Source organism: Neobacillus sp. PS2-9, from assembly GCF_030915525.1.
GTDB lineage: Bacteria > Bacillota > Bacilli > Bacillales > Cytobacillaceae > Neobacillus.
This window is the reverse complement of sequence record NZ_CP133269.1, coordinates 2,781,717-2,839,387: the sequence shown is the minus strand read 5'-3', so window position 1 is coordinate 2,839,387 and position 57,671 is coordinate 2,781,717. Positions and strand designations below refer to the sequence as shown.

Below are 57,671 nucleotides of genomic sequence, written 5' to 3'. Positions count from 1 at the left end.
ATAAGTTATTTCTGATTCGCTGATAAAATCTAAAATTCGCTGATATATTCTAATATTCGCTGATAAAAGATTAAAATCCGCTGATAAACCGCAAACATCAACAGAAAGGTGTAATCTTACACTAGAAAACGAGCGGAACTATATTGTAGGGAATAGTAGATAGGTATGGTACGATAGAAATGTAGAAACAATTCTTGAAAATAAAACGGAGGCAACGAAATGTACAGCTTTAAGAACGACTACAGCGAAGGCGCACATCCTAGAATCTTGAATGCATTACTTGAATCCAACCTTGTCCAAGCGGATGGATACGGTGAAGACCAATTTACCCAACATGCCATAGAGTTATTGAAAGAAAAAATGGGACGGACGGATGTCGATATCCACCTTCTTTCAGGCGGGACACAAACAAATCTAACCGCTATTTCTGCTTTCTTAAGACCACACGAGGCAGCAATGGCAGTTAGTTCCGGACATATTTTAGGGCATGAAACGGGTGCCATTGAAGCAACTGGACATAAAATCATTTCAATTGAAGGGGTAGATGGAAAATTGAATCCCACCCATGTGAAGGCTGTACTCGAAGGTCATCCAGACGAGCACATGGTAAAACCAAAGCTGGTTTACATATCGAATTCCACTGAAATAGGGTCTATTTATACAAAAAAAGAACTTGAGCAGCTACGAGATTTCTGCCATGAGAACAATCTCATTTTATACATGGACGGTGCGAGACTTGGTTCTGCGCTTTGCTCTGATGAAAATGACTTGAAATTGAGCGATCTCCCTGAACTTGTTGATGCTTTTTATATTGGCGGAACTAAGAACGGTGCTCTTATTGGAGAGGCGCTTGTAATTTGCCGTGATTCACTCAAAGAGGATTTCCGCTATCACATTAAGCAAAAAGGGGCACTTCTTGCTAAAGGAAGATTAATGGGCATTCAGTTCCTTGAACTATTCCGGAATAATCTGTTTTTTGACTTAGCGATGCATGCAAATAAGCTGGCAGGAAGACTTAGAGATGAAATAAGCAAGGCAGATATTCCGTTTTTAATCCATTCTCCATCGAATCAAATTTTCCCGATTCTACCGAATTCAGTGATTACCGAATTAGAAAAGAAGTATGCTTTTCATGTGTGGGAAAAGGTTGATGAGGAGCATTCTGCCATTCGCCTAGTTACTTCTTGGGCAACACAAGAGGATCAGGTTGAAGAGTTTATTGAGGATTTTAAGATGGTAGTTAACTTGTAAAAATTTTATTGGCTCTTGAGAACTGTTGAAAAAGAAGACAGTTCTCAAGTAAAGGGTTCCGTTTCCTATCACAAACATTAAAAATGTAAAATAAAATGAGTGTCAATTTGCATATGAAATTGACACTCATTTTTTATTGGTGTAAAGCCATTTGTGCGGAATTTTATAAAAATTTGTTTGGGAAAATGCACCCCAAATTGTAGGAGTACAATGGCTGTTGTACCCCTACAATTTCAAACACAATTTGATATACAAATTGACTTAAAAAATGCATAGAATAGACGTTATAATTGAATATATATGTTAATTAATTTGTGAAAAGATATACTTACACTAACGATGCAGGATAGTTGAATTAATAACATTTGCAAAGGTCAAATTTTTTACTGAATCAGGAAGAGTTCTGTATAACAACTTAACCATATAATTGTAGCACGTTTTGAAGCCTTATATAATAACTAGCAATTTGATACCTAATTTAACATAAAACCATCAAAGTAATAGTAAAACTGCCGTTTGCATTCTCCATTAATTTCATCTACTATTAATAGATTTATTGATTGGAGTGATATGGAAATGAATTCTGAACATAATCTTAAGGTTTCGTTCCTAACATGGAATATTTATCAAGGTTTTACAAGTGAGCCATTGTTTGCTGCGTCCCCAGAGCAAATCCCTGAAGTTGTAACACAAGTCTTTAGGCAATTTCTAGCGACGAATTTTCCTGTTCGAGCCAAGGCAATTGCTGAAGTTATCGCTTCGGAAAAGCCTGATCTTATCGGTTTGCAAGAGGCGGTGCAGGTGAGTCTAATTATTCCAACTTTTAGAACCGTAACCTATGACTTTATAGATATATTATTAGAAGCGTTAGAGGAACAAGGTTTGAAATACGAAGTTGCGGCCCTTAACAATGATGTAAAGGCAGAACTTCCAGACAGCAATGGAAATTTAGTTCAATTTTTGGATAGAGATGCAATTCTGATTCGTAAAGACCATAAATTAGACGTAATAAGAAAACAGGAAGCTAATTTCCAAACAAATCTAACTATACCCTTAGCAGGACAACCTTTTACAATAATCCGAGGATGGTCTTCTATAGATGTAAAGATTGATGGACAAGTTTTCAGGATGATCAATACCCATTTGGAACCAGCTGTTGAAGCAATTCGGAATGCCCAAGCAAATGAAATTCTTCAGGGACCAGGCAATACAATTTTGCCTGTAATTATTACGGGAGACATGAACTCCATCCCTAATAGCACTACTTATAATTTGTTTATTAATGCAGGTTTTCAAGATGTTTGGAGTCATGTTGGAAATGGGCTAGGGTATACTGCTCACCAAGCTCCCGACCTATTAAATGCCGTTTATATGTTGAACCAAAGAATAGATTATATTTTCTTTAAAAACGTCTGGGAACCCATTGAAGCAGAATTAGTAGGAGAATCGCAGAATGACCGAACAAAAACAGGACTTTGGCCATCCGATCACGCAGGAGTTTCAGCGAAGTTAAATTTAGAGGATCATCACCATGAAGAAAGCAGTGACGAAAGTGGGAGTTTTATTATGAATAGTGATTGTGAATAATTACATTTAAAGTAATGGGTGCAATAGCGAAAAGGCAGCGGAATATCCGTTGCCTTTTGCCATTCTTCCCTAAAAGTATTTTCTATAAAATTCTCTTCTAAGACTTCCACTTAACTGAGCATAAATCCTAGTGGTCTCGCTTTTTTCGTGACCTAGTAAACTTTGAATAACATCAATGGGAGCTCCATTGTTCAATAGGTGTGTGGCATAGCTGTGGCGTAGTTGGTGTGGATGGATTTCTTTGTTGATCCCTGCCCGACTTGATATTCGTTTTATGATGTACCTCATCTGTCCAATACTCATTCTATGTGGGTGCCGTTCAGTAACAAAAATAGCTGGGTCCTTATCCTGCGAAGGTCTAAGTATCGCTTAAGCCATATTTCACACCGTATATTAAAGTAGACCTCCCTTTCTTTATCCCCTTTTCCAAGAACAATGGCAGAACGATTAGACCAATTGATACAATTTTTATCAAGAGAAACTATTTCTCCTATTCTACAACCAGTTGAAAACATAAATTCAAATAATGCCTTTTCCATTGGAGTAAAACAGGCTTCCCTCAGATGTTCAATTTCTCTCTCGGTCAGAAACTTTGGTATTCGTTTTCCTTGTTTTGGTTCTTTGATTTTTGCTGCTGGGTTTTTGGGTAAGTGTCCTTCCTCGTGTGACCAACGAAATAATGATTTTATAAATCGAATTCGATGAGCCAAACTTGATGGCTTTAGGTGTTCACTGGATTTTGCTAAGTATCCTTTCAGTTGATCAGTGGTCAATGACTGAATATCCACATCGTTAAAGTTTTGAATCAGCAACTTGGACTGGAGCCTATATGCTCTTAATGTCTGAGGAGAGAATCCTTCAATCCTTTTGTCCGATTCATATAATTCCCAGGCTTTTGATAATAACAAAATCATTTCCTCCTTTCCGGTTATAATAGAGGAATTATTGCCCTGATTATAGAACTGGAAACGTGATATTGAAGTAACGGAGCAGGATACTTAAAGAAGGTGCAATCAACAATAATGGAGAAATACTCATTTATGGATTTAAGAATACATAGTGATTTTTCTAAAGTGAATCTTGATGAAATGAAGGAAATTTATTCTTCTGTCGGTTGGACAAAGCATACAAAAGAGATTATCAAGCAAGTTTTCGAAGCAAGTAATGTCATAGCATTGGTTACTGTAAATGGTCGGATTATTGGATTTGGTAGGGCGATGACAGATGGTGTTTTTAATGCTGCAATTTATGACGTTATAGTACATCCAGAATTTCAAAAACAAGGGATAGCGAGACAAATTATGGAGTATTTACTTGATAAACTAAGTAATATATCGTGCGTTCATTTAATTTCTATCTCTGGAAATGAGGACTTTTATAATAAACTTGGATTAAAGAGAATTAAAACAGGAATGGCTAGGTACTTAAACCCTAATCTAGCCAGTGAGTATTTAGAATAACCATTTTTCTTGTTGTACTAAAGTAAGCAGGATTGTTTAAGAACTTATAAAAATATGTAATGTAGCGTTAAATTAAATATATAAGAGGTGTATGAGATGTTTATAAAACAGCCATTTGACGAATTTTTAGGTTTGAAATACAAAAAGCTTGATGATAATAATTTGCAAATTATATTGCCAGTTCAGGATCTATTCATTAATAGTGCAGGGGTTATACATGGTGGTATCATTTCTTCATTGGCTGATGTAGGCGTATCAAACTTGTTACCAGCAAATGAAGATGGTATACAACAAGCTGTAACCGTTGATTTAAATGTTTCTTTTTTGAAACCCGCTACTGGTACATACTTGATGGCAAATGCCAAAATTGAAAAACAGGGCAAAACTTTAATTCATACGGAGTGTTCGATTTATAACGATAAACAAGAAATTGTAGCTAAATCTAAAGCAATCCTATTTCGCACAAACCTAAAGTAAGCTCACAAGAATCCCAAGAGGGCTTTTATCGTTTGGAGGATAAATACACCCGCTAAACATTAAAAAGAGCAGGACAGGGGCTTTTTCTGCTAACAGGTGCAAGAGTTTAAGAAGGAACGTAAATGCTGCGGTCCTTTTTCTTATTGAAGTAACGAAGCAGTTTAGATGAAAAAGGAGTGTTAATATTGTTAAGTATTAACTACTGATAGTTGGCAAAATGAGAGGAATGGACTAAATGACTAAAGAAATGTTTGTGCAAATAAATGGTTGTAAACTATATGCTAAATTGGTGGGGGAAAATAACGGAAAACCAACAGTCGTAATGGATGCTGGATATGGAGATTTTTCCAAGGCTTGGGATTCAGTAATTGGGGATATTTCAATGCTCTCTAATGTTCTAATTTATGATAGAGCAGGACTTGGGAAAAGTGAAACAAGTTCTAACCCCAGAACCAGCGGTGAGATGGTAAAAGAATTGAAGGAACTTCTTATTGAAGCCAAGATTAAAGCTCCCTACATATTAGTAGGTCATTCATTTGGTGGAGTAAATATGCGGTTGTTTGCAACTGAATATCAAAATGAAGTTTGTGGACTTGTCTTGGTTGACTCTACGCCTGAAGATTACAGAGAAAGATTTCTCCCAACGATGTCACAAGATTTCCAACAAGCATACAACAAGCAATTCGTTTATGAAGGCAATTATGATGAATTTATGGAAAGCCTAAAGCAGTTAAAAGAAACTAGATTTAAATTAAATGTACCACTAATTGTACTTTCAGCTGGTAAGAAAGTTCATTATTCAAAGGAATCCCAAGAGTTATGGGATGAAATGCAGAGAGAGAGTCTTGAAATATCCTCTAATGGTGAATTGGTGATTGCTGAAAACAGTGCTCATTATATACAAAATGATGAACCAGAAGTGGTAGTCAGTGCGATTAAAAAGCTGATTGACATAGTTTAAGATTAGATTGTGAAGGATTGTACTTAAAGTAACGGGGGCATTACTGGAACAACAGTAATGCTTTTTCTTATTGAAGTAACGATGCAGTTTAGTTGAACAATAAATTGGATTTTTATGGTAAAATATTATCATAACTTTTCTTTATTCAGGGGATGTTTTGATTGAAAAACAGTAAGGGGCTGAGTTGTTGTGAAAAAAAATAAAAATATGACTCTAACGATTTTTCTGTCTCTTTTCTTGCTTATATTTCTTTCTGTGTTTATTTACATAATGTATAGTTCGGGTGCCAGTCCTTTAATAATTTTAGGGATTATAATTTTGGCTTTAATTCTTTTTTATCTTGGACTTATGTAGATTTCTGTATGCAGAATTTTTCGACTTACCAATCCGTTAAAAACAACATAAAGGGTGAAAAGGATGATGAAAGACAAAAAACGTTTCAAAAAGACAAATAATAGAGTAGTACACGGTAAGACACCAGAAGAACGTTTTAAGGAAATACACGGAATGACAATAGAGGAATGGAACGAACAACAATTCAAAGCCAAAACTGAATGACAATCGATGAATGGTATATAATTGAGGCGAAATCTACAACACCTTTTGACTTTATTAAAGAACGTTATGGTAATGGTACCGAGGATGATATAAAGCTTGTTAAGGATTTGCAAATATTGGGGTTAAAAGATGAAGTTGTTTATGTGTTACTTGATTATGTTGCAATTGTAAGTAGCATCGGAATGGTTCACCCGTTGGTAAGAGAAATGGGTGAAAATTGGTTTAATGAAAAAATATTTACAATTGAAAAAGCGATTTCTTACGTTAGAGAACAGCAGAAGAAAAATATGTGATTAAAATGGAAAGTTTGTGAAATATTGTTCTTATAGTAACGGGTGCATTACTTCAACAATGAGGTAATGCCATTTTCTTATTCAAGTAACGTAAGCAGTATAGTTGAATAAAGGTATAAAAAGAATGCAATAGTTTTAATTTTATTTAAAAACTGTATGCTATAAAAACTAAGCATTCTTATTATATAAACAATAACATGAATGTAGGCTTTTTTTCATACTATATTTTTGGGGTGATAAAATGCCACGAGTAAATTATCGAAGTCATGAAGTAGACGAAATGGCAAGGATGATGAGAGCAGAGGCCGAAGGTGAAGGAAAACAAGGTATGTTATATGTTGGAAATGTAATAGTGAATCGTGCAGTTGCAACCTGTCTAGACTTCAAAGATGTAAGAACGATTCATGATGTAATATTTCAAATTCAAGGAGGAAATTATTCTTTTGAAGCAGTTCAAAAAGGAAATGTTTTTTATCAAAGATCAAGAACATCTGAAAGAAGATTAGCAAAACAAAATTTGAATTATTGGAGAGATCACCCAGCGAAATTTGCACTATGGTATTTTAATCCACATGCTCCATGTCCTCCAACATGGTACGGTCAACCTCATTCTGGTCAATTTAAAGAACATTGTTTTTATGAACCAAAACCTGGAACATGTGATAGTGTTTATAACGGTTAAGCTTACTCTTTGAGTAAGCTTTTTTACATATTTAGAATATTTACACAAAATTAAATAAAAACTTTTAGTAATAGTTTTTATCCAAGAAAGCAAGATTGAGAATATTGTACTTAAGCTAAACCAGCTAATAGTTTGTCAACATTTTTCAATAAAAAGTTTATTAACCTCATGATATACTAAAAATGTTCATGCCAAATAACCTTCCTAAATTCTCTTATTGGAAGGTTTTGTTGTATTTAGTTATATATAGGTTCTATGCTATATCTTGGAAAGAAGTTCTGCTTTTTAGTAAGGCGTAAATCCAATGTAAGAGTTTGTTTACACATGCAATAATCGCTACTCTAAATGGTTTTCCTTCTTCTCGTTTCTTATCGTAAAACTCTCGTAGTCTTCTATTGCGTGGAATGATCTCATCAGTCGTGTTCTTTTTTCGGGAATCCCGAATACCACTTTGAACAGCCATATACAAGGCGTGGCGAAGCCTACACGAGCCACGTTTGGTTATACGGTTTACCGATGCAGTAAACTTTCCTGAAGAGTACACACTAGGATCTATTCCAGCGAATGCAACTAACTTTTTGGCATCATTAAACCGATCTATCTCTCCGATTTCAGAAATAATCGTTGCAGCGATTTTCTCTCCGACTCCAGGGATAGATTGAAGAATCTCATATTCTTCAATTTCACTAGCGAGGGCATCTATTTCCTTCGCAATATTGGATAGATGCTCTTGGTATTGAAGTACAATCTTAACCAGAATTTCAAGGTTAAAAATATGACTATCGTAGAGATTGTTTTGAAAAGGATCACGAATGGCTGCTTCTCTTAACTTCTGTGCCTTTTCCTTTGCCCATGACTCCGAACGACTCATACATAACGAACCTATTCTATCAGTTAATTCTTTTTCACTTACACTTAATACTGCCTTGAAATAGGGAATTCTAGTAAAGTAAGCAAAGATACCTTTGAATAGAGGCTTCCAAAAACCCCTCGATACTCAGGAAAGACCTGATCAATTAAGGAATGTAGCTGTATCTTTGTTTTCGCTGATATTTCTGCAATACTCTCTTGTTGCCTTGTTAGATTACAAAGGATTAAGAGTTGAATACCACGCTTCTTGTAAGGCTCTAGGTCCTCTTTATAAAACAGTTCACAAAGATGATAAGCATCAATCGCATCAGTTTTTACCTTTCGGAGGCTTGAGCTTTTGGCTCTATGTGAGATAAGTGGATTGACGATGATATAAACATAATTTTGTTCCGCTAGAAACTGAATTACGGGAAGATGATAGTGCCCAGTTGATTCTAAAACGACCGAAGGTTGATAACCATTAGCTGCCTTTTCCACCTCTTGAAGGAATTCTAATAAACTTTCTAACCCTTTAAGATCATGTTTAATACTAAAACTCTTACGATATGGTTTACCTTTATCTAAAAATGCTTGAACTTGGCTTTCTCCTTTTGATACATCCAGACCAATCACTGGATTCATATTTATTTCTCCTCCTCCTAGAAATACATATTAGTCGGTATCCCCTAAAGCTGCTTGTAATGTCATAGGTTCGCTTGTTAAACGGGATCATGGTCCCAACCAGCCTGAAACATGCTTATACAAGTAGGGGGTAAACAGTTTAGCTGACGGGATCTAGTCCCACGGGGGCGACGTTCTACCCCGACTACCGTAATCATATGACCAAATAGAAAAAGGTCAACCAGAAAAAATCTGGCTAACCTTATATTCCGAACGGGTGCCTTACTTTTAAATGGAGTAAAGCTCTTTTCTTATTCAAGTAACGTGGCAGTTTAGCATTCCTGTAGATCGTTAAATATCAGGTTTGAAAAAAATAGAGCCCCTCAGTAAGATACGAGTAAAAGGACCATTGGGACGGTTCTGGTGGTTTTTTTATCAAGGTTGATATTAGAGAGCCAAGAGAACCTTCCCCTTGGTGTTCTTGGAACCGATGTTTGGCTGGCTATCTACTGATTCAGCTTGTTATCCTGATACCCTAAACTTAAAAACAATGGTGCATCCTAGACCAGGTGGCAATCGACCTTTCATTGAACTTGAACCATTCGACAATCCTTTAGCGGTGGAATTCAGAGAGGGTATAACCATAGAACGGGTACAAGAGATTGCTGACAGATTTGTATTAATAACGATAACTAAGAAAAAATGCATTGAATCGAAATCAATGTTCTTTTTTACTAGATAGACTGAGCCAGTATACTTATCGAAAAAAGTACTTTGTGAAGAGATGTACTTAAGCTAACGGAGCAGGTGTGCGGCCGAGCCTAGGTCGTATCATATAGCGGGTGGGATTCCCGCCGAGTAAGAACTAGCCATTCGCTCGTAGCGAGTCTTGGAGGACTATAGGTAACTTTGGTCTTTAAGCGTAGACAGTTAGGTGGCGGGCCGAAAGCCAAATGGTTGAAGGGATTGAGCTCCATAATGTTAGTAAAACGAGAGGGCTGATGCTTTACCTGCAGCAGAAAGCAACATTTCATTCTTCGTATATGGCAAGAATAATGAAACCTCTCTGGGGTCAGAGACCTTGGCACGTTACACATTGATATGATACGGCAACTCGGGAGATCCTATCGGTCTTTTCTTGTTAGAAGAGTATGGTGTACAAGCGATACAAAGTAAGGAAACCAAATGCCGATATAGGGAGTCGGATAGCAGCGTAGTACCAATGAAGTTGGGTAATGCCGATGGAGGAAAGGCTAGCTACCAGTTATCACCCTTGCTAGGGACACATTTACTACACACAGAGGTAGGAATGAAAAAATGGGAACAAGACTAGTAAGGATAGCAGAATTAGCAATATCTGATCCTAAAAGATTAGCTATATTTTGTGAATGGTAACTAGGAGGAGCCGTGTGCGTTAATTGCGCAAGCACGGTTCTGGGAGGGGGGAGAACACAATCTACCATAAGGTAGAGAGGTTCTCTTCTACTCGACTAGTGGTGCGAAATGTTCCTAGTTTAAATGGAGGATGGTTACATCACTCTGGTAAAGGCTAGGCAGTTCCTTCGGAACTGAAGGGTTATATCGAAGAATCAAATGATAGGGTAATGCCTTGAAGGGTTCTCTCTAAGTCGAATAGCATTGGATTTAGTAAGAATGACAATGTTATAAGCTCGGTGAAAAGGCGTGAGAAATTACCGTACCAGTTCGGCTGACGAAAGCCTACTTGATGGAGTGGTGTAATTCATGATGCTTGAGTTGAATGAATATGGTGAGAATGTAAATAAACCAACAAGAAAAGGTTAAGCTGACAAACTTCTGAATGTACGGGTCTATACCTGCAATACATAGAAATGTGTATATCACCAAATTGTGAGGTTAGATGTGGATAAGTAAGAATCGCTAATATGAAAGTCCATGATACGTTAAAGGCGTATGAATGCTAACAGGCTTAAAGGAAGCACCTAAGTTCATTCTATAATAGATATAACTCAACGTTGTAAGCTGATAACGTGGAGGACTTACTTCTAATGAAACGGTGGCAAGGAAAGCATTAATGACACTAGTTACTGTATAACTTGTCTTTATATCAGTGAAAGTGGTGGCACAGTACCAATGAATTGTCTAATTAACATGGAGGGATAGCCACTAGACTAATAAAGATTTATTCAACCAAGTAAGGCAGTTCTTTATCGATTAATAAGGTTCTTGTGAGACTAAAAGAGGTTTAACTCCGAAAGGAGTCACCAACTTATTGAAACGGAAGAAACTGAGACACAGTGAATATTATAGTATGCAAGATTGTTTTGACAGACTATATGCTCAAAGTGTCAATGGTCATCACTTCTATGAATTGACAGTATTAATGAGTTCTAAAGATAATATACGACTTGCCTACCGAAACATCAAAAGAAATACAGGTAGCAAAACTGCGGGAACTGATAAACTAACAATTAACGATATTCTGCATTTAAAAGTGGAGGATGTAACAGCAAAGGTTCAAGCCATGTTCAAATGGTATGAACCGCAAACGGTAAGGCGTGTTTTCATTCCAAAAGGAAAAGGGAAAACAAGACCTTTGGGGATTCAAACAATTTGGGATAGAATCTTTCAACAATGTATACTTCAAATTTTAGAGCCCATTTGTGAGGCAAAATTCCATAAACATAGTTATGGTTTTAGACCGAACCGCTGCACTCATCATGCCAAAGCTAGGCTTGAATTTCTTATTAATCAGTCTGGACTCCATCATTGTGTTGATGTTGATATTAAAGGTTTCTTTGATAATGTTAATCACAGTAAACTTTTAAAACAAATGTGGTCATTAGGTATAAGGGATAAATCACTTCTTTCTTTAATTTCCAGGCTATTAAAAGCAGAGATTGAAGGAGAAGGTATTCCTTCAAAATTACTCCGCAAGGAGGCATCCTATCACCTTTACTTTCAAACATTGTATTGAATGAATTGGATTGGTGGATAAGTGACCAATGGGAAACGTTTGAAAGCAGATATACTTACTCTACAAATGGAAGTAAATATCAACATTTAAAGAAAACAGCTTTGAAAGAGTGCTTCATCGTCCGCTATGCGGACGATTTCAAGGTAATGTGCCGAACTAGGTCACACGCTACAAAAATGAACTACGCATTGAAAGACTTCTTGAGAAAAAGACTTCATTTGGAAACAAGTGAGGAGAAATCGAAGGTTATTAATCTAAAGAAAAACTCTTCCGAGTTTCTTGGATTTTCAATGAAAGTTGTAAGGAAAGGAAAAACAAGATTTGGTTACGTAGCAAGGTCCAATATGTCGAAAAAGGCTAAAGAAAATGCCTATCAAAAGATTAAGGAAGCTATAAAAGTAATCAAGAAAAAGCCTTGCATTCAGACAGTTTGGAATTTCAATACTGTCGTCATGGGAATCCAAAATTATTATTCGGTCGCTACTAACATCACTATCAATCTGAATGAGTTAAACGCTCATCTACGCAGAACGTTATATAATCAATTAAGGAACATTAGAACCGAGGCAAGTTTCCATGAAATGACTAAAACCTTACAGAAAAGATACAAGGGATATAAGGCAAAACTGTATATGATACAAAAAATGGTTTTTGTCCCCATCCACGCACAACGGTGGAGAAAGAGACTTGGATTCTCCCAAGTAATATGTAACTTTACTGCCGAAGGTAGAGCAAAAATTCATAATAGCTTAAAGGCTATTAATAAAGATATGCTTTCTTACATCATGAGAAATTACATTCCAAACAGATCCATTGAATATAATGACAATCGAATCAGTAAATTTATTGCTCAGTATGGCAAATGTGCGATATTAGGAGAAGAGTTAGGGATTCATGAATGGCATTGTCATCACATAAACCCTTATTATCTTTCGAAAGATGATAGTTATTCAAATTTAATTATTGTTCATAAAGCAATACATCAATTAATTCATCTAAAAGATAAAGTCAAAATAGAAACTCTTTTACAACTTTTAAAGCTTACTAGTAAGCAGAAAGAAAAAGTAAATAAGCTACGGTTAAGATGTCTAAATGAAATAATCTAACTTTGGAAAAACAGCACTCGTCTGCTTAATACATAGAACGAATAAATTGGATTAGTTGGAACGCCGTATGATTCGAAAGTTTCACGTACGGTGTGAACAGGGGGAAAAGGGAGCGATAACTTCAAACCCTTACCTATCTGTATTAAGAAGGGATATTAATGTCTTTAGACGAATATTGTTTTTTAGATACATATTGAAGGGGTGAAGGCGTGTGGAGGATATAATTAATGGATTAAACCACTGGATACAAACATTACCGAAGGTATATAACTCAATGTCAGAAACAGAAATATCAAATCGCCCATTACCAAATAAATGGTCCAAAAAAGAGATTTTAGGACATCTATGCGACTCTGCAATAAATAATATTAATAGGTTTATAAAGATTCAGTACGAAGAACAATCATTTGTTATCCAATCATATAATCAAAACCAATGGGTAATACTTCAGAATTATCAAGAAAGACCACTTGATGAGATATTAAACCTTTTTTTAGCATTAAATAAGCAAATCATTAATACTATATCGAATATTCCAAAAGAGAGATTATCGATTCTTTGTGATATAGGAAATAATCAACAAAAAACATTAGAGTGGATCGTAAAAGATTATCTAAAACATATGGAACATCATATTAACAACCAAATCCTTATTAAAAATAATGCCTAATATTTGATACTGCTTCTTTAACTAACGTGGGCAAGAGTTAAAGATTGGGATTGCTGCGGCGATCCCGTTTTCTTTTTGTGCTAACGAAGCAGGTTGAAGAATAGAAAGCATTAATCCATAGGACCATTTTGTTAGTTTTTGTTTAAAAAATTAGTAAAAGAGGCTGCAGGTATTAATGATTAGTTATGGGTAATATAAAAACATCGTATTACATCAAATGAGAGGATGTTAATAAGTGGAGAAAAAATTGTTAAACTTCCTACTAGCAGTCTGTATTGCTTCTTTTCCATTTTTATTCAAGGGACCAAAAATGAGAGAAAATCTTTTGATTTTTTTCTCAAAGGGCGTTATTGCTACTCTAATTGATGCTTATGTTGTTGGAAAACAAAAGCTTGAATATCCAGTTCGTCCTTTTCCGAAAATTTTTAAAACGAATATTATTTATGACATGTTATTTTTCCCAATTTTAAGTGTTATATGGGTGAAAATCTCGTATAATGATAATTTTGGTAAAATTTTATTAAAGAGTTTGATCTTTAGTGTACCAATGAGTGTTGGGCAATGGTTTATGGAAAAGAATACCGGTTTGTTTAAATGGAAAAAATGGTCATCTTTCCATACATTTGCCAGTATTAATATCACTTTGTTTACGATTAGAGGGTTCGTTGGCTTAATAAAAATATTAGATAAGTTAAAAGGTAAGCAAGTTATAACCGAATCTTAAAGATTGATACTATGAAGAAAACGTATAAGTTAGAAGCAATTCTCTGGAGTGTTGCTTTTCCAGTCTTTGGTCAACTGTTAAATGGTCACCTTATTAAAGGATTTTTGTTTATCATTTTAGAATTCACTATTAATGTGAACAGTTTGTTTAACCAAGCTATCATGTTTAGTTTTCTTGGGAAAATAAAAGTAGCTGCAGCAGTGGTGGATCACCAATGACTTATGTTTTATCCTTGTGTTTATATGTTTTGCTATGTATGATGCCTATAAATTTGCGGAAGGTGAAAATCCTCGCTTATCATTTGTTCCATTTGCTTTTGGAGCTTATTTTGTCAAAATAGGTCTTATGTACTCCCCAAACATCATTTTTGGTATATCATTTGGTCCTATTTGGCTTCCAATATTGTCTTTGATTCATGGATTAGGGGTTGGATTTATTATTCATCATATTTTAATAAAAATTTTTTCTAAAATTAAATTTAGAGGCAGACCTTACTAGTATTAAAATGACAAAGGGCAGGTCTTTTTGGAATCGCTTATGGTTCCTATGGCAACCCTTTTTAATAATGAAAATAAAAGATTGTGAAATAATGCACATAAACTAAAGGGTACATTTGTGGAACAAGAGGGTGCTGAGGCAGTCCTCTTTTTTTTTTTTTGCACTAGCGGGCAGTTTAGTTGAAAAAGCAAAGGATAATAAAAAAACTCGCTGTAGCGAGTTTTGCCCTTCATGTCCAACATGAAGCAAGATAGTTATTCAATTGTATTTTTCAATGCATTGTACATATTTGCTACGTGTTCATCGACTTTATCTCGTGACATGCGTAGTCGTTCCACTGAAGTACCATACCCAATTTCTTGTTTTCCCTCTTCTAATCCTTTAAAAATCCCATCTGCGAATTCATCTAACGGTTCTCCATGAGTATGCAACCCTGCTCCGCCTAAATCTGTATTCACTGCTGGAGGAGCAACTTCAATTACTTCTACAGATGAATCAGAAAGTTGGTGTCGTAGACTCATTGTAAATGAATGAAGTGCCGCTTTCGTTGCTGAATAGATCGGAGCAATGGCAAACGGAGTAAAAGCTAACCCAGATGTGACGTTAATGATAGTCGCTTCTTTTTTTGTAGCAAAAAATGGAGCAAATAGCATAGAAAGATGGAAAGGTGCTTCAATGTTTGTTGTGATTTCTTTATTGAAATAATTCCAATTGTTCTTCGCATCTGCTTTTAACACATTGAAACGTTGTTGAATCCCTGCGTTGTTCACTAACACATTCGCTTCTGGATAGTTCTCAGTTACCCAATCAAACAATGAAACACGCTCAGATTCAGTGCTCAAATCACATACATGGGTAATAAGGTCTGGGAATTTTTCTTTTGCATTTTGAAGTACATTTTCACGTCGTCCAGTAACGATGACTGTATTTCCAGTTTTTATAAAGCGTTCTGCGAAAGCTAATCCTATCCCAGCACTACCACCTGTAATAAGTATTGTATTTCCTGAAAGTTGCATTTTAGTTCCTCTTTTCCAATTATTTTCTTCACAATAATAAAATAAATTCATACCTTTTCTGGAATAGGGCGTTTGGTATAACGAGAAATTTTCAAGTCAATCCTTTTTAAAGATTCTCTCATTAATGAAATTTCATCTAGCACTGCCTGCTTGTGTTTCCTCATCATTTCAAGTCGGAGTTCAATGGTTCCTTCTCCACATATTACCCAATCAATATATTGCTTAATACCACTAATGGGCATGTGCGTATTTTTTAAACAAATAACTGTTCCAAGGAGTGAAATTTGATCTTCTGAAAATAACCGCCTACCTGCTTCATCACGCTCAATTAGTGGCAGTAGCCCCTTTTTTTCATAATAACGTAACGTTGATTCTGTAATATTGAATTTTGCTGCAGCTTCGCTAATTGAACAATATTTCATCTGGAGACCTCCAAATTTTATCTTTCCTTGTCGACAGGATTATGATACGACTTAAACCGTGGTTTAAGTCAACAAAAAAATTATAAAATATTTGATTCTGTACCAGTTAATGAATTAAGACATATGGTCACAAAAGGAATATCAAAGGAAAATAACATTTCTTTGAATAGAGATATAATGTTGACCAAAACAATTTAATAGTTAATAATTCCACAATAGAAACAAGAATGTGAAAAGGTGAACTTAAACTAACTTGTGCGAGAGTCAACAAGGAGTTGCGGCGGCAGATTCTTTCTTATTGAGCAAACGAAGCAGGTTAGCTGAAGAAGGATCTGTTGTATTGGTAATCAAATTTATAAAGAAAATTGATAAAGGGATAGGCTTTTTTATGCCGAATTTACAATACTCAAGTTCAGGTTTGAGAATAAAGTGAGATGAACAAATTAACGAAACAAACTTTAAATAAAAATTGCCTTTATGAAATAATTTCCATTAAAAAAAAATTCGAATATAATATTATTAGTAGAAAATTCGAAAAATTGTTAATAAGACTGATTCGGCGGGAGTGAATGAAAAATGTTGTGTTATGAATTTATTAATAATTATTTATCTGAATTAGAAAAAGAGAATAAGTTCTCTGGTGCTGTATTAGTAGCTAGAAATTTTAAAACTGAATTTAAAAAAGCTTATGGGTTATCCAATATTAGATTTGGAATTCCTAATTCTGAGGATACTATTTTTAATCTTGGATCAATGGGGAAAATGTTCACAGGGGTATTAATTGCTCAGCTTGAAGAAGAAGGAAAAATAAAATTTACTGATAAGGTTGAAAAGCATTTATCACATTTAAATTCAGAATTCGGTAAAATTACGATTCACCAATTATTGACCCATACATCGGGTCTCGATTCTTATTTTAATGAAGAGTTTGAAAAGTATAGTAATAGATTGAATACTCTAAATCAATTTTTTGATTTATTTAAAGATTCAAGCCTCTTATTTACACCTGGTGAGAAATTTCATTATAGTAATTCAGGTTATGTCATTTTAGGACTGATTATCGAAGCAATTACAAATGAAAACTATTATGACTATGTAAAAGAAAAAATCTTTATTAAAGCTGGAATGACGAATACAGATTTTTACGAAATGGATCAGGTTGTTCCTAATCTTGCTGATGGTTATACAGAAGTTAATTTCAATTTGGAACTTGAGCCAGATTTAATAAGAAATAACATTTTTATACAGGGTTTAAGAGGTTCTTCTGCAGGTGGTTGTTTTTCAACGATCAATGATTTATTAAAGTTTGCAGAAGCATTAGAAAATAATGTATTTATTTCAAGTAGTACATTAGATAAGATAACTGATGGAAAGATTAGTTTGAAGGAGGAGACAAATGTATCTATAAAGTATGGTTATGGATTTTTTGATAGAGTATTAGACGGGATTCGCCATTATAGTCATGGGGGAGATCTTCCTGGAGCACATACAGATTTTCGATACTATCCTGAAGAAAAAATCTTAATAGTTGTTCTTTCTAATAATGATATAATGTCTGGAAAGCCAAGAGTAGAGAAAGTCATTGAGGAAAATATTTTTAAAAAATACTCATTCTAAATTAAATTTTAACATTAATATCAATTGGCAAGTATGTGTAAAATGGTACCATACTTGACTTTTTTCGACTTTCGAATGGGATACATTATTCAATATTATTAATTACATGTGATATATTTTAATATTGGGATAATCATCTAGAGTTAGAACTTGACGGTGATACACTTGAAATTACAGTAAAAGACACCGATAGTTAAGATTAATTGGTTCATTCTAAAAAAACGATTGTGAAATATTGTACTCACACTAACGGGGAGCTTTAATAAAAATCTAAGCTATAAGACTGAGTAGCAACCAGTCGTGATAAAAATGATTATTGAAATCGACGGTTATTTCTTTCAAGTTCTTCTTACGGGGAAAAAGTGTTCCAAACAACAGTTAAAGCAAAAATATCAACAATCCATAGAATTAACGAATGATATAAAAGACCTTCATAATGTGTTTTGCAGGCTTCATAATTTTGAACAAATTCCTTATGATTGCGATATAAAGGTCGAATTTGTTATTGATACCGATACAGATAGAATTTATTCACCTTCTTATTAAGCTAACATGTGTAAGAGTTGAAGTTCTGCTACCAATTAAGATGGCTTTTTTCTTTCTTGAACTAACGGAACAGGTTAGCTTAAGAAGGAATCGATGATGTACACCTCGATCAAAATTGAAGGCACTACATATAAAGGGAGAGATGAGATTGAAATACAGTGAATATAATAACCCAAATAATTGGATTGGCGGTTTCTATGAACTTTCAATTGAGTTTCACCCTGTCGGAGATAACGAGAGATTAAACCAAGCACTTATGGCAATTCAAAGTTTTAAATTATTTAAGGGGATTTGGAGGGAACGACAGGACTTTCAAGCTGGTAGTATTTCATTACCTATAAACATTGATAATGACAGTGTAATTCAATTTTATGGAACTTTAATAATGAATGATGGAAATACCTTACCGTGCTTGATTTCGATAATAAGAATCAAGGGTGAATCTGATTGGTTAGATGTATCAATACCACAGGCTTCTTTCGAAAAGTTTTACCCTTATAAATACCCGCTTACAAAAGAACTCAACCCTTGGTTAGTTAGAGTTGATGAGATTTTTATAGGATTAGCTGAAACAATCTTTAACCATTCCTCCTTTGAATTAGCTATGATTGGGGAAGAAATTTCAGGTAGCACCAACCAAGGACAAATTGCTCTTGAAGATGTAGGAAAAATAATTTGTATTCTTCCTACTCATTTACAAAAACGTCTTGGGATCAAAGAAAAAGGGATAGAACTAACAAACCAATTAAGATTATTCTGTTAGGACATTTCAAAGGCTCAGATAAAAGATTTTGTCTTTCATTCCCAAGAAGAGTAGCCCCAAGCCTCCTATTTATTAAATTTATTAATCGCTACCTAGACCAAAATCATGCAAATACTGTAAAATAAAAATATTAAGATAATTTGTCGGAAATTGTACAGAACAAGTTCGGTTGTAAATATACCTAACAAAGGTTCATGCCAATGGAATGGAGCACAAGCGATGTTAAAGGAACAAACGAGGTATTCTCGACTTGCAAACATAACTAAATTAATAAATACCAAGCTTGAATTACGAGATGTATTGGAGCAAGTAACAACAGCCATCTCGGAGGAAATCGTTCAATGTGATGCGGTTGGTATTTATTTACCACAAGAGGATGGTACCTATAGAGGATATGTTGGGAAACCAGAGTTCATCAACGACTGGTCATTAGATATGCATGTGATTGATACAGAAATCGATTTACTGGCAAAAGAAGTCATTGAAACTCAAAAATCCATCTACATACCCGATACCTTAAAGGATCATCGCCCGGATTCTAATGCGGTAACAGCATTCAAAATTAACTCGTTATTAGTGCTTCCTATTTCTTTTGAACAGGAGTTATTCGGCCTCGTTTTCCTTTTTGATGTGGGGATACCCATGAATTTAACAGAGTCAGAGATTCAAACCGTGGAGTCCTATGTAAATATGGCAGCCGTGGCCATTCGAAATGCGCTTAACTTAGCCGAAAAAGAAAAGCTAATTTCTGAAAAGCAGCTATTGCTCGATGTCACGCGTGAACTCTCCATGTGTTTGTCCATGGAAGAAAGCTTGGAGACCTGTTTCCGCTACTTAAAAAGGGTTTTAAATAACGACCATATCGGGGTCCACCTAATAGGTCCGACAGGTGATGGAACTGTAAGGCAATGGAAGGCAAGTAACAGGACTGAGGTAAGCTGGGAAAAGGCCTTCGAGAAAATGGGGCCCTGTAGTGATCAAGTACTTGAGACGGTTATGAAAACAAAAAATGCTATCTTGATCCCTGATGCACCGGCTGATGAAAGGCTAAACCAAGAAATTTGCCGGCAGTTTTCCATAAGAGGACTGTTTATGATTCCACTTGTATCAATGAGTGAGGTGCTAGGGATTATAGGTGTGGCTCATACCGGAAATAATCCTCTAGTTTACACGGAATCACAACTCCAGCTGGCCCAATCGATTGTAGATGCTACTGCTTCTACCTTCTCAAGCCTTCTATATATGAATAAGCTCGAGAACATGATCGAAGCACAGAATAAAGAACTAGCCATTGCTAATGAGAGAAATCATAATGTATTAGAAAGTATTACTGATGGATTCATTGTATTAAGCAAGGAATGGAAATATATTTATATCAATAAATATCAGCATCTTCCATTAAATAAAACAGCTGAGGATATTTTAGGAAAGGTCATTTGGGAGGAATTCCCTAGATATAAGAATACTGACTTCTACAGGGAGTTTCATAGAGTAATGTCAGATCGCTTACCAGTTCATTTTGAAACAAGTGCAGTCTATACGGATAAATGGTTTGACGTGGTAGTCTACCCATATGGTGATGGCATCTGTAGTTTGATTAAGGACATTTCGGAGAAAAAGAGATACGAGAGGGAGTTCAAACGATTATCAGGTCTTGATTTAATTGGGCAAATGGCAGCAGGAATCAGTCATGAAATTCGAAACCCAATGACAACCGTCCGAGGCTTCTTGCAGATTTTACAAAAAGAAGAAAAATTTGACCGTTATCAGCAGTATTTACATATCATGATTGACGAACTGGACCGAGCGAACAATATCATTTCAGAATTCCTGTCGATGAGTAATACCAGGTCATCTGATTTACAGAAGTTAAATCTAAATACTATCCTCCATGATATGACTCCATTAATCCAGGTGGATGCGTTCAATCAAAATAAATACGTAGAGATTGATACGAAGGACATACCGGAATTATTGTTAAATCGGGATGAAACTCGGCAGCTAATTATTAATCTCTATCGAAATGGGTTGGAGGCAATGAATGAAGGAAAGGTACTCACGATTAAAACCTATATGGAAGATGATTGTGTTGTTCTTGCCATTCAGGATCAAGGCGAAGGGATTAAGCCAGAAGTAATGGAGAAATTAGGTACACCGTTTTTCACGACTAAGGATAAGGGAACGGGCTTGGGATTAGGGGTTTGCTATGCGATTGCGGCCCGTCATAATGCAAAGATTGATATTCAAACTGGACCAGAGGGGACTACTATCTTTGTTAGATACAAAGAGTAAAAGGTGGCGAGGAATTCCTCGCCACCTTTAAATAGCAAAATTGAAGGGAACTTCTTTTTCGTAAAGGTTATACAGTGGTACTGTTTGTAAACAGGGAGTGATAGATGTGGTAATTCAATCAAATATGTCCCCAAAAGCCATTATTCAAGTTTGGGAAAATACAGTAGTTACATTTTAAAAATACAACGTTACAATCTCCAATAAAACATTGGAGGAACTGATAAACGAGTCTGTTCTTCCAGAGTTACTATTGGAATTAAACTCTACTGTAGGAAGTTCAAGTGCGACTTGTATAGTAGGCGGTTGACAAATGCCATCAAATAAGGAGTAGGCTACTTCTTAAGACCTAAAATAAATGTCAAAAGAGCACCGAAAAACGGTAACGGGTTCCGTTTCCTATCGCAAACATTAAAAATGTAAGTTAAAATGCGTGTCAATTTGCATATGAAAATGATACGCTTTTTTCATTGGTTTAAACCCATTTGTGGGGAAATTATATGGAAATTTGTATAGGAAATTGCACCGCAAATTGTAGGGGTAAAATGGCTGTTGTACCCCTACAATTTTACCCTCAATTTTATAGGCAAATTATCTTACAAAAAATGCTAAGAAATCACTTCATAATTGGATATATATGTTAAGATGAAATAAAGTTTTTGAAAAAATGTACTCACGCTAAACCAGCTAATAGTTTGTCAATATTTTTCATTAAAAACTTTAAATATCTCATGCTATACTAAAAATGTGCATGCCAAATAACCCTCAGTTAGTCTAATTTTGGAAGGTTTTGTGATATTTAGTTAGATTTAGGTTCTAAGCTATATCTTGGAAAGTAGTTTTGTTCTTTAAAAGGGCAAATATCCAATGTAAGAGCTTATTTACACATGCTATTACAGCTACTTTAAAAGGCTTTCCTTCTTCACGTTTCTTGTCGTAAAACTCTCGCATTCTTTTGTTTCGTGGGATGATTTCATCAGTTGTTTTCTTTTTACGACAATCACGAATGGCACAACGAACCGCCATATACAAGGCATGTCTAAGTCTACTAGATCCTCTTTTATTCGATTTTTAGTAGCAGAAAATTTACCAGATTCAAAAACACTTGGATCGACTCCAGCGAATGCTACAAGCTTTTTTGGGTCATTAAATCGATCTATTTCCCCAATTTCAGAAATGATTGTTGCAGCGATCTTTTCTCCGATACCAGGGATAGATTTGATGATATTATATTCTTCAATTTCTTTAGCGAGGGCATCTATCTCCGACTCTAACTTTGATAGATGCTCTTTATACTGAAGAATCATGTTTAAATGCATACCAAGGCTTAAAATATGACTCTGATAAACTATCTTTTCAAAAGGGTTACGGGCTGCCGCAGCTTTAAGTTTAATCGCTCTTTCTTTTGCCCACCTGATTGATCGACTTTTACATAATTCATTTATTTTGTCTGTAATTGTTTCTTCACTAGCCTTCATAATGTCTTCTGAAGAGGGAAACTCTGAAAGAGTTAAGAGCGACACCACAGAATATAAATCTCCAAAGACCCCCTATATATTCAGGGAAAACTTGTTCAAGCACTGCCTGAAATTGAAGTTTTGTTTGTATCATCACGCCAGTTATATTTTCATGTTGTCTTGTGAGATTACGAAGGTTCAATAACAGAACACCACGCTTTTTATAAGGTTCTAATTCCTCTTTATAGAACAACTCACAGAGGAGGTAGGCAGCAATGGCATCAGTTTTTACTTTTCTTAAACTTGATCCTCTTGCCTTATATGAGATCAAAGGATTAATGATAATAAAGCCATCCATTTTATAGGATGCAATTAATATTGCAAAAATCAATAATAAAAAAGCACCAAAACTGATACCCATTAACGGCCATAGATATATTCCTTCTATGCCCTTTGAAAAAGGAAATCCAATTATGTCTGTATGGCTGACTGATATTATATATTATGGTGAAATCTATTGGACTATTTTTTAGTAGAATTCCGCTTTAAGAAACAACAAGAAATTGATTTTCAAAATATAAAGGAAATCCCTTTTTGGTATGAAATAATTATGAGCTTTTAACATTTTCTTTCTTATTTTATTAAAGAGGGGGCTAGAGATAAAAAGATGGGACTACTCCAATTATAGCTACATCGGTCCCTATTTTCTTGTTGAACAAACGGCCAGGATAGTAGAAAAAAGATAATAGTTATAGTGAAAGTAAGAAAATTCGGGAAATTAAATACAAAAATCCAAATGTTAAAATATAGTAAATTAATACATAGGAGGGGTTTAATGATGGGAGTCGAGGATTTAATATTTCATTTTGGTCCTATTTTTATCGGGATCATATTTGTTATAGTGATATCTACTATTTTGGTAACACTTATTAAGAGTATTACACAATGGAATAAGGATAACCACTCTCCAAAATTAAAGGTACAAGGTAAAATGGTTGCAAAAAGGACAACTGTACAAGGAGGAGAGGAACACAGGGCCTATAGCGATTACTTTGTTACTTTCGAAGTAGAAAGTGGGGATAGGATGGAAATGAAGGTGAATGATACAGAATACGGTATGCTTGTTGAAGGGAATTATGGAGAGCTTGCATTTCATGGTTCAAGATACTTAAGTTTTATTAGGACTGATAAAAACATAGGATCCATAATAGAAACTAGTTGTCCTTTAAACAATTGTAAGTTGGTTAGTGGTAAAGAAAAATCTTCTTAAGCTAATGGGTGCTTACTTAAAGAACGATATAATACTTATGATATTTTTTTAAAGTCTATTCAAGGGGAACAATATGATTCAGATACTGAATAAAACAGATAGCTTGGTCATTGTAATTCACGAAATTTACGGCATTAATCAACATATGGAGAGTATATGTGAAAAATTATCATTACAGGGCTTTGATGTTATTTGTCCTAATTTACTAGAACGTGAACAACCATTTGATTATGCAGAAGAGAAAGTTGCCTATCAAAATTTTATGGAGAATGTGGGTTTCTCTAATGCTGTACAAAAAATAAAAGATATTTTATTAACTTTTAAAAATGAATACCAAAAGATATATATTATTGGATTTAGTGTTGGGGCAACTGTTGCTTGGTTGTGTAGTGAAGAAGATTATCTCAATGGGATAGTTGGATATTATGGTTCGAGAATTCGAAATTACATAGAAGTAGTCCCGTTAATCCCTACAATTTTATTCTTTCCACAAGAAGAACAGTCCTTCTTAGTTGATGAGTTAATTTCAATTCTAGATAAAAGAAATATAGAAATACATAAATTGAATGGGAAACACGGATTTAGTGATCCCTATTCTCTTAATTTTAATACAAAATCAGCACAAGAAGCTTTAAATAAAATGCTTACCTTTATGAAGAGATATTAATTGATAAACAGGGGCGTTGATCGAAGAAGGATTAACGCTTATTTTATGAATTAACGCATATTATTGCGGAAATTCCCCAACAACAGTTGGTTTAGTGGAGGAGAATTCGACCGCATCCATTATTAAATAATTGGGCCATTTAATTGAATAACACTTTAAAGAAAATTGGATATATATGTTAGAGTTTAGAAGAGATTGTGAAGTTTTGTACTTAAAGTAACGGGGCAGGATTGTTTAAGAACTTAAAAAAATATGTAATGTAGCGTTAAATTAAATATATAAGAGGTGTATGAGATGTTTATAAAACAGCCATTTGACGAATTTTTAGGTTTGAAATACGAAAAGCTTGATGATAATAATTTGCAAATTATATTGCCAGTTCAGGACCTATTCATTAATAGTGCAGGGGTTATACATGGTGGTATCATTTCTTCATTGGCTGATGTAGCCGTATCAAACTTGTTACCAGCAAATGAAGATGGTATACAACAAGCTGTAACCGTTGATTTAAATGTTTCTTTTTTGAAACCCGCTACTGGTACATACTTGATGGCAAATGCCAAAATTGAAAAACAGGGCAAAACTTTAATTCATACGGAGTGTTCGATTTATAACAATAAACAAGAAATTGTAGCTAAATCTAAAGCAATCCTATTTCGCACAAACCTAAAGTAAGCTCACAAGAATCCCAAGAGGGCTTTTATCGTTTCGAGGATAAATACACCCGCTAAACATTAAAAAGAGCAGGACAGGGGCTTTTTCGGCTAACAGGTGCAAGAGTTTAAGAAGGATCGTAAATGCTGCGGTCCTTTTTTCTTATTGAAGTAATGGTGCAGTTTAGTTGTGCGAAATGTTCCTAGTTTAAATGGAGGATGGTTACATCACTCTGGTAAAGGCAAGGCAGTTCCTTCAGAACTGAAGGGTTATATCGAAGAATCAAATGATAGGGTAACGCCTTGAAGGGTTCTCTCTTAGTCGAATAGCACTAGATTTAGTAAGAATGAAAGTGTTATAAGCTCGGCGAAAAGGCGTGAGAATTTACCGTAACCGGTTAAGCTGACGAAAGCCTACCCGATGGGGTGGTGTAAATCATGATGCTTGAGTTGAATGAATATGGTGAGAATGCAAATAAACCTAAAAGAAAAGGTTAAGCTGACGAACTTCTGAATGTACGGGTCTATACCTGCGATACATAGAAATGTGTATATCACCAAATTGTGAGGTTAGATGTGGATGAGTAAAACTAGCTAATATGAAAATCCATGATACGTTACAGGCGTATGAATGCTAACAGGCTTACAGGAAGCACCTAAGTTCATTCTATAATAGATATAATTCAACGTTGTAAGCTGATAACGTGGAGGGCTTACTCCCGAAGAAGCGTTGGCAAGGAAAGCAATAATGACATTAGTTATTGTATAACTTGTCTTTATGTCAGTGAAAGTGGTGGTACAGTACCAATGAAAGGTCTAATCAGCCTAGAGGGATAGCCACTAGACTAATGAAGAATCATTTAATCATGCAAGGCAAATCTTTATCGGTTAATAAGGTTCTTGTGAGACTAATAGAGGTTCACCTCCTACGGGAGGCACCGACTTATTAAAACGGAAGAATTGAGACACGGAAGGGGCAAGAATTTCTGAAGTGTTGATGATTATATCGAATTGGATTAGTTGGAACGCCGTATGAGGTGAAAGTCTCATGTACGGTGTGAACGGGGGGAAAAGGTGGCGATAACTTCAAAACCTTACCTATCTGTATAAAGAAGCCAGTCCTATTCTGGGATCAGACTAAAAACAGAAAAAGGACTTAGCAACTACAAAACACTAAGTCCTTATCGCTAATGAGCCGAATATTTTTTAATATTTTTGTCTCTATTTCCAAATATCCATTTGGAAGAAATTTCTTTTGATATCCACCTAATACACCGGTGTAAAATAACCTAAATAATTTGGGTTGTTTCCTTTGACAATATTTTCATAATGAAAACGGATATTTTTAGTAATAGTTCCTTCACTACCTTTTCCAATAATCCTGTTATCAATATTTATTATCGGTTTAATACCTATAGCTGTGCCAGTAAAAAATACTTCATCAGCACTGTATAGTTCAGTTCTTGACAGACTTTGTTCCAGAACAGGCAATTGAAATTCATTTTTAGCCATTTGTATGACAGTATCACGCGTAATTCCTGCTAGTATATTATCGGATATTGGCGGGGTAATCAGTTTGTTATTTTTTACAATAAAAATGTTTTCGCCTGGTCCCTCACTTACATTCCCCTTATCATTCAAAAAAATAGCTTCATCAAAACCATTTAAATTTGCTTCTGAAGTAGCTAATCCAGAATTTAAATAGTTTCCCGTTGATTTTGCCTGTGGTGGAATCATATTATTACCAGTACGATTCCATGAAGAAACACCAACCTTTAAAGCTGGCTTAGGCATATATTCTAATTCTGTGCTATAAATGCTTACCCTATTATAGGGATCTAATAAGTCAGGACGAAGCATATTTGCCCCTTTAAAGCATATAGGTCGTATATAGACATCTTCGCGGACATTATTTTTTCTTAATAATTGAATTGTCCAATGAATTAATTCTATTGTTGAATACGGAATGTGGATATGAAGAGAATTACCAGAGGCATGGAACCGTCTATAATGGTCGTAGATTCGGAAAATAAACAATTGGTTTAAACTTTCATTCCAAAAAGCTCTAATTCCCTCGAAGCATCCTAAACCATAATTTAATCCTTTATTTCTTATGCTAACCGAAACCTTTGATTCTTCTATAATTTCCCCTTGATCAAAAACATACCTCATTTATTCTCCCACCAATAACATGATATTTACTTCAAATTTATAATCTAAAATCCAAATTTATTACTAAAATAAGTACAGGAATTCTATTAACTGCACCTAAACCTTATTTTGCTACAGAGAACGGAGTTTATAATATTTCGGATTCTCAACCGTGCAAGAATTGAAAATCCAGCTGCTATTTTGGTGGCTGTTTTTATTAAACTAAAGTAAGCAGGTTAGTGAAAGAAGGAGTCTATCAATCATTAGAGAATAATTAAGATAACATAGTTTTTTGGGGGATACATAGTGAGAAATAATGCTACCTTTTTAAAAAGTGTAAATACTTTAGTACAAATGCACGAAAATGGACTTTTAGGCGGCGAAATAATGCCTGAAGATGTTTTGTTTGGTGTTGTTACAGAAGAAGAAATGATGAATGTTTTAACATTGGCAATGGCGTTAAATTATCAGCGAAATTCATACACGTTATGGGAATCTGTTGTAAAAGCGTATCAAGATTCAAATACCAAATGGATTTTTGAACCGACTCTTGCAGCTAATAGCAATATAGAGCAACTTCGAGAAGCATTACTTCTTCATCGTGTAGGATTGCAACCAAACCGCCATCCTGAAATTTGGAAACGTGTAGCCAAAGGGATTGTGGAATCTTCGGAAAAAGGAGATGTGCAAGGATTGGTTGAGTTTGTTCAATCTGACATCGCTCCTCTAAAGGCAATGATGCAAGGAACAAGAAAATCAGATTTTCCTTATCTCTCTGGACCTAAAATTTTTAATTATTGGTTATATGTTTTGGAAAGTTATACAAACGTTTCGTGGAAATCTCGTGAATTAATCACCATTGCACCAGATACACACATTTTAAAAGCTACGGTTAAATTAGGTTTATGTACAGAAGAAGTTTTAAATGGTGGAGCAGATGATAGACAAGCGGTTGCTACTGCTTGGGAAACTGCACTAGCTGGAAGTGGATTAGCACCAATTGATGTACATACTCCATTATGGTTATGGAGCCGAGCTGGATTTCCACCACTTCTTGCATCATAACCTTTTTGCTCAACTAATGGTTGCGATTCTTAATATTGAGGAATCGCATTTTCTTATTGAAGTAACGGTAGCAGGTGTGCGGCCGAGCCTAGGTCGTATCATATAGCGGGTGGGATTCCCGCCGAGTAAGAACTAGCCATTCGCTCGTAGCGAGTCTTGGAGGACTATAGGTAACTTTGGTCTTTAAGCGTAGACAGTTAGGTGGCGGGCCGAAAGCCAAATGGTTGAAGGGATTGAGCTCCATAAACGTTAGTAAACCGAGAGGGCTGATGACTTACCTGCGTGCAGAAAGCAACATTTTATCCTTCGTCAAAGGCGAGAAGGATAAAACCTCTCTGGAGTCAGAGACCTTGGCACGTTACACATTGATATGATACGGCAACTCGGGAGACCCTACCGGTCTCTTCTACTTTATAGAAGAGTATGGCCTACAAGCGATAACAAGCAAGGAAACCAAATGCCGTGTAGGGAGTCGGATAGCAGCGTAGTACCTATGAAGTTGGGTAATGCCGATGGAGGAAAGGCTAGCTACCAGTTATCACCCTTACTAGGGACACATTTACTACACACAGAGGTAGGTATAATAAATGGAAACAAAACTACTAAGGATAGCAGAATTAGCAAAATCTGATCCTAAAATGAAATTCACATCACTTGCACACTTATTAAATGAGCAATCGCTAACACAGTGTCATCATGAACTATCTAATAAAAAGGCGACTGGTATTAACGGAACGACTAAAGAACAATACAGCGAACACATGGAAGAAAACATAAAGGATTTAGTAAGTAGGCTTAAAAGCAAAAGTTATCGCCCTGTTCCAGTAAGAAGAATGTATATCCCAAAACTCAATTCAAACAAGAAAAGACCTTTGGGGATACCTGAACATGAAGATAAAATTGTACAAAAGGGTATTACCAAAATACTAAATACCATTTATGAAAATGATTTCCTAGATTGTTCATTTGGGTTCCGCCCTAATCGAAACTGCCATGATGCGCTGAAAATACTGAACCATTATATTGAAAAGAGGTCAGTTAGTTATGTAGTGGATGTGGATATCAAAAGTTTCTTTGACAACGTGGACCACAAATGGATGATAGAATTCTTAAAACTCCGAATCGCTGACCCTAACCTTCTGAGAATAATCAACAGGTTTCTTAAAGGTGGATACATGGAGGAAGGTAAGAAATTCAAGACAGACAATGGTACACCGCAAGGTGGAGTGATATCTCCGATATTAGCCAATGTCTATCTACATTACGTTCTTGATTTATGGTTTGAAAAAGTGGTTAGGAAACAATGTAAAGGCCAGGCATATATAGTAAGATACGCAGATGATTTTGTTTGTTGTTTTCAGAATAAAAGTGAAGCCGAGCAATTCTTCCATTCATTAAAGCTTCGATTAAAGAAGTTTAATTTGGAAATAGCCGAGGATAAAACTAAAATTATTCCCTTTGGGAGGTTTGCAGAAAATAATGCAAAGCGAGAGGGGAATAGTAAACCAGCTACCTTTGATTTCCTTGGGTTTACCCACTATAGCGGAAAAAGCAAACAAGGGAAATTTCGAGTAAAACGGAAATCTAGCAGGAAGAAAGTCCAAGGCAAACTAAGAGAGACTAAAGAATGGCTGAAGACTAATAGAAATAAAGATATTCATGCGATAATGGATAGATTTAGACGCTCACTTATAGGCTATTACAACTATTATTGCATCACAGATAATACCCAAACTGTTAACAACTTCAAAGAGAAAATCGAGTATTTACTATTTAAATGGCTAAACAGAAGAAGCCAAAGGAAGTCCTTTACTTGGGATAAATTTAGGCTCTTCCTTAATAAATATCCACTACCTTCACCAAGAATCAAAGTGAATATTTATGATTTAAGAAAAGAGATAAGCTATATTCTGTAAATGATAACTAGGAAGAGCCGTGTGCGTTAATAGCGCAAGCACGGTTCTGTGAGGGGGGAGGAGTACAATTTACCGTAAGGTAGGAAGGCTCCCTTCTACTCGACTAATTCAATAATCTGAAGGAAAAAGGTATATAGAAAGGGAACTATTTGATTTACCAGATTAAATAAAGGAGAGAAGGCTATGAGTAAATCATTTATTGAACAAGTACATTATATTAGAATTCCTGTAAAAGATTTAGAACTGTCTGCACAATGGTATAGAGATGTATTAGGGCTCCAGTTACTAAACATTACTGAGGAACTTGCAATTATAAAAGTAAAAAAAGGACCTTTCCTACTTATCTTAGTTCCTACCGAAGATGAAACATTTGCACATTTTACAATTGATAATGATCAAGAATTTAGCATTGGCTTTACAAGTCCAGAATTATCTAAATTTCATCAACACTTAATTGATAATCAAGTTAAGGTCGAGGATATAAAAGAAGATAATGGTCATGCCTTTTTCCACTTTTATGACCCAAATGGTAATAAACTTCAAGTACACTGGTAAGATTATAATAAATAAATTACCTTATTCAACAAACGGGTGCAAGAGTTAAAGAAAGTGATCGCTTTGGCGGTCATTTTTTTGTTGAACTCCCATGAAAATAAAAACTGAAAAAAGGCATAAAAAATAGACCCAGAAAAACCAGTTTTTAAAAAAAGGCTGAGCCTCTTGAAGGAACGTATATAAGATTGGCTGGTAAATCGAGTTGTGAAACCTTTCTATTAAAATGAAATCAGTTAAAGCTGGCGCAACAACCAGAAAAAGGATTAATCTCCCATGAGTGCTACCCCTAAAGGGTGCGACAGTCGGTGGTACACCGTGGTCGTTGGAGTCAGACTAACGGATGGGCTCAAAGGCACCATAGTTCAAAGACCTTCTTCGCCAGCATTAAAACAGTATAGACGGTCTTAGCCATTTTCATTCTCTGTGGTGCAGTGTCGATTTCGCGCTGCATGAATGGCTAACGGGCAGATTAGTTAAACAACAATATCATTAAATAGAGGATTTTTAGCTTTCGTAAAGAAAGAGTAAATAATAAGTAGTGAGCGGATGAAGAAAATTTGGAAGCAAGTAACTATATCATTCAGATAAAACCTTGGGAGGATAATGACCTTGATTTACTTTTTCTTATAAACGCTCCAGAAATGATGCAGCATCTTGGAGGTCCAGAGAGTAAAGAGCAGATTTTAAATCGACATAAACGATATCTTCAGCTTGGTAATAGAGGACGTATGTTCAGCATTAAATTGTTACCAGAATTAGAACCAGAACGTTCTGTGGGTTATTGGCAAACTACTTGGAATAATGAAAGTGTATATGAAACTGGATGGAGCGTTCTACCCTTATATCAAGGGAAAGGAATAGCTACAAAAGCGGTAAAGTTAGCAATTGAAGAAGCATCTAGTGAGAACAAATATAAATACATCCACGCATTCCCATCAATTGATAATCCTGCTTCTAATGCAATTTGTAGGAAGCTTGACTTTCAGTTTATCTCTGAATGCGAATTTGAATATCCTCCAGGAAGCTTTATGGGGTGCAATAATTGGCGTTATAACTTAATTGGACAATAGCTAATTTTTCAGTTCTTAATTTTTAAAAAAGTTTGTGAAGAAATGTACTTAAGCTAACGGGGGCATTAGCGAAAGAGCGAGGCTGTCTTTTTGAGAGCTTTTCTTATTGAAGTAACGGGCAGTTTTGTTGAAGAAGGAATTGTTCCATCCAATGTAGAGCTTGAATGTTGGGATTGTACAAAATTAAGAGGGTATTCAACAATACAATAAGAAAAAAGACTAGCTTTTTGATTTTTTAGCTAGTCTTTAAATTAACCTGATTTTCATGGTGTTGTTGAACCTAATTAGGACTTGATTCATGCCCTGAAGAACTTTCTTAAAGATCCTCTGATTCATCGTCAACTTGGTTAGGGTCTTGCCCAATGCCGCTTCGCCTAACCGTCAAAAATTAGGCTCTTTTCGTAAACTTTGTTGCTATTTGAACCTTTTTCTATCCAATGCACTATTTCACAGCTATCTTTTGGTTGGCCGCTTATGAAAAGATGCCCTGAGGTTAGATTAAATTTTAAAAAAAGAGTTGAATGTTATCGATTTGTATATTATTATCATTATTGATAATAAATTTTTATTTTTTGTATTTTTATTATCATTTTTGATAATGATAATAAAAAACCGAATGTTGGAGATGAATCGTATGCAAAATTCTAAAATAAAATTAATTCTGCATCCTGTTCGGATGCGGATTACTCAGTCACTAATGAATGGTAAACAACTAAATGTACAACAAATAGCAGAACGACTTAAAGATGTTCCGCAAGCTACATTATATCGGCATTTAAATAAACTTCACGATGCAAATGTAATTGAAGTTGTTCAAGAAAATCAAATACGAGGGACGGTGGAAAAAGTATATGGATTGAAAGAACATACAATATCTTCAAACGAAGAGCTAAAAAGTCTAACAAAAGATCAGCATTTAGAATTATTTTTAACCTATACAACACAATTGCTTGGTTTATATGAGAGCTACTTGAATAAAGGTGATGTTGATCTTGTAAGGGATGGTGTAAGTTATCGAGTAGCGAATCTTTACCTCTCGGATGATGAGAATTTAGAGCTAGTTAGAACCATCGCAACATCCATACAAAAAGCTATGGAAAACAAACCGTCACCTGAAAGGAAAGCAAGATATTTTGCTAACATTGTTATACCTGAGTCACCAAAAAGGAGTGTTTAATAATGGAGAGAGAAATGAAGATAAATATTGAAAATCCAATATATGGATCTTTAACAATGCCTAACGAGGGAGGGGTTTATCCTGCAATTTTAATAATATCAGGTTCAGGCCCTCTTGATAGAGATGGAAATGTTAAAAAAGGAAAAATTACCACAAACCTTTACAAAGAACTCGCCCATTTCATGACTGATTTAGGTTTTGTTACATTGCGATATGATAAAAGAGGAACGGGAAAACGAGAAGGAGATTGGCTGGCAGCAGGCTTTTCAGATTTAGTAGAGGATGCAAAGAAATCGATAGAATTTCTCCAATCACATCCCAACGTGGATAAAGAAAAGATTATTGTATGTGGCCACAGTGAAGGAACGATTATTGCAACAAAGTTAGCTGAATCCATAAACCTGGCAGGCATCATGTTGTTATCTGGGGGTGTTGATAATTTAATAGAAGCTGTTGAAAAACAACGCCAGTTTAGTTATAAAGAATTATTTGCTACACCAGGAATCATGGGCTGGTTATACAGAAAATTAAAAGTGGATGTAAAAGGGGAAAAACAAGTCAATAGTTTTATGGAAAAGGTGATGAAGTCTGATAAGGACGTTATTAAAGTACAGCTTTTCTTTAAACAACCTGCTAAATGGTACCGTGAGCATAATTCCTTTAACACAAGAGAGGCATTAAAAAGAGTAACATGTCCTGTTATTGCTATTCAGGGTGATAAGGATGCGTTAGTTGATAATGAGGTTTTAAAAGAGCTCCCCAATCTAGTTCAAGGTAAAAGCGAGTTTCATATTATACCGAATATGGAGCACGGACTCCGTGTTCAGTCGGAACCGAAAACGGTTTTAAAAATGAGAAAATTCTTCAAAGAAATATTAAAGCGTCCACTTCATGAAGAAGGACTTATGGAAATCTCTACTTGGTTAGTGGCAAATTATAAAAATGAAGAATCAATGAATGAGGAGAAAGCTGTCTTGTGAAATTTAGAACGCCTTTTTTAAAGGCGTTCCTTATATTAGACTATTTTCGCATAGAATGTTTCTTTTCACGTTCGTTTGAATACGGGTAATCCGAACATTAGGCGTTTAAATCTTTGCTTGGAAACTTGGATTTGGATTACCAGCCGTATGGACTGCCATTGCAGCCGATAATGCATTTAGGTCAGGATTATTTGCATGGTATCCCAAACAGAAAAAAATAATATGAGATTTGGCTTAATGTATATTAAAAAATCAACTAAACGCAAGATTGTGAAATAATACACTTAAACAAACGGGGTCCTTTACTTTAAGTTCAAGCAGCCAAAATTAGCTCTTTTTTTCTTTGCCATTCTGACATAAAGAATGGCAATAAATGATTATATGAAAAAAGTTGGTGAACAGTATGGAAAATGATTTTGTCCTTTTAAATATATGTTCTACTCCTGAATGGAAACATATTTTCAGTTCGATTCTTAGCCATTGCGACCAGTTTGAAGTTGTATTCCCCGATGGAGAATTTGATACAGAAAATCCCTTAATGGGTGGAAAGTTCGAATTTGAAAAGTTAGAAGGGACTTTTGTTAAACCCTGGGATGGAATGGAAAACAGTATAAGTATTTTGGGAGAGCTGACCAGTCTTTCAAGGAGGATATTTTACAAACTAGAGGAACCCTCTTTTGAAGGGCTTAAACCCGAAGTGTGGTGTTTCAAGTTATTTAAAAATAGAACCTTATTTCTATCTGTTGAGGATTTCTCTGTTTGCCTTTTGGAAAAAAATCAGGAAGTGATTTCGTTATTAGTAGATAAAGGTATAAGCATTGAAATTTTTAATTGATAATAGCAAGTTTAAACGGAGTTGCGAGTTGAACTACTGGGGGCTTTGGTTAAGGATAGATCGCTGCGGCGGTCATTTTTTCTTGTTGAACAAACGGGGCAGGATAGTTAAATAGTGTTTGGTATGTTCCCTTTTTAATACGAATTTATATGTTATGGTTCTTCCTGAGTATATGTTCCACTTTTTCAAGTTTATGTGCCAACTGAGTCAAAAAGCCTTATAGAGGAAACTGGTCAAGAGGATAGAGGCAATCCCCTAATGATTTCAGGATTCTTTTTACTTGCCAAGTCTGTTTTTGAGTTATTACATTTATACTTACTCAAGTATACTATATTTTAATTTCATTAAAGGAGATAACATGACATGATAGTTCTCACAGCAAAATATCAATGTAAGGCTGGTATGGGAGATACGGTGGAACAAGCATTGAGAGAAATGATCTCGATAGTCAAAGAGGAGAAAGGATGTATTCACTACCTAGTGAACCGCTCGAAAGACAACCCAGACGCTTTTTTACTGTTTGAGCAGTATCAAGACGAACAAGCACTTGCAAGCCACTCAGAAACGCCTTACTTTAAGAGGATTGTTTTAGATACAATCGTCCCCTTACTCGAAAAACGGGAACGCATTTTTTATACGCCTGTTACGAATCTTTCTTAACTAAAATACAACTCGTTCAAGCCTTCAGCAGTATTCATCTGTTATAGAATTACTTAAACTAAAGTAGGCTTTAGTGGAAGAAGTGGGATTGCTGCGGTGATCCCATTTCTTATTGCGCTAACGGGGCAGTTTAGTGCAGGAAGGAATTGCGAAGTAAAACATCGAATAAAGGAAACTAAGAATCAGAGTATTGCAAAAAAACAGAACACAGGAGATGTGGGATATGAAGATCAATAGAATAGATCATGTGGGTGTGATCGTAAATGATCTGTCAGCAGCTAAAGCGTTTTTTCTCGATTTTGGACTTGAGGTGAAAGGGGAATGGGAAATGGAAGGAGAGTTGATGGGATATGCAGTTGGGCTTAATGACGTTAAAGTAGCGTGTGTAGGATTAGGAATGCCAGACGGTCAGACATGGATAGAGCTAATCAAATTTTATAATCCGTCAGATGAAAAAGATATTCAGCAATCCTTTGCAAATTCACTGGGTATCCGACATATTGCATTTGCTGTTGAAGATATTGAAGCTGTTGTTGCCAAATTGAAAACGAAGGGCACTGATATTTTTAGTGAGATACAGCAATATGAAGAAAGTTATAAGTTATGCTATGTTCGTGGTCCAGAGGGCATTATTTTGGAGTTAGCTGAGGAAATTAAATAAATATTGATGGGATACTATGAATAAAGGAAATTTACCAAATGTCAGTGCTATTGCGGCTGTATCTGGCGGAGGATAAACACCAATAACAAAACTTCTAAATCAGAAATTACCTAATTCAATGGTTCTTTTTTTGATAACTATGATTTCAATGGTCCAGATGACATTGTGGACTGGGTAGATAATGGGGGAGACCCTAACTAAAGGGATTTAACTCCTTTGATTAAGGATTTAGAGGGATTATTAAGTGCACCACTCGATTACATCGACTTAGACTTCCTGTTTTCCTATAAACATTCTGAATTAATTAAATTCATTGATTTCTCCGTATTTATTGATATTCCATTAGACATTTCTTTAGCGTAGAGTAATAAGAGTTTTTAGGGATAGTTCCACTGATAATATTTTGTTTGATATGGAAAATTATATCTCTAGAGGAAGACGAGCTTATCTAAATATGCTTGAAACGATTAAGCCGAATGCTGATTACGTTGTTGATGATACATTACAAGTAACAGAAGTTGCAAAAATTGTTTTTTATAATCTAAAAAAGTTGCCTCTTAAACATATTCAAGGTAAAAAATTTTGAAATATTACACTTAAAGTAACGGGGGCGTTAGTAAAACATTAGGATTGTGTAGTAGGCAGCCCCTTTTTTTTTAAGAAAGGGAGATTAGTTTAAATATTATTGAGGAAGTTGAGTAAAAAGAAGGTGTTACAATGGACAAGAATACACGAAAAGTAAAATTAGAGGCTCTCTTACAAAAGCAAAAAGAAAAAGAAAGAAACGATGAAAGAAAGAGGCAACTCAGTTTAATGTTAGAGCCTTTTTTGACCAAAGGAAGTATCGAGCTATTAGATGATGCGGAAAAAGAAAAGATGAAAACTCTATTTATATCGAGTATCCCAATAATTAAATGGGTAATTCTAGACTTAGAGAAAATGAAAAACAAATTCGAGATAAATAATGTTAGTTGCGATAAAGTAGCTTCTTTTTTTCACGATAAAAAACTATACACTGAAAACCTCGTTTATTTTTTCTTAAAGAAGATCTACCACCTTTTAGCACATTACCTTGGGTGAAGATGCCACTATCAAAAATTTTTGAAAATATTATTCATCTAGCAGCAAAAGATTCTTGTCCTCAGTATGTATTCTCCCCTTCACCTATATTTGTAAAGAGTTCATTGAACCAGACCTAATATCAATAGCTTGGTAATGTGGCGTACACGTTGGATGTGAAATTTCACTAACGGGGTGCGATTCTTCAATAAAGAAGGATCTTATTTTCTTATTGAAGTAACGGGGTTAGTTCAAGAAGGAACAGGAATGTTCCGAGAAGAATATTAAATTAAAGGTAATAATCTAATAGAGGTGTTTCAGTTGAGTATTGAAAGGAATTCAATTGTTACCATTGATGTAACAAATATAAAAACAACTAAAGAATTACATACGCTTTTAAAAGAGAGGCTAGATTTTCCTGATTTTTATGGGGAGAATTGGGATGCTTTTTGGGATGTGATTACAGGACTTATTGAATTACCAACTATAGTTCAGTTTATTGGGTGGTCGTATTTAGAAAAAAACTTACCGACTGATGCTGAAGTTTTGCTAGAATGTTTAAACGAATACAATAAAGAATATCCTGACGAAAAAACAGAGTTCTTCTTCAACAACGGGGGCTAACTGTTAAAAAGGGGTGTGTAAATGAAACAATTTGATGTAGTGAAAATTACAAAAGATTTGCCCAATGAAAGTATTACCAAAGGGCAAATCGGGACAATCTTAGAAGTTTACGATTATAAGTATTTCGAAGTAGAAATATGTGATAGTAATGGGAACACAAAATATTTAGGTGCATTATCACGAGATTTACTGGTAGTTGTTGTTTAACTAAGGGTGCGTTAGTTCAATACGACTTGAAAATTAATACGGTAAGTAGACTAATTCCATTATCGGACAGGGCTTTTTTTATAAACAAAAAGCACCGCAAATACGGTGCAAATTGATAAGCATTTTACTATACATTTTTAGCTGTAAATTAACGTTTTGCGATAGGCAACGGAACCCGTTAGAAAAACGGTGCCCTTTTTTTACTAAATTTAAGTTGTTTTATCTTAGATTTTTCTTACTAGAATCGGGGTAATTATAAGTGTTTTAATATAAAAACTCCCAATAAGAGAACCCCTTAAGGAAATTCTTGTCACCTTTTGCATTATCTAATGGAACCATGAGGCAAAACGGCATGCACACCTTTCGCACCGTTCACCACTTGAGTTATTCTCAGGTCAACCGCGACACTAGCTAAGGCCATAGCCTCTACTTTTTCAATACGATGAAACTCTTGGATAAGTTCCACCATGTCATTTAGTGCAGTAGCAGCGGCCACGTTTAAATCTTCATCAAAACCAAAGGTAATCCAACCTGTAGGAGTCTTGGCTCGAGGCATGGTTAACTCAAAATCATCTCTGACAATCAATGTCACATCGACTAAATCCATCGGACACTCAATCGCTGTCCCGGAAACTTCACCATCCCCCTGAAGGGCATGTCCATCCCCAATCGAAAATAATGCGCCATCTACGCCAATTGGCAAATACAGGGTGCTGCCTTTGACTAATTCCTTGCAATCAATGTTTCCGCCGCAATAACGAGGAGGGGAGGTAACATGTACGCCTGGTTTTGAAGGAGCGACACCCATAAGTCCAATGAAGGGCTGCAATCCAACATGAAATTGGTTACCGCCGATTTGGGCAGTCCCGTTCATTGTTGTTGCATTTAACTCCCAGTCCACTTGAATTCTTGCGGTTTCAGATAAGCCTACACTATCATTCTGCCAATTCTTGAATCCGCCAGCCCAATTGCGCCCATACCAGCCAGGCACGACATCATTCAATTTCACCTCTAACACCATTCCAGGCTTTGCCCCACGAATAGCGATTGGACCAATCATTGGATGTCTTCGATCTTCTTCATTAACCGCTGACTCAAAAACTACTCTTTCTTCATTTTTAGAACTAGAATATCCCCATTCAATATCAGGAGTTGTTACTTGTACGGTATCACCGGAATCAATTGTTAAAATTGGTTGGTAGTCCTTGCTGAAGGACCCATGTAGATTCTCGGATTTTAAGTCTAGTTTATGTATCATGGTGTTCACTCCTTTAATAGCTTAGATGACTAAAGAATGTTTCTATACTATTTTATAATAACTAAAAACTTTTTGAAAAAACATAATTTTACCTACTTTTCTATCAAGTAGTAATGTTCATATTGGGAAAATATTAAATTTTAAGTATTTTTAACACTCCATCAATAATAGTGTGGTAGTTTTATGAGGACTACACAAAAAGGAGTGATAATAATGACACGTCAACGCTTTTCTATCATTGCATTAATAATTCTACTTTTCTCTTCAACGCTCTTTACTGAACCACCGTTTGCTTCAGCGGAGAATGCACTTGACCCAGCTCCACAGCTGCAGCCTGTTGGGACAGCTAATGGTAAGAAAATCTTATTTGATAATACACATGGGCAAACTGCTGGTGCAGCAGATTGGGTTTTGGATGGGGGATTCTCTGATTTTGCTAATGCCTTAGCAAACAAAGGCTATTATGCAAAAGAACTGCGAAAAACAACTCCAATTACCTATGAGGACTTGATAGGCTATAATGTATTTATTATTGGAGAAGCCAATATCCCTTACAAAAGTTCTGAACAGGCTGCCATGATCCAATATGTGCAGAATGGAGGAAGTATCTTTTTTATTGGAGACCATTATAACGCGGACCGCAACAAAAACCGCTGGGATGCATCAGAGGTCTTTAATGGGTATCGACGTGGTGCCAATTCCAATCCTGCAAAAGGAATGACCACAGAGGAGGCTTCGTCTGCAGCCATGCAGGGGGTAACAGGATCAGACTGGCTTTCAACCAACTTTGGAATCCGATTTCGATATAACGCGATTGGCGATGTAACAGCTAATGATATTGTAGCACCAAGTCAAGCGTTCGGAATTACTACTGGTGTATCGACTGTTGCCATGCATGCGGGTTCTACATTAGCCATAACGGATCCAAACAAGGCAAAAGGTATTGTCTTTCTTCCTTCAACAACTACGGCTTGGGGCAATGCTGTTGATCAAGGCGTGTATAATGGTGGGGGTAGAGCGGAGGGCCCTTATGCTGCGGTATCCAAGCTTGGATTAGGAAAAGCAGCTTTTATCGGTGATTCCTCACCAGTAGAGGATGCGACGCCTAAGTACCTGCGTGAGGAAACAGGTACAACGAAGACAACCTACGATGGGTTTAAGGAACAGAATGATGGTACTTTGCTTGTGAATATCATCGATTGGTTAGCCAAACAAGAAAGCTACACAGCGTTGTCTCAAGTAAGTGGATTGCAACTTGATCAGCCAACTTCCTTACTATCAATGGAAAATCCACAAACATCTACTGAGCCGGTTTCGGAACCGTGGGCAGCACCAGCAGCGGGCTATAAATGGTATGATACATCAACCTTTAAATCCGGGTCATACGGCTATGGCTCTGGCGGAACTGTTGGGACAACAGTATTAAATGAAAAGTTTGAGTCTGGAACTAAAACGGCATACTCTTCAGGAAATGTCACACTTGCAAGTGGTTCTTGGTACTTTAATAATGCTCTTATCGGTAATTTATCAACGGATAAGAAAACAGGGCTGCAGTCAACACGTGTTCAAGCATCTGGATCCCTAACCATGAATTTTGACGTAAGTGGAGCAAAAAGTATAAAAATTTCCCATGCCAATTTTGGTAGCGATACAGGGGCAAGCTGGCAGCTGCAAATGTCCACAAATGGTGGCTCGGCATGGACAAAAATTGGGAGCACAAATACAAGTACGTCTACACTAACTGTTAAAACCTTCACCCTTAGTCAAACGGCTCCCGCCCGATTCCGAATTGTCGTTTCAGGGACAACAGGAAAAAGACTTAATTTCGATGATATTGAGATTAGTAATTAATAAGGCGTCTGGAATTATCTAGATCGTATTAAGTTAGTAGAAAATGAGTCAAATTGTGAAATACAAAAGGAAACCCATTCATTAAAAAATTGAATGGGTTTCCTCATTTGTAATTTCGTAAACAGATATTAGATCGTATATTTATAGTAATCCTGTGAGTGATAGCTTCTAAAGCCACATGATTCATATAGCTTTAATGCATGAGAATTTTTAGCTTCGACCTCGAGAAAAACGGATAGCCCTTTTTGAACTTCTGTTTTAACAACCTTTGTTAATGCCTTTCTACCAATTCCTTTTCCCTGTAGTTCGGGAAACACAGCAAAGCCATAAATCCATGCTTCTCCATCGGCTTCAGCAACGCGGATTTTTCCGGCTGTTTTTCCATCCGCTTCAATGATAAAGTTTTGATCACTACTGTTTTCCCTAATCTGCTGATTGAACCGTCGTGCTTCTTCCTCATTAAATCCAAAGGCCGAGACTTCAAGCTGTATTTCTGCTTCGAAATCCTCTGTTGAGGTAGAAGGCCTTAAAGTAACAGAAGGATCCTCGGAAAGCTCCACCTTGTGCCACTTCATTTGATATTCTGCTACGTAAAACGTACAAGGGATAGCTGTTAAAAAATTCTTCGCCGATAGGGAGGAGCTTGGAGCATTTAATAAAATCTTCTTGATATTTCGCCTCTTAGCTTCCTCAATTCCTTTTTCAAGTAATCTAGTAAAAATACCTCTTCTGCGGTAATTGGGGTGTACCATTCCGCACAGTTCTACTTTATTGCCAAAATCATAACTACCAAGGAAACCGACAAGCTTGTCATCTTCATAATGAAAAAAGTCTTCTTTTTCCTGTCCTGATCTATTTTCAAGCATGTCATAATTAAGCTTCAGGTGAAATCCTCCATCTTTCTCGCAAATCTCCTGAAGTTCTTTTATGCTAGCTAGTTCTTCCTGTGTTAACATCGCAGTCACCTCTATTTTTATAATCCTTTATGTTAATTCTTTTAGTCCTTGCTATTTTCCTTCTTTTAGAGATCTTGTAGCTTTGAAAATGATGGTTTGCTATAGTTATATAAAAAAAGGAGTGACCGCTATGGAATTTAACGATGTAATACACGGGCACAGATCTATCCGAGAATATGAAGATAGGGAAGTAAGTCAAGAACTCTTGGATCAAATTTTAGATGCGGGCATTCGTGCCTCTTCAAGTGGTAATATGCAATCATATTCCATTGTTGTCACAAAAGACAAAGAGCTTAAGAAAAAATTATACACCGCACATATGGACCAATCGATGGTAGTAGATGCACCGATTCTATTAACGTTTTGTGCTGATTTTAATCGAATGAGAAAATGGCTTGCGTTGAATGATGCACCTGTACAATTTGATAATTTCATGAGCTTTATGATTGGTGCCATTGATGCGACGTTGGCAGCACAAAACTGTGCTTTAGCAGCAGAAAGTGCAGGTCTGGGCATTTGCTACATGGGCTCAACGCTAGCCAATAGCGATCAAATTGGGGAACTGCTAAACTTACCACCCAATGTCGTACCAGTTGTGGGTTATTCATTAGGGTATCCTGCAGAAAACCCTGCTCCACGTGACCGACTGCCAAGACATGGACTTGTTCACTATGACCAATACCGTGATTTCTCGAATGAAGAAATTCAAGAAATCTATAAAGAGAGGGATGAAAAGGGCTGGAAACGCTACATGGACGTCCCTAGGCTGAAGGAAATGACAGAACGTTTAGGATTAAAGAATCTCGCTCAAATTTATACCATTGCCAAGTACACCAAAGAATCACATCATGAATATTCACAAACCGTTCTGAAATACCTAGAGAGCCAGAATTTCATGAAAAATGAGTAATACTTATTAATCTATAGAGTGGGATTGATGTAACCAATCCCACCTAGGATTTCACCATTAACTTAATTGTTCTTTGTTTTATGACTTGACTAGAAATGAGGATTTAGTTTATTCTAAACATTCATGCTTCCCGAATTGTAGTGAGAGGTGGCGAGTGAATCGAATGAGTGCCAAAGATCAAGTGACTGTCCGTGACCATAAAGACTATCAAGCAGAAATAGAACGCCTAGAGTTTACAAAAGAATACATACGAACGGTTTTAGACATTTCAAAGGGGAATAAAGAATTTTTCGTTGAAAATATGAAACAATCTTTTGCCGAACTGAATTCGCGTGATAGCAGTACGAGCTACACTGATCTTCTTGCGAATGCCAGTTTTTTGGAATTAGCTGCAAGTGAACTGAAAAGGTTAGAAAGCGTAATTGGCAAGCCTTATTTTTCAAGGATTGACTTTACAAGTCACTCTACGAACAAGGAAGAAGTTTTATACATAGGCAAAGTATCCTTGTTTGATCGCGTGACACAGCAGCCCATTATTGTGGATTGGAGGTCTCCGATTGCTAATGTCTACTATGATGGACGGCTGGGAGAGGTGTCCTATGATGCATATGGGGAGGAACAATCAGGTTACCTATCCTTAAAGAGGCAATATGACATCGTCGAGGGATTTTTAAAAGATATAAGAGACATCGATTTAACCACCCACGATGAGCTTTTGCAAAAATCTTTGTCTGGAAAAGCAGACAATCGATTAACAGAAATCGTGGCAACGATTCAAAATGAGCAAAATGAAGTGATTCGAGCATCTCTGAAGCACCCGATTATTGTACAAGGTGCCGCAGGAAGCGGAAAAACAACCATCGCACTCCATAGAATATCCTACTTTCTCTATTCCTTTGGATTTCAATTTCCTCCAGAAAAATTAATGATTCTCGCACCAAACCGACTGTTTATTGATTATATATCAGCCGTCCTACCTGAATTAGGGGTCAACAAAATCAATCAAACCACCTATATCGATTTTATGAGAAGCTGCCTAGGCCAGAAAATAAAGCTATTTTCCCCAAACTCCAAGCTGATGAAGCTTCTTGAAAATAACGGAACAAATAAATCGATTCAATGGGTTTCTAGCTATAAAGGTTCACTAGAATTTAAGGAAGTAATCGAGCTATATGTAAAAGAAATGCAATATAAGCTTGCCCCACAAGAAGATTTTGTCGTAGAAAATTCCGTTCTGATGAAGGGGCTTAAACTAAAAAAACTTTTTCTAAAAGAATATACCTACTTACCAATCTATAAAAGGATTGGAAAAATAAAGAACTTATTAGAAGAAGATTTGAAAAAGAAGAAATCGCTGATGTTATCGAATCTTAATAAGAAATATGAAGAGGCATTAGAGAAAGCCCTATATAACACGAAGCTGAGTCCTGATAAAAGAAAGCAAAAAGTTGTTTCCTTAATGGAAATGAAGGAAAAAAGACAAAAGAGGGTGGAGCAGGAGGCAAAGGTCGCAGTAAAAAAATATATGGATGCGTTTGTCATGAAAGATATTTTCACCTTGTATAAGGAACTAATGTCTTCTCCTGAAAAGATTAAAGAGCATTCCACTACTCTTACAGATCAAGAATGTAGGGTTCTAAGTAAATATTGTCAGCGAATTTTTAGTCGAGGAGCCTACGAGTTGGAAGATTTAGCTCCACTATTTCTCATGAAGGTAAAACTGGAAGGCATCGATGATAAATACAAGATGCGCAGTATTTTCATTGATGAAGCGCAGGATTACAGCTATTTCCAATTTGCCGCATTAAAAGAGGGTTTTGAAACGGATTTGTTCACAATTGTGGGAGATTTGGCACAAGGCATTCATTCCTATCGAGGCTTAAATAGCTGGGACCCGGTATTGAAAGAAATCTTCCCGAATGCAAATTATCAAGCCTTACAAAAAAGCTACCGGACAACTGTAGAAATCATGAATCTGGCAAACGAAATTTTGATGCTGATTGACCAAGACTTGCCAAAGGTTTTACCCGTCATTCGTCATGGGGATAAACCACGCTATAAAAGGATTGACCCTACGAATCTCGAACAGGTGAGGATGCAGCTGGAAAAAGATATATTCTTACTTAAGAATGAAGAGCTGCATTCCATCGCGATTATTGGTCGTACCGAAAGAGATTGTCAAAGGATTTATCAGCTTTTTGAAGATAGTCATCTTCCGATTCAGTTATTAGAAGAAAAAGAAGAAATGAAGAAGGGACATATCGTGATTTTACCTTCTTATTTATCAAAAGGGTTAGAGTTTGATGCCGTTTTACTCGTATGCTTAGAAGAACCGTATTCCCAAGTAGACTTGGACATCAAATTGTTGTACGTATCAATGACTAGACCGATGCATCGGTTGTATCTATATGGGAAAGAGCCGGCAGACTTTTTACTTACTAGAACGGACACTACTCATTTCGAAATGTAAAAAAGCAGGCAAGTAACATAGTTATGTAAGGATATTAATAGAACTTCTGAATTTGGAAAAGTGCCGTTCAAAATTGAACGGCACTTTGTCATTTTGCCTATACAAGAGTGTTGCTAGAGTTTAAGTTCAAAAATATGCTGTTGGCCTAATGAAAGAGGGATGTTATGGTTAACTATTAAAAAAATGTGTATAATAATAGTAAATTTCATAGATATTAGGAGCTGCTAAGATGAAATATTACCCTACACCAATTGATACATCGAAAATAGAATTAAGTTCTGAAATTCAGGCACTTACTGAGGTACTTGCTGAAAATACACATGATTTATGGGCACAGCAAAGAATCAAGGATGGCTGGAGATATGGTACTAATAGAGATGATATTCAAAAGACACATCCAGGGTTAAGGCCATATAACCAATTAACAGATACTGAAAAAGAATATGATCGAATTACGGCAATGAATACGTTAAAAGCTATAATGGCATTAGGATACAAAATAGAAAAGAAAGAGAATTAATGCATGAAACGCAATAAAAAATTATTATTAGCATTTGGTTGCTTAACCATATTAGGATTAATCCCATACTATTATCCACTGTTTAATAATTACATAAATATGCTAGTTACCCTTGTTTTCTTACTTTCTGGAATAGTTGGACTTGGAAATATATTGCTAGGGGTTTTGAAACCAACATATAAAAATAAATCTCAAATAATTCTATTTTTGATGTCAATCATTTGTGGTTTTACAGGGTATTCATTAGCTTTAGAACCGAATAACTATCTAAACATTCTCTATTACACTGCTAAGCTATTTACCATTAGTGTTGAACCCATCGGTTCACCTAAGAATCAAGTAGGCTATCAATATTCACTTTGGATTGAGTTAGCAAGGTGGTCCGCCGTGTTATTTATTACCTCAGCTGTACTTTCTAAATTGTATAATGTTACCTCAGATTCATTCGGGCGTATAAAAATTGTTATCCATAGAAAGCTATTAAATAAACGGCATATAGTTATTAGTGGTATGAATGAAGCTTCCGTGTTATTAGCAAAGGATTTGAGACGTAAAGAGGAATTAGTGGTGATTATTACGAGTCAAGTAGCTCATCCCCAAATCCCTTCACTCCGCGAAAGTGGCGTCACTTTTGTATTTGGAGAAACGCTAGAAACATCTGTATTAAAAAAGGCGAATGTGTTGGAATCGTCCCACTTAATACTTATGGATCATAATGAAGCAAAGAACATTGATGTTTTTATGAAGGTAAAGTCAATAATTAAACAGGAAAATAAAATCAAGAAACATAAGGTAAACTGTTTTTTACATATTAAAGATGATACATTTCATTCCATATTTGAAGAAATTGAGAACGAGATTATTGAGCTGGACGTACTTAGGCAGAGCTTGGATTTTCATTTGTTTAATCTGAACAAGCTTAAAGCAAAAATTTTATTTGAAGACCATCCGCTATATGAAAGCGGTAAAGTAAATATTAGAAGCAAGAATGAAAATGATGTTGCCCATCTATTAATAGTCGGGTTTGGGAATACAGGACAACAAGTTCTTTTACAGGCTGCAAGGTTAGGGCATTTCATCAATCGACAAAAACTCCATGTTACCATTGTAGATAAGAATGCAGATGCAAGGAAAAGTTCATTTCTTCGTCGGTATAAATTCATAGAAAAAGTATGCAAAATCAACTTTATTACAATGGATATTGATAGTGAAGAATTTAAAAAAGAAATGTTTGAAGTGAATGGGAAAGAGATTACGTATATCGTTATCTGTTTAGAATCTGACCACTTAGATTTCATCAGTAGTATGTTCCTACATGAAGAATATAAAGACATTCCAATTTTACTGGAGGTAAGAGATGATATTAAACTGGCAAATTGGATTCATATCAACTCTAAGAAATTTCAAAACCTCTATTGTTTCGGTGATTTACGGGAGATTGTTAGTAAGGAAGTTATTATTGATGAAAAACTTGATAATCTAGCAAAGGCAATCAATGACTTCTATCGTCAAGAAAATAGTAACGGGTATGAATGGGATCAGTTAACCACATTTTTGAAAGATTCTAACCGTTCACAGGCCGATCATATTTATACGAAACTTCAAACACTCGGACTTGAAATGAAAGAAAAGGGTCAAGTATTAGAGGATGATCTCGTTTTAGATGAAACTAAATATCTCCAAATTTGTCGCCCTTTTTTGGAGGATTTGGCAATTGCTGAACATAATCGTTGGTGTGCGTTTCATTATCTCAAGGGGTGGAACACGAAAATGACCGATTTATCGGTTGAAAGCCATCGTGATGAACACAATAAATTACATGCTGGGCTTGTTGAGTGGGAAAGACTGGTTGAGTTGTCTAGTGCAGACAAAGATTACCAGGATAATAACAGGGACACAATAATAAATATTTATAAAATTTTAGATTTTAATGGATATGCCATTTGTGAAAAGAGTTAGTTTATCAATATTTACGTAAAGATTGCTGCTGCCTAATTAAACAAAATAAAAAATAAACAGCTAAGCCCTATATGTTTAGAACTTAAGCTGTTTATTTTTTTTGAAGAGAAAAGTGCTAAGATACTAAGTTTAAAATATTAGTAACATCTTTTTCTATTTTTTGAAATTCTGGATGAGAAGGCCCTAAAAGTGATTGCCTGCGTCTAAATGCATGTTCCAGCTGTTCTTTTCTCTCTATAGATGGATCCATAATAAACTGAATTTTTGCCAATTCATATTCACATGCTGATATAAAATCTTCATGGGTGGGAAGGGTAGCTTTACATTGATGAATCGCTTGAAGTAATAAATCTACTGCCCCTTCAAAACGGTTTGTCATTGCATAGACAATTGCTAAATTCTTTAATATATGAATTTGATAAGCAATTTCAGTTTTCTCTTGTCTTAATAAACTTTGGTTAGCTTCGGTTAATAAAAGCTCTGCCTGTTCAACTTCATCCATTTTATAAAGTGTTTCTGCAACATAGTTTAGAATAAAAGCTGTATAAGGATGCTTTCTTCCGAGAGTCGTTGTGTAATTATCTAATGTCTGATTAATCAGGTCATAGGCTTCATTAAACTTTTCTTCCTGTAATCTAAGTTTAGCTAATGTTCCAATACTTTTAGCGGTCCGGTGATGTTTTTCGCCTAGAACCGTCTTAAATGTGTGAATCGCTTCCAAAACCAGTTTTTCCGCTTCTTGATACTTGCCTAACCAAATATTGGTCTGTGCTAAGCTATCTTTGGTGATGGCTGTTTCAGGGTGTTCCTCCCCAAATAGCTTACGCTGCATGAAATAGGCTTCATTTAAGTTTTGAGACGCCTCTTCGTACAACCCGTAATACATTAATTCACGACCATGTAAATATTTAGACGCTGCTAGTTCTTGGGTAGGGTAATCGTATAATTCTTCTTGGATTTCAATGGCAAGTTTGACTTTTTCTTCACTTCTTTTATAATTTCCACTTTGACTTAGAACATCTGAGAGTTGAAGAGCTGCTCTAGCCGTTTGAATCGTACTCTTTCCGAGTTTTTCGAACGTTAAGGAAAATACCTTTTCTGCAAACTCAACTGCTTGATCAAGCTGGAGGGTCATCATTAGTGCATATAATAAGTTTTTGCTTAATTCACTAGTAAGTGGATCCTCGACAACAAATAGGGACTCGAATTGGCGAAGAAATGGCTGATTTAATGATACAGCTTCATTGTATTTCCCCATTTTAATAAATAAAGATGTAATTCTATTTATTTGCTGTAGGTTTAGAGTATCTAGATCATCCTTCAGTTCTAGACTTGCAATGTAGCTTTCTACAGGATCATACATTATGGAAAGGATTGACCAATATTGTAATATTTCATATTCCTTATTAGCTTGAATATGACTGATAAACTCTTTTTCAGTCAGGCACTTTTTCAGTCCCTCGTAATCTTCTGATTTTAAATAGTGGTATGGTAATTCCTCTAGCACTCTTTGGCTCATCTTTTCGTTTCTAAAATAGGAAGCTAGGACTTTATGATAGAAAGAGCGATCCGAGATCTGATTAACATATCTATTTTCCACAGCTTTTCTAAAATAATCATGAAAGAAATCCAATACACCATCTTTATTCATAAAGTGATAGTCTAATACTAATAAGATTCTAGACAGGTTCAAACGGGTTAAGTGTTTCCCGTTATCAATTGAGATTATTTCATTTTCAGATAGACCCCTGCGAGATGTAAAAATATACATCATTAATGACTGGATCATTTCTTTTCCATAATCACTTTCTAACCGTTCCAATACAATCTGAAAAAGTTCATCTGTAGAACTTACACTTAAGTAATGGTCAATTCTTTCATTAATCTTTTCAAAGTTTCCAAAAATTCTTAGTTCATCTAGTACCGTTTTAAGGAAAATTGGAACCGAGCACTTTTCATCCTTAATAATTTTATTAAGCTGTTTAGTAGTGAGTTTTTTTCCATACATATTTAAATAAGAAGTGATTAATTTCTCTTTTTCAATGTCTGTTAATGGATGCAAATTCAACTTCTCCCAGTCTTCATAGGAGCCTTTACTTTTATCTGGAATGGTACTAACAACTAGCTTAACATGTGCCGGTAATCGATCAGGTAACCAACTTAATCCTTTTTCATTCGATTCCAATTGATTAACAGCATCAATCATTAAAATAATCTGCTCACCATTGGAATACAACAACCAAGTAGATAATTTGCTCTTTAACTCTTCTAAGGTATCAGGAATTGATTCGTGAATATTGTATCGTTTTTTAAGCTCTACGAAGATACGTTTCATAATATCCGTTGCCCAATATCCAGATGAAACTGCTCCAACATAATGGGTAAAAATAAATAGATTATCAGATTGATTGCCCAAGCGATGAGCCCAATTGGCAATTAACGCACTTTTTCCCGTGCCTGATTCACCTGTAATTAGAAGCTTAGAGGATTTAGATTGTAAAAAATAATCAAGTTCACGATAGTAGGATTCATTGTCAATATAGATGATTCTTCTCGTATGAGCAAAAACATTATGAAGTCGTCTCTCTTGCTCTACAGCAGAAACAACTTGATTGAGATTTGGATATTCTCGATCAAGCATTTTGACAAAATGATCAATCACTGCATTACTTAGTTCATGAACATTTGTAATCCCAGCTTTATAAGGGTAGCCTGACACTTTGATTTTATTAATCAGCTGTTCCAGCTTGGAACTCGCCAGATTGGTATCGTTCATCTCTTTGATATAGAAGGATGCTTCGCTCTTCTGTGCCTTTTGAAGTGCATACATAAATTCCATCTCAGTAATGGACATTTCATCATTAACATATTTTTTTATGTATTCAGAATACTTTTCTAATAATAATGGATCTTTCTTTACATCTGCATCTGTTGGAATCCATCCATATCGGTCGCCTATTATACCTATAAAATAAGGTCGGCATTTGTCAATTTCTTCAAAGCAAATACGGATGACTTGGCCGTTCTCTGCTTCTTCCTCAGGGATACCCCAACGCAGGTCTACATCAACTAAAGTAAGCCCTCTTTCCAAACAGATTCTACGAAGTTCAGGAAATGTATTTTTACTCAAATAGTCCCGTTCTCTTTGTAAATCTTGAAAGGTGGAAGAGATAAATAGCCTAATTTCATTCTCTTTATTCACACCAAATTCACCTCAATAAAGAATTAATCTATAAGACATTTTACCCTAGTTTATGTGGATGTGCACGCTTTAATGAGCTAAAGGTAATGAAAAGGAGAAATATGTAAGGGGGTTATATTTTATTTAAAAAAGAGGCCTTGTCCTTAATTGAGTAGCAAGCGATAGTAAAATAAGCGGAGATTTTTCGGTTATATTCAGAATAGAGCTTGTTCCGGGGTAAATAAGGGGAGGTTTTCCGATTACGCAAAGCGAAATTACACATTTTCACGTTTTTCGAGTCAATAGGCGGAATCTCTCCGTCTATTTAAGCTATTCTTAATTCTATTTACTAATTAAGAGAAATTTCTCCGTCTATTTATCAGATAGGGTGCTTAAACTGAGCCCCAATCGATAAGAGCGGATCCACACGATCCCAAATGCGGGAATCAGCATCTTTTTATCTACTAGTTTGAGAAAGTATTTTTCTTACCGTCTTGTCACTTATCTTCAAATACTTCTCGACTTCTATAAGAAACAGGCATGGGTCGGGAGTAACAACTCATGCCTGTTTTAATATGTAAACAAAAAGTTCGTAAAATGTTCACAAATCAATGAATCCATGATACTATTAGAAAGGTTTATAGAGGATGGAAAGTTCATTGATGTAAGTTAATAATAAATTGACTGTATATCCTGTTCTTCCATTGTGTCTGTAGCGGGATGGATTGCTAGTATAAATAATGCTCAGTTATCAGCCCACTGTAAAACGGTCCATGCATGGCATGGGAACCGATTTATGGTGGGCTTTTTTGCGTTTTCTCACAAAATACAGAAGGCAAAGAGACCAGCAATTGTCCCATTATTTAAGAAAAGGTTTTTATATTCAACAAATTGGAGGGAAAAATATGGCGTTTCATAGTTCACAGCGTATTGCGGAATTAGCGGTGGATGCTGGTGCAAAAAAGGCAACAATGAATCCTTTTCATGCACTTTTATTAGGATTTTTGGGAGGAGCTTTTATTTCCTTTGGTTTTTTATTAGACATTCGAGTGATTGCCAACTTACCACAGCAATGGGGTTCCTTTAGCTCATTATTAGGAGGAGCGGTGTTCCCTGTAGGTCTCATGTTAATCATTATTGCAGGTGGGGAGCTGCTAACAGGAAATATGATGGTTCTTCCGATTGCTGTTCTGGCCAAGCGTGCGACACTAGCACAACTAGGTAAAAATTGGCTGTTGGTATTAATCAGTAACTTTATTGGTGCGATCTTTGTCGCGTATTTCTTTGGTCACATCGTTGGCTTAACGGAAACAGGTCCATTTTTAACCAAAACTGTCGCTATAGCAGAGGCGAAGATTGATGAAACATTTATGAAGACCTTAATTTCTGCGATTGGCTGTAACTGGCTCGTTTGTTTAGGCGTTTGGCTTGCTTATGGCGCAGATGATATCGGAGGAAAAATACTTGCGATTTGGTTCCCGATTATGGCGTTTGTTGCAATCGGTTTTCAGCACGTGGTGGCTAACATGTTTGTCATCCCGGCAGCGATTTTTGCGGGTGAGGTCACATGGGCAGATTATCTCTCTAACTTTATTCCAGTCGTCATCGGAAACGCGATTGGCGGCGGTGTGTTTGTAGCCTTGATTTATTGGACTGTACACAAGGATTCCCTACAATCATCAACTAAAGCAAGATCAACTATCAAGAAAGCTAGTTGATTTGGAAGTTTAATAGATTTCTTTGTTTTTTACCAAGGAGGACTTACAGTGAAGGAAAAAGTGAATGTTCTTATCAACGGAACAGCACATGAAGTTGAAAAAGGAACACGTATTTTAGATTATTTACTAAAACAGGAAATGGAGCATCCGCACATCTGTTATTCTGAGGTTCTTGGACCGGTACAGAGCTGTGATACTTGTATGTGTGAAGTAAACGGCAATATTATGCGTGCATGTTCCACTGTGATTGAAGAAGGGATGGACATTTTGACTTCTTCTGAGCTTGCAAAAGAAGCCCAAGAGGAAGCCATGGACCGTATTCTTGAAAACCATTTATTATATTGCACCGTATGTGACAATAACAATGGGAATTGTCGTGTACATAATACCGCAGAAATGATGGGAGTCGAACACCAAACTAGACCACATCGTTCAAAGGGCTATGAAGTAGATATGTCTCACCCGTTTTATCGCTATGATCCTGATCAATGTATTTTGTGCGGCCGTTGTGTAGAAACCTGTCAGGATCTTCAAGTAAATGAAACCTTAACCATCAACTGGGAAACTGGGCAGCCACGTGTCTTATGGGACGGAGGAAAAAGCATTAACGAATCCTCATGTGTATCCTGCGGTCAGTGTGTGACAGTTTGCCCTTGTAATGCATTAATGGAAAAATCAATGCTTGGAAATGCTGGATTTATGACAGGCATTTCAGATGACTTGCTTACACCCATGATCGACATTGTCAAAGCGGTAGAGCCTGATTATCAAACAATCATGGCCGTTTCAGAAGTAGAAGCAGCTATGCGTGAAACTCGTATAGAGAAAACAAAAACAGTTTGTACGTTCTGCGGTGTAGGCTGTTCGTTTGACGTTTGGACAAAAGACCGTGAAATTCTCAAAATTGAACCATCTGAAAATGCCCCTGTAAACAGTGTCTCCACCTGTGTAAAAGGTAAATTTGGATGGGATTATGTAAATTCCGAAGAACGGATTACTACACCATTAATTCGTAAAGGTGATGTGTTTGTGGAAGCAAGTTGGGATGAGGCTCTTTCCCTCGTTGCGAATAAGCTTGGCGGGATTAAAGAAACCTATGGCAGCGATGCGATTGGGTTTATTTCTTCATCTAAAATTACGAACGAAGAAAATTACCTGATTCAAAAGATGGCTCGTCAAGTATTTGGAACCAATAATGTGGACAACTGTTCTCGTTATTGTCAGTCACCTGCATCATGGGGACTACAGCAAACTGGAGGCATTGGCGGCGACTCTGGAACGATTCAGGATATCGCGGGTGCTGGGCTTGTCATGCTCGTGGGATGTGCTCCTGCGGAAGGACATCCTGTCCTTGCCACCCGTATTAAGCGGGCGCAAAAACTTCACGGCCAAAAATTAATCACCGTGGACGTGCGCAGACATGAAATGGGTGACCGTGCCGACTTGTTCATTCGTCCAAAACAAGGAACGGATTATGTATGGCTTTCTGCTATTACGAAGTATATCATTGACCAAGGATGGCACGATGTGAAATTTATCACAGATCATGTGAATCACTATGATGAATTTTTGAAAATGATGGAGCCTTATAGTTTGGAAGAGGCAGAGAAGATTACAGGTATTGCGAAGGAAACATTAATTCAAATGGCAGAAATGATCCGCGATGCGGATGGAACAGCGATTTGTTGGGGAATGGGTGTCACGCAAAATATCGCGGGATCACACACATCTGTTGCGATTGCCAACCTGCTTCTTGCAACAGGCAACATGATGCGTCCAAATGCTGGTGCATACCCATTACGCGGACACAATAATGTACAAGGTGCAGCTGACATGGGAACCATGCCAAATATCTTCCCTGGCTATCAATCAGTAACAAATATTGAATTCCGTGAAAAATTTGAAAAGGCGTATGGAGTGAAAATTCCTGAAAATCCGGGTCTTGATAATATTGAAATGCTCGGAGCGGTAGATAGAGGCGAGATGAAGGCGATGTTCATCGCTGGCGAGGATATGGCTTGGGTCGATGCTGACTCGAATCATACACAGGCGATGCTTGCGAAATTAGATTTCCTTGTTGTTCAAGAAATCTTTTTAACAACAACCGCCCAATTTGCAGATGTTATTTTACCAGGGGCTCCTTCTCTTGAAAAAGATGGAACGTTTACCAATACCGAGCGTCGTGTACAGCGCTTGTACCAAGCATTACAGCCACTAGGCGATAGTAAACCGGACTGGGAGATTCTTACCCAGCTCGCGAAAAAGATGGGCTTTGATTGGAATTATACGCATCCAAGTGAGATTTTTGCCGAAATGGCAAGCTTAACACCTTTCTTCAGCCAGTGTAACTATGATGTGCTCGAAGGATGGAACAGCTTCCACTGGGGCTCTCTTGATGGATCAAACACGCCGCTCCTTTTCCAAGACGGCTTTAATTTCCCTGATAAAAAAGCACGATTTGGTTTGTTCGATTATGTACCGCCTATGGAGTTCCCGCAGGAATTCGATCTCGCGTTGGATAATGGACGTCTGTTGGAACACTTCCATGAAGGAAACTTAACACAGAAATCAGAGGGACTGAACTACAAATTCCCGAAAGTGTTTGTAGAGGTATCTCCGGAATTAGCGGAAGAACGAGGCGTAAAGGACGGTTCACTTGTACGTCTAGTCTCTCCATATGGAGCAATTAAACTGCCGGTACTCGTAACCGATCGGGTGCAAGGAAAAACAGTATATGTTCCAATGCATTCATCAAGCCACGAAAGTGCGGTGAACCTTCTTACTGGTGGGGCAGTTGATGTCGTCACACATACACCAGCTTACAAACAAGCGAAAGTACGGATGGAAGTGCTTGAAATGAACGGAGAAAATCCACTTCCAAAGTACAATCCGCGTAATGCGATCCGTACACCGCAAATGGGTCTTGAAATATACCGCAAGTGGGAACGCGGCGATTACGTTCCGATTGCAGATGTAAACGAGCATATTAACCCTGGTTTCTATGACAGGAGGAATGCGTAATGGCACAACCGATTAAAGTTATTCAAAAAACAGAATTGACAGAAGAACAAAAGAAAATGCAATCCCTGGAGAATCTTCTCTCTGGGGTTGCAGAAAATAAGGATTCGTTGCTCGAGACATTGAATTTGCTCCAAGAATTACACGATAGCGGAATCTTAGACGCTTTTGGAAGTCTTTTAAAAGCGAAAGAGAAAGCAGCAAAAATTGCGGTCGGTCAACTTACACGCCAGCCTGTTACAAACATGATCAACAATGCGATGGCGGCGGGCGGAATTCTGACAGAGCTGGATCCTGAAACAACAAGTAAGCTCGCCAAAAGCTTAATGGCTGGATTGAAAAAGGCTGAGCAGGGATTAAAAGAGGATTCCAAGCTTGGGCTCTTTGACCTAATGAAGGCCTTAAAGGATCCTGATATTAATCGTGTCTTAGGCTTTGGATTTAACCTGTTAAAAGGCATGGGTGAAGGCTTAAAAGAGTAATCTGAAAAAAACGCAAACCCATTCGTTTATGTTATGAATGGGTTTCCTCTTTCGAATCAAACTAAGTGGTATGGATAGGGAGGGACAAGTCAATGTCAAAGAATCTGGAGCATCAATTTAGTATGCTTGTTCGCGAAATTCGGAAGGAATATGTCGGCAATGGTCCGAAGGAAATCACCTCAAAATTTATTGGTTCTTGGGCAATCAGTGAAATGAAAGGGAACCTGACAAATGTAGAGAAGTTTATGATTACTTCTGAACATGGCGAACAGATGGTCCATGAAACGAGAACAAGATTTGTGAAGGAAATCTATAAAAAGCCAGAAGTCCTTTTACGGTTTGAAAACCTTATGGGTGCAAAGGTAGTACGGTTATTTTCTGATATTAATATTAAAGAAGATATTGCTATGACTGTATTTGTTTTTGACCAGCCGATTGAGTGAAAGTAACTAGGGGTGAAAAAGTATGGATCAGCCAATGAAAAGGGAAAGTAATATATGGCGGTATGAGGCAGGGGCCATACACAAAGTAACGGATTCCATCGTCACGGAATATCCGATTACCATTGTCCTAAATGAGCAAGAATTCGCTACACTTGTTTGCAGCCCTGAACACATAGAAGAACTAGTCGTTGGCTTTTTAGCGTCAGAAGGGATCATCAGAAGTGTTACAGAAATTAAAGAGCTGACGATTATAGAAACGACTGGGCGTGCCATTGTAAAAACGTATAAGGTAAATAAATTAAACGAATTGTTCCATTCCAAACGAGTAGTCACATCCTGCTGTGGAAAAAGCCGTCAAAGCTTTTATTTTTATAATGATGCTAGGACCGTTAAACCACTGGAAAATGTAGATGCGACGATTTCTATTGACCAATGCTTTCATTTAATGCGACTGATGCAGGAGTCGTCTGTAATCTTTCAGGATACAGGGGGCGTTCACAATGCTGCCCTTTGTGACACGAATGGCATCATCGTAGATAGAACGGACATAGG

General features: G+C 36.3%; 46 protein-coding genes and 7 pseudogenes (2 of these 53 cut by a window edge). 44 read left to right on the top strand and 9 right to left on the bottom strand.

Going from position 1 to position 57,671, the window contains the following annotated elements:
* The 3 genes from RCG25_RS14305 to RCG25_RS14295 all read left to right on the top strand — a co-directional run.
* A protein-coding gene (locus tag RCG25_RS14305) for an antibiotic biosynthesis monooxygenase family protein (RefSeq protein ID WP_308079483.1) crosses the window boundary here: on the top strand, positions 1-4 show its end. Its footprint begins 323 nt before the window's first position; 4 of the gene's 327 nt are visible here — the last part of the coding sequence; its start codon lies off the left edge, out of view; it ends in the stop codon at positions 2-4.
* Between the two features lie 215 nt (positions 5-219).
* Positions 220-1,251, top strand: a complete 1,032-nt coding sequence (locus RCG25_RS14300) for a threonine aldolase family protein (RefSeq protein ID WP_308079482.1) — start codon at positions 220-222, stop codon at positions 1,249-1,251.
* 576 nt (positions 1,252-1,827) lie between these two features.
* The gene (locus RCG25_RS14295) at positions 1,828-2,838 is read left to right on the top strand and encodes an endonuclease/exonuclease/phosphatase family protein (protein WP_308079481.1); all 1,011 of its coding nucleotides are present in this window, start codon (positions 1,828-1,830) and stop codon (positions 2,836-2,838) included.
* A 69-nt stretch (positions 2,839-2,907) separates the two neighbouring features.
* On the opposite strand, the pseudogene RCG25_RS14290 reads toward RCG25_RS14295, so the two are convergent.
* Positions 2,908-3,746 (bottom strand): annotated as a pseudogene (locus RCG25_RS14290) (tyrosine-type recombinase/integrase).
* Positions 3,747-3,878: 132 nt separating this feature from the next.
* On the opposite strand from RCG25_RS14290, the gene RCG25_RS14285 reads away from it, so the two are divergent.
* The 6 genes from RCG25_RS14285 (at position 3,879) to RCG25_RS14260 (ending at position 7,269) form a co-directional block, all read left to right on the top strand.
* Entirely contained in the window at positions 3,879-4,298 is a 420-nt protein-coding gene (locus RCG25_RS14285) for a GNAT family N-acetyltransferase (RefSeq protein ID WP_308084185.1), read from the top strand.
* Between the two features lie 96 nt (positions 4,299-4,394).
* Positions 4,395-4,775, top strand: a complete 381-nt coding sequence (locus RCG25_RS14280) for a PaaI family thioesterase (RefSeq protein WP_308079480.1) — start codon at positions 4,395-4,397, stop codon at positions 4,773-4,775.
* Between the two features lie 235 nt (positions 4,776-5,010).
* Complete coding sequence (locus tag RCG25_RS14275; RefSeq protein ID WP_308079479.1) at positions 5,011-5,736, top strand: alpha/beta fold hydrolase; 726 nt, start codon at positions 5,011-5,013, stop codon at positions 5,734-5,736.
* A gap of 417 nt (positions 5,737-6,153) precedes the next feature.
* A complete protein-coding gene (locus RCG25_RS14270; protein WP_308079478.1) occupies positions 6,154-6,294 on the top strand; it encodes a hypothetical protein in 141 nt (46 codons plus the stop codon).
* The gene (locus tag RCG25_RS14265; protein ID WP_308079477.1) at positions 6,291-6,587 is read left to right on the top strand and encodes a hypothetical protein; all 297 of its coding nucleotides are present in this window, start codon (positions 6,291-6,293) and stop codon (positions 6,585-6,587) included. Before RCG25_RS14270 ends, RCG25_RS14265 begins: the two co-directional genes overlap by 4 nt.
* Before the next feature lie 241 nt (positions 6,588-6,828).
* Positions 6,829-7,269: a cell wall hydrolase gene (locus tag RCG25_RS14260; RefSeq protein WP_308079476.1), complete on the top strand. Its 441-nt coding sequence runs from the start codon at positions 6,829-6,831 to the stop codon at positions 7,267-7,269.
* A 253-nt stretch (positions 7,270-7,522) separates the two neighbouring features.
* Here the strand turns inward: RCG25_RS14260 and RCG25_RS14255 are convergent.
* Positions 7,523-8,760 (bottom strand): annotated as a pseudogene (locus tag RCG25_RS14255) (IS110 family transposase).
* A 460-nt stretch (positions 8,761-9,220) separates the two neighbouring features.
* Here RCG25_RS14255 and RCG25_RS14250 point away from each other — a divergent pair.
* From RCG25_RS14250 to RCG25_RS14230, 5 genes and pseudogenes are all read left to right on the top strand, one after another.
* Positions 9,221-9,481: pseudogene (locus tag RCG25_RS14250) on the top strand (DUF2199 domain-containing protein); the annotation flags it as partial.
* 1,548 nt (positions 9,482-11,029) lie between these two features.
* Positions 11,030-12,801: pseudogene (gene ltrA / locus RCG25_RS14245) on the top strand (group II intron reverse transcriptase/maturase).
* Between the two features lie 211 nt (positions 12,802-13,012).
* Positions 13,013-13,471: a DinB family protein gene (locus tag RCG25_RS14240; protein ID WP_308079475.1), complete on the top strand. Its 459-nt coding sequence runs from the start codon at positions 13,013-13,015 to the stop codon at positions 13,469-13,471.
* A 235-nt stretch (positions 13,472-13,706) separates the two neighbouring features.
* Complete coding sequence (locus RCG25_RS14235) at positions 13,707-14,195, top strand: CBO0543 family protein (protein WP_308079474.1); 489 nt, start codon at positions 13,707-13,709, stop codon at positions 14,193-14,195.
* 11 nt (positions 14,196-14,206) lie between these two features.
* A pseudogene (locus tag RCG25_RS14230) lies at positions 14,207-14,693 on the top strand (hypothetical protein).
* A gap of 254 nt (positions 14,694-14,947) precedes the next feature.
* On the opposite strand, the gene RCG25_RS14225 reads toward RCG25_RS14230, so the two are convergent.
* Both RCG25_RS14225 and RCG25_RS14220 read right to left on the bottom strand, forming a co-directional pair.
* A complete protein-coding gene (locus tag RCG25_RS14225) occupies positions 14,948-15,709 on the bottom strand; it encodes an SDR family oxidoreductase (RefSeq protein WP_308079473.1) in 762 nt (253 codons plus the stop codon).
* Between the two features lie 47 nt (positions 15,710-15,756).
* Positions 15,757-16,131: a MerR family transcriptional regulator gene (locus RCG25_RS14220; protein ID WP_308079472.1), complete on the bottom strand. Its 375-nt coding sequence runs from the start codon at positions 16,129-16,131 to the stop codon at positions 15,757-15,759.
* A 576-nt stretch (positions 16,132-16,707) separates the two neighbouring features.
* Between RCG25_RS14220 and RCG25_RS14215 the strand changes: the two genes are divergently transcribed.
* The 4 genes from RCG25_RS14215 (at position 16,708) to RCG25_RS14200 (ending at position 21,349) form a co-directional block, all read left to right on the top strand.
* Complete coding sequence (locus RCG25_RS14215) at positions 16,708-17,748, top strand: serine hydrolase domain-containing protein (RefSeq protein WP_308079471.1); 1,041 nt, start codon at positions 16,708-16,710, stop codon at positions 17,746-17,748.
* A gap of 309 nt (positions 17,749-18,057) precedes the next feature.
* The gene (locus tag RCG25_RS14210) at positions 18,058-18,294 is read left to right on the top strand and encodes a hypothetical protein (RefSeq protein WP_308084184.1); all 237 of its coding nucleotides are present in this window, start codon (positions 18,058-18,060) and stop codon (positions 18,292-18,294) included.
* A gap of 148 nt (positions 18,295-18,442) precedes the next feature.
* The gene (locus RCG25_RS14205; protein WP_308079470.1) at positions 18,443-19,057 is read left to right on the top strand and encodes a hypothetical protein; all 615 of its coding nucleotides are present in this window, start codon (positions 18,443-18,445) and stop codon (positions 19,055-19,057) included.
* A gap of 219 nt (positions 19,058-19,276) precedes the next feature.
* Complete coding sequence (locus tag RCG25_RS14200) at positions 19,277-21,349, top strand: GAF domain-containing sensor histidine kinase (RefSeq protein WP_308079469.1); 2,073 nt, start codon at positions 19,277-19,279, stop codon at positions 21,347-21,349.
* 813 nt (positions 21,350-22,162) lie between these two features.
* Here RCG25_RS14200 and RCG25_RS14195 read toward each other — a convergent pair.
* Positions 22,163-23,149 (bottom strand): annotated as a pseudogene (locus RCG25_RS14195) (IS110 family transposase); the annotation flags it as partial.
* Positions 23,150-23,557: 408 nt separating this feature from the next.
* On the opposite strand from RCG25_RS14195, the gene RCG25_RS14190 reads away from it, so the two are divergent.
* The 3 genes from RCG25_RS14190 (at position 23,558) to RCG25_RS14180 (ending at position 25,415) form a co-directional block, all read left to right on the top strand.
* Positions 23,558-24,073: a DUF2500 domain-containing protein gene (locus tag RCG25_RS14190; RefSeq protein WP_308079468.1), complete on the top strand. Its 516-nt coding sequence runs from the start codon at positions 23,558-23,560 to the stop codon at positions 24,071-24,073.
* 73 nt (positions 24,074-24,146) lie between these two features.
* Positions 24,147-24,740, top strand: coding sequence for a dienelactone hydrolase family protein (locus RCG25_RS14185; RefSeq protein ID WP_308079467.1), 594 nt, complete (start codon positions 24,147-24,149; stop codon positions 24,738-24,740).
* Positions 24,741-25,034: 294 nt separating this feature from the next.
* Complete coding sequence (locus RCG25_RS14180) at positions 25,035-25,415, top strand: PaaI family thioesterase (RefSeq protein WP_308079466.1); 381 nt, start codon at positions 25,035-25,037, stop codon at positions 25,413-25,415.
* Between the two features lie 1,244 nt (positions 25,416-26,659).
* Here RCG25_RS14180 and RCG25_RS14175 read toward each other — a convergent pair.
* Positions 26,660-27,565, bottom strand: a complete 906-nt coding sequence (locus RCG25_RS14175; protein WP_308079465.1) for a branched-chain amino acid transaminase — start codon at positions 27,563-27,565, stop codon at positions 26,660-26,662.
* Between the two features lie 285 nt (positions 27,566-27,850).
* Here RCG25_RS14175 and RCG25_RS14170 point away from each other — a divergent pair, with 285 nt between their 5' ends.
* From RCG25_RS14170 to RCG25_RS14110, 13 genes are all read left to right on the top strand, one after another.
* A complete protein-coding gene (locus RCG25_RS14170; protein WP_308079464.1) occupies positions 27,851-28,609 on the top strand; it encodes a hypothetical protein in 759 nt (252 codons plus the stop codon).
* Positions 28,610-29,196: 587 nt separating this feature from the next.
* Positions 29,197-30,525 (top strand): group II intron reverse transcriptase/maturase, encoded by a 1,329-nt coding sequence (ltrA, locus tag RCG25_RS14165; RefSeq protein WP_308079463.1) that lies wholly within the window; start codon positions 29,197-29,199, stop codon positions 30,523-30,525.
* 183 nt (positions 30,526-30,708) lie between these two features.
* On the top strand, positions 30,709-31,080 hold the full coding sequence (locus RCG25_RS14160) for a VOC family protein (protein WP_308079462.1): 372 nt from the start codon (positions 30,709-30,711) through the stop codon (positions 31,078-31,080).
* Between the two features lie 557 nt (positions 31,081-31,637).
* Positions 31,638-32,150, top strand: coding sequence for a GNAT family N-acetyltransferase (locus RCG25_RS14155; RefSeq protein WP_308079461.1), 513 nt, complete (start codon positions 31,638-31,640; stop codon positions 32,148-32,150).
* Between the two features lie 625 nt (positions 32,151-32,775).
* Complete coding sequence (locus tag RCG25_RS14150) at positions 32,776-33,327, top strand: helix-turn-helix domain-containing protein (protein ID WP_308079460.1); 552 nt, start codon at positions 32,776-32,778, stop codon at positions 33,325-33,327.
* A 2-nt stretch (positions 33,328-33,329) separates the two neighbouring features.
* Positions 33,330-34,307, top strand: a complete 978-nt coding sequence (locus RCG25_RS14145) for an alpha/beta hydrolase family protein (protein WP_308079459.1) — start codon at positions 33,330-33,332, stop codon at positions 34,305-34,307.
* Between the two features lie 403 nt (positions 34,308-34,710).
* Positions 34,711-35,142 carry a hypothetical protein gene (locus RCG25_RS14140; RefSeq protein WP_308079458.1) on the top strand — a complete coding sequence of 144 codons (432 nt, stop codon included), beginning with the start codon at positions 34,711-34,713 and terminating at the stop codon, positions 35,140-35,142.
* Between the two features lie 363 nt (positions 35,143-35,505).
* The gene (locus RCG25_RS14135; protein WP_308079457.1) at positions 35,506-35,802 is read left to right on the top strand and encodes a putative quinol monooxygenase; all 297 of its coding nucleotides are present in this window, start codon (positions 35,506-35,508) and stop codon (positions 35,800-35,802) included.
* Between the two features lie 223 nt (positions 35,803-36,025).
* Positions 36,026-36,463, top strand: a complete 438-nt coding sequence (locus tag RCG25_RS14130) for a VOC family protein (RefSeq protein ID WP_308079456.1) — start codon at positions 36,026-36,028, stop codon at positions 36,461-36,463.
* A 216-nt stretch (positions 36,464-36,679) separates the two neighbouring features.
* Complete coding sequence (locus RCG25_RS14125) at positions 36,680-36,826, top strand: nucleoside/nucleotide kinase family protein (protein ID WP_308079455.1); 147 nt, start codon at positions 36,680-36,682, stop codon at positions 36,824-36,826.
* A 354-nt stretch (positions 36,827-37,180) separates the two neighbouring features.
* Positions 37,181-37,543, top strand: coding sequence for a hypothetical protein (locus tag RCG25_RS14120; protein WP_308079454.1), 363 nt, complete (start codon positions 37,181-37,183; stop codon positions 37,541-37,543).
* A gap of 300 nt (positions 37,544-37,843) precedes the next feature.
* Positions 37,844-38,146 carry a barstar family protein gene (locus RCG25_RS14115; protein WP_308079453.1) on the top strand — a complete coding sequence of 101 codons (303 nt, stop codon included), beginning with the start codon at positions 37,844-37,846 and terminating at the stop codon, positions 38,144-38,146.
* A gap of 21 nt (positions 38,147-38,167) precedes the next feature.
* A complete protein-coding gene (locus tag RCG25_RS14110; RefSeq protein ID WP_308079452.1) occupies positions 38,168-38,353 on the top strand; it encodes a DUF4926 domain-containing protein in 186 nt (61 codons plus the stop codon).
* A gap of 322 nt (positions 38,354-38,675) precedes the next feature.
* On the opposite strand, the gene RCG25_RS14105 is transcribed toward RCG25_RS14110, so the two are convergent.
* Positions 38,676-39,611, bottom strand: a complete 936-nt coding sequence (locus RCG25_RS14105; RefSeq protein WP_308079451.1) for an acetamidase/formamidase family protein — start codon at positions 39,609-39,611, stop codon at positions 38,676-38,678.
* Between the two features lie 213 nt (positions 39,612-39,824).
* Here RCG25_RS14105 and RCG25_RS14100 point away from each other — a divergent pair.
* Positions 39,825-41,228: pseudogene (locus RCG25_RS14100) on the top strand (Ig domain protein group 2 domain protein); the annotation flags it as partial.
* A gap of 362 nt (positions 41,229-41,590) precedes the next feature.
* Here the strand turns inward: RCG25_RS14100 and RCG25_RS14095 are convergent.
* Positions 41,591-42,418, bottom strand: a complete 828-nt coding sequence (locus RCG25_RS14095; protein WP_308079450.1) for a GNAT family N-acetyltransferase — start codon at positions 42,416-42,418, stop codon at positions 41,591-41,593.
* A gap of 130 nt (positions 42,419-42,548) precedes the next feature.
* On the opposite strand from RCG25_RS14095, the gene RCG25_RS14090 reads away from it, so the two are divergent.
* From RCG25_RS14090 to RCG25_RS14075, 4 genes are all read left to right on the top strand, one after another.
* On the top strand, positions 42,549-43,328 hold the full coding sequence (locus RCG25_RS14090; RefSeq protein ID WP_308079449.1) for a nitroreductase family protein: 780 nt from the start codon (positions 42,549-42,551) through the stop codon (positions 43,326-43,328).
* A gap of 163 nt (positions 43,329-43,491) precedes the next feature.
* Positions 43,492-45,798, top strand: a complete 2,307-nt coding sequence (gene helD, locus RCG25_RS14085) for an RNA polymerase recycling motor HelD (RefSeq protein ID WP_308079448.1) — start codon at positions 43,492-43,494, stop codon at positions 45,796-45,798.
* 229 nt (positions 45,799-46,027) lie between these two features.
* Positions 46,028-46,318 (top strand): RyR domain-containing protein, encoded by a 291-nt coding sequence (locus tag RCG25_RS14080; protein WP_308079447.1) that lies wholly within the window; start codon positions 46,028-46,030, stop codon positions 46,316-46,318.
* 3 nt (positions 46,319-46,321) lie between these two features.
* Positions 46,322-48,277, top strand: a complete 1,956-nt coding sequence (locus tag RCG25_RS14075; protein WP_308079446.1) for an NAD-binding protein — start codon at positions 46,322-46,324, stop codon at positions 48,275-48,277.
* A gap of 115 nt (positions 48,278-48,392) precedes the next feature.
* Here the strand turns inward: RCG25_RS14075 and RCG25_RS14070 are convergent, their stop codons facing one another.
* On the bottom strand, positions 48,393-51,479 hold the full coding sequence (locus RCG25_RS14070; RefSeq protein WP_308079445.1) for a tetratricopeptide repeat protein: 3,087 nt from the start codon (positions 51,477-51,479) through the stop codon (positions 48,393-48,395).
* A gap of 884 nt (positions 51,480-52,363) precedes the next feature.
* On the opposite strand from RCG25_RS14070, the gene RCG25_RS14065 reads away from it, so the two are divergent.
* The 5 genes from RCG25_RS14065 to fdhD form a co-directional block, all read left to right on the top strand.
* Positions 52,364-53,176 (top strand): formate/nitrite transporter family protein, encoded by an 813-nt coding sequence (locus tag RCG25_RS14065; protein ID WP_308079444.1) that lies wholly within the window; start codon positions 52,364-52,366, stop codon positions 53,174-53,176.
* A 48-nt stretch (positions 53,177-53,224) separates the two neighbouring features.
* A complete protein-coding gene (fdhF, locus tag RCG25_RS14060) occupies positions 53,225-56,197 on the top strand; it encodes a formate dehydrogenase subunit alpha (protein WP_374120993.1) in 2,973 nt (990 codons plus the stop codon).
* On the top strand, positions 56,197-56,676 hold the full coding sequence (locus tag RCG25_RS14055; RefSeq protein WP_308079443.1) for a helical membrane plugin domain-containing protein: 480 nt from the start codon (positions 56,197-56,199) through the stop codon (positions 56,674-56,676). Before fdhF ends, RCG25_RS14055 begins: the two co-directional genes overlap by 1 nt.
* 92 nt (positions 56,677-56,768) lie before the next feature.
* A complete protein-coding gene (locus RCG25_RS14050) occupies positions 56,769-57,119 on the top strand; it encodes a Na-translocating system protein MpsC family protein (protein ID WP_308079442.1) in 351 nt (116 codons plus the stop codon).
* Between the two features lie 22 nt (positions 57,120-57,141).
* Positions 57,142-57,671 carry the 5' portion of a formate dehydrogenase accessory sulfurtransferase FdhD gene (fdhD, locus tag RCG25_RS14045; RefSeq protein WP_308079441.1) on the top strand. Its footprint extends 286 nt past the window's final position, so the window shows 530 of its 816 coding nt (coding positions 1-530); its start codon is at positions 57,142-57,144; its stop codon lies off the right edge, out of view.

Bases quoted from the DNA above. Each gene is read 5' to 3' on its own strand.
- RCG25_RS14300 (WP_308079482.1), top strand. From the start codon at position 220: ATGTACAGCTTTAAGAACGACTACAGCGAAGGCGCACATCCTAGAATC.
- RCG25_RS14295 (WP_308079481.1), top strand. From the start codon at position 1,828: ATGAATTCTGAACATAATCTTAAGGTTTCGTTCCTAACATGGAATATT.
- RCG25_RS14285 (WP_308084185.1), top strand. From the start codon at position 3,879: ATGGATTTAAGAATACATAGTGATTTTTCTAAAGTGAATCTTGATGAA.
- RCG25_RS14280 (WP_308079480.1), top strand. From the start codon at position 4,395: ATGTTTATAAAACAGCCATTTGACGAATTTTTAGGTTTGAAATACAAA.
- RCG25_RS14275 (WP_308079479.1), top strand. From the start codon at position 5,011: ATGACTAAAGAAATGTTTGTGCAAATAAATGGTTGTAAACTATATGCT.
- RCG25_RS14270 (WP_308079478.1), top strand. From the start codon at position 6,154: ATGATGAAAGACAAAAAACGTTTCAAAAAGACAAATAATAGAGTAGTA.
- RCG25_RS14265 (WP_308079477.1), top strand. From the start codon at position 6,291: ATGACAATCGATGAATGGTATATAATTGAGGCGAAATCTACAACACCT.
- RCG25_RS14260 (WP_308079476.1), top strand. From the start codon at position 6,829: ATGCCACGAGTAAATTATCGAAGTCATGAAGTAGACGAAATGGCAAGG.
- RCG25_RS14225 (WP_308079473.1), bottom strand. From the start codon at position 15,709: ATGCAACTTTCAGGAAATACAATACTTATTACAGGTGGTAGTGCTGGG.
- RCG25_RS14220 (WP_308079472.1), bottom strand. From the start codon at position 16,131: ATGAAATATTGTTCAATTAGCGAAGCTGCAGCAAAATTCAATATTACA.
- RCG25_RS14215 (WP_308079471.1), top strand. From the start codon at position 16,708: ATGTTGTGTTATGAATTTATTAATAATTATTTATCTGAATTAGAAAAA.
- RCG25_RS14210 (WP_308084184.1), top strand. From the start codon at position 18,058: ATGATTATTGAAATCGACGGTTATTTCTTTCAAGTTCTTCTTACGGGG.
- RCG25_RS14200 (WP_308079469.1), top strand. From the start codon at position 19,277: ATGTTAAAGGAACAAACGAGGTATTCTCGACTTGCAAACATAACTAAA.
- RCG25_RS14185 (WP_308079467.1), top strand. From the start codon at position 24,147: ATGATTCAGATACTGAATAAAACAGATAGCTTGGTCATTGTAATTCAC.
- RCG25_RS14180 (WP_308079466.1), top strand. From the start codon at position 25,035: ATGTTTATAAAACAGCCATTTGACGAATTTTTAGGTTTGAAATACGAA.
- RCG25_RS14175 (WP_308079465.1), bottom strand. From the start codon at position 27,565: ATGAGGTATGTTTTTGATCAAGGGGAAATTATAGAAGAATCAAAGGTT.
- ltrA (WP_308079463.1), top strand. From the start codon at position 29,197: ATGGAAACAAAACTACTAAGGATAGCAGAATTAGCAAAATCTGATCCT.
- RCG25_RS14160 (WP_308079462.1), top strand. From the start codon at position 30,709: ATGAGTAAATCATTTATTGAACAAGTACATTATATTAGAATTCCTGTA.
- RCG25_RS14150 (WP_308079460.1), top strand. From the start codon at position 32,776: ATGAATCGTATGCAAAATTCTAAAATAAAATTAATTCTGCATCCTGTT.
- RCG25_RS14145 (WP_308079459.1), top strand. From the start codon at position 33,330: ATGGAGAGAGAAATGAAGATAAATATTGAAAATCCAATATATGGATCT.
- RCG25_RS14140 (WP_308079458.1), top strand. From the start codon at position 34,711: ATGGAAAATGATTTTGTCCTTTTAAATATATGTTCTACTCCTGAATGG.
- RCG25_RS14135 (WP_308079457.1), top strand. From the start codon at position 35,506: ATGATAGTTCTCACAGCAAAATATCAATGTAAGGCTGGTATGGGAGAT.
- RCG25_RS14130 (WP_308079456.1), top strand. From the start codon at position 36,026: ATGAAGATCAATAGAATAGATCATGTGGGTGTGATCGTAAATGATCTG.
- RCG25_RS14120 (WP_308079454.1), top strand. From the start codon at position 37,181: ATGGACAAGAATACACGAAAAGTAAAATTAGAGGCTCTCTTACAAAAG.
- RCG25_RS14110 (WP_308079452.1), top strand. From the start codon at position 38,168: ATGAAACAATTTGATGTAGTGAAAATTACAAAAGATTTGCCCAATGAA.
- RCG25_RS14105 (WP_308079451.1), bottom strand. From the start codon at position 39,611: ATGATACATAAACTAGACTTAAAATCCGAGAATCTACATGGGTCCTTC.
- RCG25_RS14095 (WP_308079450.1), bottom strand. From the start codon at position 42,418: ATGTTAACACAGGAAGAACTAGCTAGCATAAAAGAACTTCAGGAGATT.
- RCG25_RS14090 (WP_308079449.1), top strand. From the start codon at position 42,549: ATGGAATTTAACGATGTAATACACGGGCACAGATCTATCCGAGAATAT.
- helD (WP_308079448.1), top strand. From the start codon at position 43,492: ATGAGTGCCAAAGATCAAGTGACTGTCCGTGACCATAAAGACTATCAA.
- RCG25_RS14080 (WP_308079447.1), top strand. From the start codon at position 46,028: ATGAAATATTACCCTACACCAATTGATACATCGAAAATAGAATTAAGT.
- RCG25_RS14075 (WP_308079446.1), top strand. From the start codon at position 46,322: ATGAAACGCAATAAAAAATTATTATTAGCATTTGGTTGCTTAACCATA.
- RCG25_RS14065 (WP_308079444.1), top strand. From the start codon at position 52,364: ATGGCGTTTCATAGTTCACAGCGTATTGCGGAATTAGCGGTGGATGCT.
- RCG25_RS14055 (WP_308079443.1), top strand. From the start codon at position 56,197: ATGGCACAACCGATTAAAGTTATTCAAAAAACAGAATTGACAGAAGAA.
- RCG25_RS14050 (WP_308079442.1), top strand. From the start codon at position 56,769: ATGTCAAAGAATCTGGAGCATCAATTTAGTATGCTTGTTCGCGAAATT.